Below are 57,671 nucleotides of genomic sequence, written 5' to 3'. Positions count from 1 at the left end.
GGTACACGCTTGCCGTGGTGTTGGAATAGCGGAAGCGGCCCGTGTCGGTGAGCAGACCGGCAAACAGATTATTGGCGATGCTCTGCGTCAGATCCAGGTCCAGCGCGCGAAGCAGGTCATACAGCATCTCGGCTGTAGCCGCGCAGTGCTGACTGACGAAATTGACGGCGCCGAAGTCATCGTTGGAAAAGTGATGGTCGATATTCACGATCAGCGCGCCGGAGGCGATCAGATGCTGCACATCTCCGATACGGGACAGACCGCCGGCATCCACCACAACGGCCACGTGAAAGCTCTCGCTGACCGCTGTTTTGGGAAAGGAAATGATGTGCTCCGCGCCGGGGAGCAACGTGAGCCGCGCGGGTACGTCATCGCCAAGGAGCACCTGCGGGTCCGCGCCGAGTTGCAGCAGCATTTCACGCACGGCAAGGGCGGAACCGATGGCATCGGGATCGGGATGAATATGCGTGGAGATCAGCACACGGGCTCCGCGCACCGCCTGCTTAAACGCGTCGAGGTCCGCCGGAGCAAAGATCACGCGTTCTCTCCGCCGTCTTCAGGACTTTGGATTTCGCGAGCCTTCTTAAGCAGTTCCTCGATGTGCGCGGCGCGGGCGGGCGTTTCATCATAGATGAACCGCACTTCGGGGTGCTGGCGCATGACGAGGCGCTGGGCGATTTCGTGGCGCACGGCACCCTTGCGCGCGTTGAGCAGCTTCTGGACGTAGGGTCCGGTGCGGGTTTCGTCGCCCCCGAAGACGCTGAAGAAGATCTTCGCCGTGGTGAGGTCGTCGTTCACTTCGACATCGGTGATGCTGACCATCACGCCGTCGGGCAGATCCACTTGGGCGCGCAGAATCTCCGGCAAGTCGCGCAGAATTTCGGCGGCGATCCGGAGCGGGCGTTTTTTGCCATTGGGGGCATCGGGTCTGCGCATCGGCTTGCTTACTCGTAGAAACGGATTTGAGAATCAATGACCAGCAGGCGCGGATCATTTTCGACAAAGGACAGAACCGCGCGCAACGACTCTTCCACTTGCGCCGCGGCGGAGCCGGCACAGGACACGATCAGTCCGCCGCGCTGCCACTTGTCGCCAAAGTCCGCTTCGGCGACGGAGACATTGAACCGGTGGCGCAGGCGTTCCTTAATGGACGTCATCAGGCTGCGGCGGTCCTTCAACGAGTGGCTGGTTTCAAAGTGCAGTTCGGCCGTCAGCAGGCCGAGGCAGTGCTTCATGCCGACGTCTGTTCGAGCTTCCGCTTGACTTCGACGACCTCAAAGACTTCGAGCGTATCGTTGGGCTTGATTTCGGGATTGCCGTCGAGGCCGATACCGCAATCGAAACCTTGCTTGACTTCGCGCACGTCATCCTTGAAGCGGCGCAGCGAGGAGAGCTTGCCGCGCCAGATTTCGCGTCCATCGCGCAGCAGGCGAACCTGACTGCTGCGAAGGATTTTTCCGGAGACCACGAAACTGCCGGCGATGGTGCCGATTTTGGGAATGACGAACAGCTCGCGGATCTCGACGAGGCCGACGACGTCCTCACGCGTATCGGGAGCCAACATGCCCTCGAGCGCGGCGCGGATGTCATCTTCCATTTCGTAAATCACGCGGTAAACGCGGATGTCGACCTGCTCGCGGCCCGCCAGTTCACGCGCCTTGATATTGGGATGCACGTGGAAACCGAGGATGATCGAGCCGGTGGCGGAGGCCAACAGCACGTCACTCTCGGAAATGGCGCCGACGCCGCGGTGCACGATGCGCACGGCGACTTCACTGGTGCCCAAACGCTGAAGAGTATCGGAAATGGCTTCGACGGAACCGTCGGCGTCGCCCTTGATGATCAGGGACAACTCACGGACGCCGCCTTCCTTGATGCGCTGGGATATCTGATCGAGACTGAGCATGTGGATCTGGCGGAAGGTCTGCTCGCGCTGCAGGATCTGCCGGCGCATGGCGATCTCCTTGACTTCACGTTCACTCTCGAAGACGACGAAGGTATCACCGGGCTGCGGCGCACCGGAGAAACCGATGACCTGAATGGGATGACCGGGGAAAGCCTTATCCCTGCTCTCGCCCCACTCATTCAGCAGCAGACGCACCTTGCCGTATTGCTGTCCGGCGACGAAGTTGTCACCGACACGCAGCGTTCCCGCCGTAACGATGACGGTAGCCACAATACCGCGGCCCTTGTCGAGACGATTCTCGAGCACCGTGGCGCGGGCATGGCGGTTGGGATTGGATTTCAGTTCGAGCAAATCGGCGCAGAGCAGCACTTCATCGAGCAGGTTGTCGAGACCCTGGCCGAACTTGGCGGAGATCTCGGCACTCTGCACCTTGCCGCCCCACTGCTCGACGAGCACATTGTGCTCCGCGAGCTGCTGGCGGACGCGTTCTGGATCGGCGCTGGGTTTGTCGACCTTGTTAATGGCGACGACAATCGGCACACCGGCGGACTGCGCGTGGCTGATGGCTTCGAGCGTCTGCGGACGCACCTGATCGTCGGCGGCGACCACGAGAATCACGATGTCTGTAATCTGCGCGCCGCGGGCACGCATGGCGGTAAAGGCTTCGTGGCCGGGGGTGTCGAGGAAGGTGATGGAGCGGTCGTGGTAGACGAGTTCGTACGCGCCCATGTGCTGCGTAATGCCGCCGCTTTCGCCGGCGGTGACGGACGTCTTGCGCAGGTAATCGAGGAGCGTGGTCTTGCCGTGATCGACGTGGCCCATGACGGTCACAACGGGCGGACGCGGGATGAGGTCTTCCGGAGCTTCGGCTTCTTCTTCCTCAATCTCCTCTTCTTCCTTACCCGTGGTGAATTCGACTTCGAATCCGAACTCGTCGGCGATCAACTCGATCAGGTCCTTATCGAGACGCTGATTGATGGACACGAGCTTGCCCATGCTGAGGAACTTGGCGATGACGTCGCTGAATTCCACCCCCATGAGATTGGCCAGTTCCGACGTGGTGACGAATTCGGTCAAGCGCAACTTGTTATCGTCTTCCGCGAGGACCTCCGTACCGCGTTCGCGGCGGCGATGGCGCTGCTTCTTGGACGCATCCATCGAAGCCAGAGTCTGCTTAATTGTAGCGGCCACTTCCTTCTGGTCCACGCGCTTGCGACGCTGCTTGCGGCGGGCCGGGCTGTCGAGTTCCTCAACCGTAACTTTACGGTATTTTTCGGACTTCTGGGCGGCCAGCAGTTTCTTCTGCTTTTCCAGAGCCTCAATATCTTCTTTGGTAGGACGGCGGCGCGGCGGTCCTTCCTTGGGCTTGTTCAGCGGCGGCCTTGGAGCACCCGGACGTTCGGGGGCACCCGGACGCGGCGGACCACCTTGCGGTCTGCCGGCTTCACCGGTGCGCGGCGGACCCTGCGGTCTGCCACCGTCACCGGGACGGCCCTGACCCTGCGGACGGCCTTCACCCGGACGGCCTTGTCCCTGTCCTTGCGGCCCCTGATAACGCGGGCGATCTCCACCCGGACCCTGCGGACGGCCTTCACCGGGGCGACCTTGCCCCTGACCTTGTCCCTGATAACGTGGACGATCTCCCCCCGGTCCTTGCGGACGACCGTCACCGGGGCGGCCTTGTCCCTGACCTTGCGGTCCCTGATAACGCGGGCGATCTCCACCCGGTCCCTGCGGGCGGCTGTCGCGCCCATCCTGCGGCGTGCGGGGCCTTCTGGGCTCCTGATCACGGGAGGAAGGTTGATAGGGCGCGCGCGGCGGCTGTTCTGCTGCGGGAGCGGCAGGCTGGCGACCCTGAGCCTCGGTGGGCTTTTGAGCAGCGAGACGTTCGGCTTCGGCGCGTTCGGATTCCCGGCGCTCGGCTTCGATGCGTTCCGCTTCGCGGCGTTCGGCTTCACGGCGCTCGTTTTCCTCGGCGACCTGACGGGCGCGTTCCGCGTCTTCGGCGATTCGGCGCTCCTCGGCGATCTTCTCGGAATCCTGCTGTTCGGTCTGCTGCTGAGCCTTGCGCGCCCGCTCCTGCTTCTGTTCCTGAACCTGGCGGATGAGCGTTTCGGCGGCTTCCGTCGCCTGTGTCGCCAGATCATCGAGAATTTTGAGTGATTGCTCGGTCCGCGCGCGTTCCGCCTCGGCACGACGGTTATCGTCTATGACGCGGGTTTCATCTTCGAGTTGACGCTGCCACCGGGCGGGATCAAACTTCTTGATCACCTCCACGTACATTTCTTCGGTGAGGGCCGACATGTGCTTTTTGGGCACGTCAAAACCCCGGTCCTCGAGAAACTCGACGATGGCCGGTGTCGCAACATTCAATTCTTTTGCGACCTGATAAACCTTCTTCTGCTTTTCAGCGGTCACGCAGTATTGCCTCGTTATCCTTCCGATTCCGCCGCATTCGGGCGGCCATCCGACTCATGTTCGTGCTCGTGCTCGGAACCGGCATGAACTTCCTGCAAGTTCTCCGCCTCGGAGTGCTCGCTGCGGTCGGAATCCTTGTCATTCGCTTCTTCAAAATAGGTGCTCAATACTTCCAGAGTGTGGCGCACCATCTCCTCATCCATGCCTTCGATTTCGCGGAGCTTCTCGGCTCCGGCATCGAGGACGGATTCGGCGGACTCGTACCCTGCGCCCTTGAGCTTCTCTTTGACGTCATCGGACAGTTCAACCACTTCCGCGACGGAGAGTTCTTCGGGGGCAAGATATTCCGATTCCTTGATGGGCTCAATCTGGTAGCCTGTGAGCTGGGATGCGAGGCGGATATTCTGCCCGCGGCGGCCAATGGCGAACTGAATCTGGTCGTCCGGCACTACCACCGAGGCCGAGCGGGCCTCTTCATCGACCATTACCAGCAGCGGAGTCACCGGCGCCATTGCGCGCTTGATGAAGATCTCCGCATCGGGGCTCCAATGTACTATATCGATTTTCTCGTTGTTCAGTTCCCGGACCACAGCCTGAATACGCACACCCTTCATGCCCACGCAGGCGCCGACGGGGTCAATGCGCTTATCGTGGCTCATGACGGCGATCTTGGTGCGGTCGCCGGCTTCGCGGACGATGCCTTTGATTTCGATGATGTTGTCGAAGATTTCAGGCACTTCAAGTTCAAACAGGCGGCGCACGAACATGCCATCGGCGCGGGAGAGAATAATCTCCGGCTCCTTGGTGGTGCGGCGGACTTCCTTGATGATAGCGCGAATGCCTTTGCCGCGTACGTATTTTTCGTTGTAGATCTGCTCATTTTTGGGCAGCAGAGCATCGTGGCGGTCGAGATTGACACGGATTTCGCGGCGGTTGATCTGGTGGATTTCACCGGAGACGACTTCACCGACGCGGGCAGAGAATTCGGAATAGATATTCTCTTTCTCGATCTCTTTGATCTTCTGCGTCAGATTCTGCCGTGCGGACGTCACAAGGCGGCGGCCAAAATCGTTCAGCGGGACCAGTTCGGCGTATTGATCGTCAATATCCAGATCCGGATCCAGAGTCAGGGCACGGGAGAGGGGAATCTGCGTGACCGGATCGGTGAGATCGTCATCATCCACGATGGTCTTCTCGCAGAAGATTTCGATGTCGCCCTTTTCCAGGTTGAAAATCACATTGAAATTATCGGCGCTGCCGTATTTCTTCTTGATCATGGAAAGGAATACGCCTTCGATGATCTCCTGAAACACGTCTTTATCAATGTTTTTTTCGCGGAGGATCTGGCTGACCGCTTCAACGATGGGAGCGTTCATCACTTCGACTCCATACGTGGTGGTTTGAACTCTGGGAGAACATGTGCCGACAGCACATCGCTATAACTCAACTTCCATTCCGTCTTCTCAGCCGTCAGGGCAATGCCGTCGAGGTTGGCGGACATCAGTCGGCCGCTAATTTCCTTGGGTCCCTTCTCCCCCGGGACCTGCACTTTGAGCAATCGTCCCACGTTCTTGACAAACTGCCATTCTTCACGAAGGGGATAGTCGAGGCCCGGCGAGCTGACTTCCAGCCGGTATTCTTCGGCCAGCAGACGCTTTTCGGTGATCAGATGTTGAATTTCCCGGGTGAGACGGACACAATCGTCAATGGAAACGGCACCGCTGCGGCGGTCGGCGACGGCACGCAGCATGAGGCGGCCAGCATGTCCTGAAGTGTTGAACTCGAGGAGAATGATGCCCTCATCTTCGAACAATTGACGGATTTCGGACTCGAGCCGGTTAGAGGAATGCGGCAAGGGTAAACTAAAGTTTCGACATAGGGTAAATAAAAAGTGGGCGTGGCCCACTCTTTGAAAACACCTAAATATACGGAAAAAATGGACGAAAAGCAAACAAGCAGCAGTTACTCGAGGTTGTCGAGGTCGCGTTTGGCCTGCGGAGTGATCGATGCTTCAGCATATTTGTCGCGGATCTGCTGAAGATCGTGAACTGCTTTATCTTTCTGTCCCAATTTCAGATAAATGCGGGAAGCCTGATAGAGTGCCTGAGAAGCGTAAACGTTCTTGGAGTATTTTTCTGCCGTTTCTTCATACACTTTGGCAGCTTCGGAGTCATTGCCCTGGGCTTCGTAGGTGGCCGCCAGACCGGCCATGGCGGCGCAGTCCATCTGGTCATCTACCGAGAAGTCCTTCAAATAACCTTTGAATTCATCAGCAGCCTGAGTAAAGTTACCTTTTTCAAAGGCAATGCGGGCAAGGAAGTACTTGGCTTCGCCGGCAGCCGAACCGCCTTCGCCGATGACCTTCTGGAAGGCCGTGCGGGCGTCCTCGTACTTGCCCGAGCCGAACTGCATCTTGGCGATGGTCAGATCGTAGCTCTCTTCGAGGCGAGCATTTTGGATGGTATGGCGCAGCAGGATGACGCCGAGAATGACGACGACGACTCCGCCGACGACACCGAGGACGAGCCTTTGGTGGGTGGCGTAGAACGCCTCTGCCTTGTACGTAAACTCGACTAACTTGTCCTGCTTCAGTTCCTTCTTGGTCAGGCGACCTTTTGTTTTCGCAGAAGTTACTTTGCTCATTCCATTCCTCAAGGCTATCTCGTTTGGTCAATCGGGGCCAATGGCCGCGCTGTCATTACTTCCGCCGACGGGTCAGGTGTTCTTATTCCGTCGGGCTGTACCCCCGAGAGGACTCGAACCTCCGACGCAGAGTTTAGGAAACTCTCGCTCTATCCATCTGAGCTACGGGGGCGTAGGTTGCAAGCTTTGAAATTACAACATTCCCAGCTTAAAATCAAGCCCCACATCACAACGTCAATCCGGAAGGGCTTTTCCGGGGTTGAAGATGCCGACAGGGTCGAGGGCCTGCTTCAACCGTCTCTGAGCCTCCAATTCGGCGGGGCTCTGGGCCAGAGCGACGTAGCGCCGCTGAACATGACCGATACCATGCTCGCCGGAAATGGTGCCTCCGAGGCTCACGGTGAGGCGGAAGACCTGCTCGATGGCGGCGGGGAGTTCATTCTCCCACTTGTCATCGGAAAGATCGGCCTTGAGGATGTTGCAGTGCAGGTTGCCGTCTCCGGCATGGCCGTAGCAGATCATCCTTAAGCCCCAGCGATTGCAGATCTCATGGACGCCTTTGACCAGCGCGGGCAGATTGGAGCGCGGAACGACCGTGTCCTCCTCTTTGTAGGCACAGATGGACTTGACCGATTCTCCGGCGCTGCGGCGAAGATCCCAGATTTCGGTCTGCTGCGCGGCGGTCTCGGCGAGGAACACATCCACCGCACCCTGCTCATCGAGCACTTCGGCGATAATTTCCATATCGGCATCCAGCGCGGCCTCCTGATTGCCGTCGACTTCGATCAGCAACACGGCGGCTTTGTCGGAAAAGCGCACATGAGTGCCGCGATGCTCTTCGATGGCCTTGAGGCAATCCTGCTCCATGAATTCGAGCGCGCAGGGCACCACGCCGCGCGCCATGATGGCGGGAACAGCGGCAGCAGCGGCATCCACGGTATCAAACGGAGCGAGCAGTGTGCGGCGAAATTTGGGGAGCGCGAGCAGCTTGAGAGTGATCTCGGTGACAATGCCGAGAGTGCCTTCACTGCCGACGAGGAGCTGCACCATGTTGTAGCCGGTCACATCCTTGAGACGCTTGCCGCCGAAGGTGGCCAGAGCGCCGCCGGAGAGCACGGCTTGCAGACCGTAGACGTAATCCTTGGTGACGCCGTATTTCAGCGCACGCGGGCCGCCGGCATTTTCGGCAATGTTGCCGCCGATGGTGCAGGAGCCGCGACTGGCAGGATCAGGCGGATAAAAGAGACCGCGAGCCTCGACGGCTTCCTGCAGATGCTGGGTAATGACGCCGGGCTGCACGACGACGAAGAAATTGCGCTCGTCGATCTCGAGGATGCGGTTTATGCGCTCGAGACTGAGCACGATGCCGCCGCGGGTCGCCAATGCGCCGCCGGAAAGCCCTGTGCCGCCACCACGGGGGACGATGGGGATGCGCTCGACTTCGGCCAGGCGGACAATTTCCTGAATCTCGCGGGCATCCGATGGCTTCACTACGACCTGCGGCGCAAAGCGCAGATCTTCGGTTTCATCCTGCTCGTATTTGGAGAAGTCATCGCTTGATGGCAAGAGCAGATGGCTCTCACCGACGATGTCGGCCAGTCGTTGTATCCAAAGATCCTGAGACATTAACGGTAGCGCACCTGAAAATCGTGGTACGAGTTCTCAAAGGGCAAGTCGACGGTGGCAACTCCGGTGACATGAGCGGAGCCGGGGCCTTGCTTCATGGCTTCGACGAGTTTCTCGACGTCCTCTTTTGCGCCCTCGATTTCCGCTTCGACGCAGCCATCGGCGAGGTTGCGCACCCAGCCATGCAGTTCGAGTTCTTTGGCATGTTCGACGACAAACCAGCGGTAGTTGACTCCCTGCACGAGACCGGAGGCAATGGCTTGAACACGGATCAGTGTTTTGGTACGCTGTTGCACGAACGCCTCTTATGGTTTCAGGCGGGACATCATGCGGGGGAAGGGAATTGTTTCGCGGACGTGAGGCAGGCCGCAGACCCAGCCGACAACGCGTTCGAGACCAAGGCCGAAACCGGCGTGGGGCACGCTGCCGAAGCGGCGCAGATCCAGGTACCAGTCGTAGCCTTCTTCCGGCAGATTTTCTTCGTGGATGCGTTCGATCAGTTTGTTCAGATCATCTTCACGCTGCGCGCCGCCGATGATTTCACCGCGACCTTCGGGGGCGAGCATATCGAAGCCGAGGGCGAGCTTGTCATCCTGCGGATCGCGCTTCATGTAGAAGGCCTTGATGGCCGACGGGAAATGATGCACCATGACCGGGCGGTCGAACTGGTTGGAGACAATGGTTTCTTCATCGCCGCCGATGTCATCGCCCCAGTTGAACTCGATGTTGTTGGTGCGCAGAATTTCCACGGCCTCAGTGTAGGTGATGCGCGGGAAGGGTTTCTGAATGCGTTCGAGGAAGGACACGTCGCGCTCGATGGCCTTCAACTCTTCCTGCCGCGTCTCGAGCACCCGTTGCATGATGAAGACGATCAGGTCTTCGGCGAGGTCCATGTCACCGTTGAGATCGAGGTAGGCGACCTCGGGTTCGATCATCCAGAACTCGGTGAGGTGGCGGCGGGTTTTGGATTTTTCGGCGCGGAAGGTGGGGCCGAAGGTGTAGATTTTTCCGAAGGCCATTGCGCCCGCTTCACCATAGAGCTGACCGGATTGCGTCAGATAGGCCTTCTCACCGAAGTAATCGGTTTCGAACAACGTCGAGGTTCCCTCACAAGCGGACGGCGTGAAGATGGGCGGATCGAAGAGGGTGAACTGGCGCTCATCGAAGAAATCACGGATGGCTTTGACAATCGTGTGCCGGATGCGCAGAATGGCATGCTGGCGGCGGCTGCGGATCCAGAGATGGCGATGATCCATGAGGAACGCGGTGCCGTGCTCCTTGGGCGAAATTGGGTACTCATCGGCGAGCGCCACCAGTTCTAAAGACGTCAACTGCAGCTCGTAACCGCCGGGTGCGCGCTTGTCGGCATGCACCTTGCCGGTGACGATGAGCGAGGATTCCTGCGTGAGCTTGCCAAGAGTTTCGAAGGCGGCTTCGCCGACATCCGCAAAGGAGGCCACGCACTGCATGATTCCGGTGCCGTCACGGACGACGACAAACCAGATTTTGCCGGAAGATCGTTTGTTGTAGACCCAGCCCTTAATGGTTACAATCTGGCCGTCGTATTTGCCGGCGTCTTCGATGTAAATATGGGGAGCGCTATCCATGGAATAGATTCTTTCGGATTTCGGTATCGTTCTGATTAGAAAATGGCGGGCACGACATGTCGTGCCCCTACGACAGATTCGTGCCGTGATGCATAATCGTCAGTCTTCGGCTTTGAGGCTGCGTTGCATGAGTTCGCCGACGGCTAAGCGCGGGTCTTTTCCGTGATCGAGGATGTCACAGACGGCGGCGGTGATGGGCATTTCCACACCATAGCGATGGGCCAGATCATTGGCGGCGCGGGCGGTCCAGACGCCCTCGGCGACCATCACCATGTCACTCAAAATGTGATCGAGAGTTTCGCCTTTTCCGATGCGCTCGCCGACGGTGTGGTTACGGCTTTGGGGAGAGGTGCACGTCGTAACGAGATCTCCCATGCCGGAAAGGCCGCCGAAGGTGTGGCGGTTCCCGCCCATAGCGGTGCCAAGGCGGGTGATTTCGGTAAGGCCGCGCGTTAACAACGTACCTTTGGCATTAAAGCCCAGGTCCAGGCCATCGCAGATTCCCGCCGCCAGAGCAATGACGTTCTTGAGCGCACCTGCCAGTTCGACGCCGACCACATCATCGGATGTGTAGAGACGCAACTCGCGGGTAGAAAACTCATGCTGCACCTGTTGCGCGGTTTGTTGCGTGAGTGAGGCAACGACGGCGGAGGTCGGCATGCCGGAAGCGACTTCGGGTGCAATGGTCGGGCCGGAAATTACGGCATAGCAACCGGGATCGAAACCTGCAAGCTCTTGTGCGCAGATTTCGGAGATGCGGTTCAGAGTATCCCGCTCCACGCCCTTCATAAGACTGATGAGCGGAATGCCGCCGTTCAGTTTGCCGACGCCATGCAGAACGGCGCGGCAAGTTTGCGCGGGAACAGCGAGCAGAATCATCTGCGCGTCGCGAATTGCCGCCTGCACGTCGGAGGTGGCGTGCATGTCTTCCGGCAGAGAAAAGCCCGGCAGGAATTTGTCATTGCGATGGGTACGCGCAAGGAGTTCTGCCTGCTGCGGATCGAACTCCCAGAGCGTGATCTGATGGCCTTTGCGATGCAGCACGAGGGCCATCGTGGTTCCCCAGTTGCCTGCGCCGAGAACGGTGATGTTCACAGGAAACGCTTCTCCTCTCCCTTAAGCAGGCGGCGAATGTTGCCGCGATGGGTAAAGAGAATCAGCAGCGCCAGCACGGCAGCGGCTACCTGATAAGGCAGGGGCTGATCATGCAGCAGAAACATCGTCACGGGAAGGACAATGGCCGCGATGATGGACGCGAGGGATACGTAGCGGAATACGAGGAACAGCACGAACCAGACGGCGAGGGCAATCAGCACGCTGAACGCGTCCAACGCCAGCATGGCACCGGTTGTAGTCGCCACACCTTTGCCGCCGCGAAAATTGGCGTAGGGTGTCCAGATATGTCCGGCGACGAGGCCAACCGTCATGGCGAGGCTGCAGGCGACCACGCTTTCCGGCGCAGGAGACGCGAAAACCGGCGCGAGGAATTTGACGGGCGCGAAACCCTTCACGATGTCGATCAGCAATACAAAGATGGCCCATCCCTTGCCGGCCACGCGGGAGACGTTGGTCGCGCCTGAACTGCCGCTACCTATGCCGCGCGGGTCTATCCCCTTCACAAGACGGCAGACGAGAATGCCGGTGGGGATGCCGCCGATCAGGTAGCCAATGACAAGGGATAAGACAATGCTCACGCGGAAACCCGGCCGATGACGACGGCCTGTTCTCCCTTAGCCTTCATGGTTTGGGTCAGCTCGTAAGCCGCACAGGCTTCGACGACCATGACCACACCGATGCCCAGATTGAAGACACGGCGCATTTCTTCTTCGGGCACGTTGCCGCGCTCTTGAATCACGCGATAGATATCCGGACGGTTCCAACTTGCCCAGCTCACATCCAGATGCAGGCCTTTGGGGATCACACGGAGGGTGTTTTCTTCAAGGCCACCGCCGGTGATGTGCGAAAGAGCGTGGACGTCGGGATTATCGAGCAGTGGACCGACGCTGGGCAGATAGCAGCGATGAGCTTTCATCAGAGCATCCGCCAGCGAGGTTCCATCGGACAGATGTTCGCGCTCGAGGCTGCCGTCGGCAATCTCCTTGGCAAAGACGCTGCGGACGAGGGAATAGCCGTTGGTATGCAAGCCGTTGGAAGCGAGGCCGATGAGCATATCGCCTGCTTTAACTTTGGAGCCGTCGAAGATGCGGTCGCGGCGGACACTGCCGATGATGGTGCCGGCCAAGTCAAAGTGGCCGGGCTCATAGAGGTCGGGCATTTCGGCGGTTTCCCCACCGATGAGGGCCACGCCATGCTCACGGCAGGCCGCGGAGAGGCTTTCGGCAAGGGTCCCGGCCACATCGGGGTCGAGCTTGCCAAAGGCCATATAATCGAGGAAAAAGAGAGGCCGGGCACCGCACATGAGGATGTCATTGATGCAGTGCTGGACCAGATCGCGGCCCAGGCCGGAGATTTTGCCCAGACGGATACCGAGCAGAAGCTTGGTGCCCACACCGTCGGCAGAGGCGACGAGTACATTGTCGGCGGCACCATCGTTCAGCGCGAAAAAGCCGCCAAAGTGCCCGACATCGGTGAGCACTTGGGGGCCAAAGGTCGTGCGGGCGGCGGCGGCGATACGCGCTTTGGCGGCGGCGGCACGATCGAGATTTACTCCAGAGGAGGCGTAGTCAGTCATAATCTTTGAGTTTACCAAATTGGCTTAGGAAAGTCAAGTGGCTGGCACTATCCATGCTCTCAATGGTGGAGAGTTGAATTTGTGACGGAAATGAACGAAATTAGGTAGATTTTGTCTTGACCGAAAGGCCTTTATGCATTACCCTTTGTGGGACATGCCTCTCCTCGGCGGGGCTTTAGTGATCGCCGGGATTTCTATCTTTCATGTTATTATTGCCCACTTTGCAGTCGGAGCGGGCTTTTTCAATGTCTTCTCGGAAATCCGCGCCCGGCGGCAGAATGATCAGGCGCTGCTCCAGTTTGTCAAAGATAACTCCATCTTTGTCATTTACTTATCGTTTGTGGCGGGAGCCGTCTTGGGTGTGGGGATCTGGTTTTCGATCAGTATCGTCGCGCCGGAGGCGACAACGTTCCTGATCCGCCTCTTTTTGTGGATCTGGGCCTCAGAATATGTGTTCTTTATTCTCGAACTGGTCGCAGGGTATGTCTATTACTATACCTGGGATAAGATTTCAGCGAGGGCACATATCCTTGTGGGGTGGATCTACGCGATTTCGGCCTTTGGGTCACTGGTGCTGATCAACGGGATTTTGGCATTTATGCTGACTCCCGGCAAGTGGCTGCAGACCGGTAACGTGTGGGATGCATGGCTGAATCCCTCCTTCCTGCCCTCCACGCTGATTCGTACCGTGTCATCCTTGGCACTGGCTGGAATCTTTGCAGCGATTGTGGCCTCTTCGCGGCGGAAGAAATACAATGCCGATCAGCGGGCGGGGATTGTCGCGTGGGGAACACGCTTTTTGCTGCCACTGGCGCTGATGCCGGTGCTGGCTTATTGGTACTTTTCGGTGGTCCCGCAGAATGCGCGCGAACTGGCGTTGGGCGGCACGGTGGCGATGACGTTTATCTTCCTGTTCGGAGTGATCGCGTCCTTCCTTGTGGCCCTATATGTCTTCTTTGGAATGCTGCGCAAGCCACGGGACATGAATGTGGAGACGGCCTTGCTGCTCCTGGCGATTGCCGTGATTGCCACGGGCTCGATGGAGTTTGTGCGCGAAGGGATCCGCAAGCCGTTTGTGCTGGTGAACGTGATGTATTCCAGCGGCATTCTGCTGAAGGACGTGCCCGTTATTCAGGAGAACGGGGTGCTGGCGTCATCCACCTGGCTCACTCCGGATACAGTGAAGTATCAGGGCAGTGTGGCGGTGGGCGAAGCCGTGTACCGCGCAGAGTGCATCCGCTGCCATGAAGTAGAAGGTTATAACGGCATGGTGCCACTGATCCGGGAGTGGAACCGGAATCTGATTGTGTCAGCACTGAATCACCTTGACCGAATCCGGAATTTCATGCCGCCGTTTATCGGAACCGAAGCGGAGAAGCAGGCGCTGGCGGATTACCTGATGACCCTTACCCGGAAGGGAGTCATGTCTTCGGACACTCTGCAAACCAGCGCGCCCGCAGATACCTCGTGGCAGGCTCTGCCGGAAGGGGGTGTGCAATGAGTCCTTCCTACCCCTTAATTCCCGGGCCGCCGTTTTTGATTGACCATCTGCTGGGCCTGCTGTTCGTGGTGCACGTGGTGTTCATGAATTTCGTGATTGCCGCGCCGCCGCTGATGGTGTGGTATCTGTGGACGCGTCAGCAGGACGGCAAGCAGTTCGCCGATTGGCTGGCTGCGGCGCTGCCGGTGAATTTCAGTTTTGCGATAAATTTCGGCGTGGCTTCGCTGCTGTTTACACAGGTGTTGTTTGCGGAGCGATTCTTCACGGCGAATATTATTCTCGGCAAGGTGTGGCTGGCGGTGATCCTGTTGCTGCTGCTCGGCTTCTATGCCGCGTACGCGGCGAACCGCATCCTGCGCAAGTTCAACAGGCCGGAGCTTGCGGCGGGCGGCGTGGCGGTGCTTGTCACCGGACTGGTGTGGACCATTGCCGCGATCATGATTGCCAACTATTATCTGGAAACGGACAGCGCCCACTGGCACGAGTTGCTGGGGCACTGGCAGGGCATCCTGCGCACGAAGACCTTTACGCCGCGCGCCATGCACTTTCTGACCGGGGCCTTTGCGGTGACCGGATTCTGGATGGTGTGGATTTCCTGGTGGCGCGAGCGGCGCGGGGTGGCGGAAGAACTCTACAAGCCATTCCGGCAGCAGGGCATCTTTCTGGCCGCCGGAGCAACGGGCGTACAGATCAGCGTGGGCATCTGGTTTTTGATCTGGCAGCCCATCGAGGTGTGGGACAAGCTGTTCAGCGGATCTTTTCCTGCGACCATTTGGATTACCGGAGTCACCACGGGTCTGCTGATGCTGGGATCGCTGATTGTGGCGGCGGTGTTCCCGGACCGGAAGTTCTGGCAGAAGGTGAGCACGGCTTTGTTGGGATGGACGCTGTTCGGAATGGCGGCTGGCCGCGAGTTGGTGCGGCAGACGGCCTTCGGACCGGATTTCCATCTGCAACGTCTCCCCTATTCCACGCAGGTGCAGCCGATGTTCTTCTTTTTTCTGCTGCTGCTGGCGGGGATGGGCGTGCTGCTGTGGATTCTGCTGCTGATTTTGGGGAAGGCAAAAACCCCGAAATGATGGCGAAGAGAAGTCTAAGAATGCAAACAGCCTCACCGGAAGGTGAGGCTGTTTATTGGTGGTCGGTGCCGAGGGCGGGACTCGAACCCGCATGAAGTCAAACTTCGGTGGATTTTGAGTCCACTGCGTCTACCAGTTCCACCACCCCGGCAGGACACTACCGTCCAAAAACTACCACCAGCATAACGGAGCTTGATGATCGTGGGGGGCCAATCATCATAGCTGCGACGCAGCCGGTGGTAAATCCTCTCGTCTCAGAATCGTTAATGCCACAATATAAAGCCTTGAATCATAAAACGCAAGAACCCCTTTGCGGTGAAAGGCTGGCCGCCAATTTCTCCTGTAGAACTATGGATTTACAGAGATAATTCGTTATATTGTGCCACGTTTGAGGCCGCAAGACTCGTGTCCTCCCCGCTTTGAGGAGGCCATGACGGGCGGAGACGGCCTAAAGAGAGTTCTGAAATGAAACGTTGGAGCCTGCCGTCCTATGGGATTGTCTGTCCGCCTTGCCGGGTATAACTTAGATGCCGATTTACTGTCGGACGTGCTGGATCTGCTGGTCAGGCTTGAACAGGGCGCGTCCGACCTTGAGGCGGGCGGCTATCAGGCGGCAGACAGCAGGCAGTTTGTGACCTCTCTGGCCGAGACGGTCCGCACCCGCCTCGACACGGGCTCTTTCACGCCGGAGACGCTCTCTGCCGCCTATGCGCGGATCAGCAGAGATCCCAAGCAGGTAACGGAGCTGCGACGAGCGGCGCGGTTTGGGGTGGCGCGGGCCAGAAAATCCAATGAAAACATTATTTTCGGGCTCGGACATGCCTCTGTGGCGGAACATGCCTGCTTCAATTTTGATGTACTGGGGCTTTCGAGGCTGGCCTCGGAGGAGTTGCAATCGCACAGGCTATTGAGCTTTACGGAAAAGTCGCAGAGGTATATCACGCTGACGACGGACTACGTGGTGGCGCCGGAGGTTAAGGGTACTGCGGATGAGGTGCTGTTCCACGAGACGATTCCGCGGCTGTTTCAATCGTACCAGACCCTCTCCGAGATCCTGGCAGCGGGATACCTTAAGGGCTTTGACCACGAGGCGATGAAGGACGAGGTCAAGGAAGCCGAGAACCGGGCTAAAGAAGATGCCCGTTACCTCCTCCCACTGGCGTGCAGTACTCAGATGGGCATGACCGTGAACGCGCGGATGATTGAGCACGTGGTACGGGATTTGTCCGACCATCCTTTGCAGGAATTGCGAGATCTGGGCAGGCGCCTGTATGAGTCCTTGAAGAACCTTGCGCCATCGGTGGTAAAGTACGTCGTGCGTGACAGCTATCCGCGCGAGAACCGGCGCGGGGTGTGCGCGAGCATAGGGGATGCGGCGCAGCCTTTGACAGGCGCAGCGGTGATCACGAGTCCGACGGTGCGACTGGTTCAATCCACACCGGATGGAGAAGCGGTGGTGCTGCGCGCGCTGGCGTTTACCTGCGGCAAAGCGGACTCTCCTTCGCCCGATATTTGGCGGACACTGTTCCGTGGCATGGGACCGCATGACGGAGCGCTGCGCGAATTTGAACTGGCGAGCATGACATTTGAAGCGGAGATCAGCGCGTCCTGTTTCGCGCAACTCAAGCGGCACAGGATGATGACGATGCTTACACAGCCGTACAGGCTGGAAGACGGGGTGATCACACCGCCGAGCCTGATGGATGCACAGCTTGAAGCGCCGTTTCGCGAAGCGGTGGAGACGGCGTTGGAGGCCGCACGAAAGCTCTCCGCGCGTTCACCGCTGCTGGCGCCGTATTTCCTGACCAACGCTCATCGCAAGCGCGTGATGATACACATGAACGCACGGGAGTTCTATCATTTTGCGCGGCTCCGGGCGGACAGTCATGCGCAATGGGAGATTCGCTTGCTGGCCGAGCAGATGCTGGAGCAGGCGCGCGCGCTGTGGCCGAATCTGTTTATGCTGGCCTGCGGCAAAGATCAGTTTGCAGCCATCTATGACCGGGTGTTCGGCTCCGTGTGACGGAGAGCTGCAAGATGCTACTGAAAAAGGCGGACGCCGTGTCCGCCTTTTCTATTTCCTATCGAATGAAATGCTAATTTACGACCGCAAAATTCTTCGTGGCGCGAATCGTGTCATTGTCCACGATGGCATAGCCGTAGATGGTCTCCAAGCGGTCCGGCTCCGTGATGTCTCCCGCGCCGGAATATTCGATGGCAGGATCGGATCCCCACGGGCGAAGCACGGTGTCGGCGCGGGTATTGACGACCGGTGTGACCATGCCGGCGCCGATGAGGGCCGTGCAGTACACCGGGACATCATTAAGCAGAGCGCCGGTTTCGTTGCGCAGCCGCACAGTGAGCCGGGTGTGAGGCACGTGACCTGTTCCGTCGCGCCGCATGGTATCCGGGCCGGTCAACTCGAGCTGAATCGGATCATGGACGAGGAAACGGGCTTCACCACGGGCAACGGTGTCGTTGCCGACGACGGCCTGCGACTGGATGACTTCCGGAGTGTTGGGATCGGGGTCTCCGCTGCCCCAGTAAATTAACGCGGGCAGGCAGCCCCAGGGATAGGTAATGGTGTCGGATTGAGACGTAACGGTACGGGTCACCGTGTTGGGGCTTTGGATCGCTTGCGAATTGATCACGATGCCGCCGGCAATCGCACCCGAGCTGTTGTAGAGACGAACTACTACCGTATCGTTGATGACGTGGTGCTGGGTGGCATCACGATGCATAACCGGCGATGCGCGCAATTCCAGACGCCATGCGCCCGGTTCGGGACCGCCATCATTTCCGGTTGCTTTTTTGTTGCAACCCGTTTCGAGAAGGGACAGACTCAGGGCAGGCAGCACGATCAAGCACGCCGCGAGCAGCTTCCAAGGGTGCACATGATGTTGGCGAAGCATGAAGAGTCCTCATCGCTGAATGAACGAGCAAGGCGGTTAACGAAGAATCAGCGCGCGCACAAGAACGCCGATCAGAATCCAGAAGGGAATGGAAATGAGCAACGCGACATTCAAACCGCGCATGGTGGACAGATGGGTGCGCAACTCGACGGTTGACAGCGCGCGCTGCATCACGGCCGTCAACTGATGCATGTCCACGGGCTTAATCAGATAATCGAAGGCACCTTCGCGGATGGCTGCCGTGGCGGTATCCAGCCCCGGATAGCCGGTTACCATGATGAACAATACCTTGGGCTGAATGCCGCGCAGTTCACGCAGCAGATCCATGCCCGACTTGACGGGCATCATCAGATCGGAGATCACCAGATCGACTTTTTCTTCCATAAAGACCTTGAGTCCGGCGTCCGCTCCGTCCGCCTCGATGACGGTGTGGCCCTTCTCCTCAATGAAACTGCGGAGAATCGAGCGATAGCCTTCATCGTCATCAATCACCAGAATACGCGCCATCCTTAAGCCTCTCGAACTTGAGGGACCGATTTACAGAGGAATGTTACCGTGTTTTTTGCGCGGATTGGTATCCACCTTGTTGCGCAGCAATTCGAGGCCGCTGATCAGGCGCGCGCGGGTTTCGGCGGGATCGATCACTTCATCCACATAGCCGCGGGATGCCGCGACGTAGGGCGTGGCGAAGCGGTCGGTATAATCGGCCACGAGTTGCGCCTTGACGGCATCGGGATCGCCGGCGCCGGTGATTTCCTTGGCATAGATGATCTCGACCGCGCCCGACGCACCCATGACGGCGATTTCGGCGGAAGGCCAGGCGAAATTCAGATCGCCGCGCGTGTGTTTGGGACTCATCACGCAGTACGCGCCGCCGTAGGCCTTGCGCAGAATCACGCAGATCTTGGGCACGGTGGCTTCGCAATAGGCATAGAGAAGCTTGGCGCCGTTGGTGATGATGGCATCCCATTCCTGATCGGTGCCCGGCAAAAATCCCGGCACATCCTCGAACGTGATAATAGGAATATTGAAGGCGTCGCAGAAGCGGACGAAGCGCCCCGCTTTGCGCGAAGAATTAATGTCCAGCACTCCGGCCAGCACCGCAGGCTGATTGGCGACGATACCCACCGAATAGCCGTTGATGCGCGCGAAGCCGACGATAACATTCTGGGCGAAATCGGCGTGGATTTCGAGGAAGCTGTCGGTGTCGACGATGCGAGTGACAATCTCGGTGACATCATAGGGCTTGTTCGGGCTGTCGGGGATGATGTCGGCCAGCGTGTAGTCGCGCAGCGGTTGATCCTTGGGCGGAATGCCGCGCGGAGGATCTTCCATGTTGTTCTGCGGCAGGTAGGAAAGCAGCTTGCGCATGGTGAGCAGACATTCGGCTTCATTGCGGCAGGCGAAGTGCGCCACGCCGGATTTGGCCGCATGGGTGTCCGCGCCGCCGAGTTCCTCGCTGGTCACATCTTCATGGGTCACCGCTTTGACCACTTTGGGTCCGGTGACGAACATGTAGCTGGTGCGTTCCACCATGAGGATGAAATCGGTAATGCTGGGACTGTAGACTGCGCCGCCCGCGCACGGACCCATGATGGCGCTGATCTGCGGCACCACGCCGGACGCCAGAGTATTGCGCAGAAAAATCTCCGCATACGCGCCGAGCGACACGACGCCTTCCTGCACACGGGCACCGCCGGAATCGTTAAGGCCGATGACCGGAGCGCCGTTCTTCATGGCCATGTCCAGCACCTTGCAAATCTTCGCGCCGTGAGTTTCGGACAGCGAACCGCCGAAGGTGGTGAAGTCCTGAGCAAAGACGAAGACGGTGCGGCCATCAATGCGGCCATACCCGGTAATGACGCCGTCGCCAAGGATCGGCTGGTCACCGTTGCTGCTGCGGCTTGTGGCCAATGCATCCAACTCGCAGAACGTACCGGGATCGAGCAAAAGCTGCAAGCGCTCTCTTGCCGTGAGTTTCCCTTTACCATGCTGAGCATCGATGCGAAGCTTTCCTCCGCCCAACTGCGCGCGTTCGCGCATCTCCCGAAGTTTCTCGAGTCGTTCTTTCATGTTCCTGTGATGGCTATAACATGCCGCTACGTTTGCGGACAATCCACTCTATCACTAAAAGTCCGATGATGATCCAGATGACAGGTCCCTGACTCCAGAGCGACCACTCCTTGCGGGACGTGATGGTTTGCGGCGCGAACTGCAGCCGCGACAGCAGAGAGTCTGCCCGGGACGCGGGGACGAAGGCGGCCTTGGAGGCCGCCGCGACCTGCTGCAGCACATCGAAACGGGCGCGCGGGTCCATCAATTCAATGTTGAAGGCTTCGACCGCGAACAGGCCGTTGTCCGATCCGAGAGTATCCTTGCCGGCGACCGCCGATCCGGTGAAGCGGTAGTCGCCATCGATCCATGGTGTGAGTTGGCCCTCATAGCGGCCATTGCCGAGTCCGCGCATGGGCACCACTTCGGTACGTGAACCGGAGGTGGCGCGCAGAGCGATGCTGGCATCATCACGGGGGGCAAGATCCGCGCCGTAGACCTGAGCCACAAACCGCACCGGTTCGCCGCCGGAATAGACTTTCTTGGTGGTGCGGATCTTGACGCGCTGCTCTTCGGCGGGAGCAATCAGCCAGCCGCGCACACGAGTCACCAGTTCGTCATAGAAGGCGGACGCATTTTGCGTTCCGGCAAGCTGCATTTTCCAGCGCGATGTGCCCCAGCAGAGAAAGGCGGCTCCACGGCGAAATCCGGTTTGCCACACGGCGATGCCGGGTTCGTCTTCACTGATACCGAGGTTCTCGCGGGAAATCTTTGCGACGACCTGGGCCGAGGGCGCTACGCTGAAGTTGCCGGCGCCGCCGAGGACCGGAGGCAATTCGGACCACTGCGCGGGCAGCGGATTCTTTCCTTCCAATGCCGGATGACTGGCGGCGGGACGCAGGGTGACCTGTTCCTCCGTTAACGCCGGTTTGTTGGCCTGAATGGGCACAACATCATTCAACGCCGCGAGGCGGGATGCCGACAAATGCGGACCGGCCAGCAACAAAAGCGGAACGTGCTTGTCCTGAACCGCATGGGAGATTTTCTGCAGCAAGGCGTCGGATGTGCCCCGGGAAGGAAACTCGCAGAGCACAATCAGACTGGCGCGCGACATGTCGTCTTGTGAAGGCTCGACCGCGCCGTGTAGAAACCTTCCTGCGCCGATTTCCACCAGTGCGGAAACCTCGAGGGTTGTATCTGCTTCGAGGGTTTGGCGCAAGATAGAAAGATCCGCGCTGGGCGCACCGGCAAAGAGCAGGACGCGGGATTTGCGCTCGAGCACACGGATAACGACGGAACGCCGGTTATTGGTTATGGAGCGCTCACCCGGAACGGAATCGAGGGCGACGGTGATCCGAAGATCACCCGGCTCGCGGGCAACAAGATTCAGGGTGAGAGGATCTTCGGCATCATCGGAGGCAAAGCGCACCGGCTGGCGGTCGAACTCTCCCCCCTTCCCACTGAGCAGATGCACGACGGAGGACCGCCCGTCCAGACCATGAGCGCGGATGCGCACATCAACCGGGACCTTGCTGCCGACGTAGGTCACATCATTGGTGACAACTTCTGCAACGGCGGCATCGGTACTGGATGACGTGTCGCCAATGCCGATCGTGTAGAGGGGAATAGCGGATTCACCGGCAACACGCGCGGGGTTCTGCCCGAGATTGTAGGCGCCATCGCTGATTAAGACTCCGGCGGCCAGATTCTCGCCCGCCAGCGCCTTCTGCGCCTGCACCCAACTCCCGGCCACATCCGTGCCCACACCCGAAGGAGTGAGGGTACGGAGCGAATCCAGCGGGACTTCGGTGGTCGTATCGGCAAATTCGAAGACTTTCAGTTGCGACTTGTGCGCAAGGTCGCGCAGCGCGGGAGAAGCCAACAGACGTTTCAGGGTCTCGCCGCGGTCTTCCTGTCCCGCGCTGATACTCATCGATGCCGAGCGGTCCACAAGCAATGCAACCACCGGGGGCTTGGCCTGATGGCGAAGATAACTTAGAACCGGTTCGAAGAGCAGCAGAAGCAGCAACACGAGTGCGGCCGACCGGAGTACCCAGAGCAGGGCTTTGCGCAGGGGACTGACCGGAGGCAGCGTGAAGCGATAAATGAGAAAGGATCCGCCGACTGCAAGCAGCGCGAGCAGGATATACCACCAGGCGCTCGCGGAGAGTCCGAGGTGAATGTTGGCGATAAGCAGGGGAAGTGACGCCTGGTTCATGCGGCTGCACCCTGCACCGTGAGTGTTTCGAGTCCCCAGCGGGGCCGCACCGTGTAATCCGCATCGCCAAGGCCGGCGTTCTCCAGCTTCCACGCAAGGTAGGCGATCATGGCCGCGTTGTCGCCGCAATAGCGCAGGGCAGGAACGCGGCATGCGACTCCGAAGTCTCGCGCGAGTTGTTCGAGCTTTGCGCGCAACACCGAATTAGCGGCGACGCCGCCTGCAGCAACCAGCGCTTTGGGGTGGACGGCAATGGTTGCGGCGCGAATCTTTTGCAGCACGGCGGTCAGAGCGGCATCCTGAAAGGATGCCAGCAGGTCAGGCGCAAGATCCGGCACACTATGCTGTGACATAGTGCGCAGCTTGTAGAGAAACGCGGTCTTCAGGCCGGAGAAACTGAAATTGAGCGAGCCATCTGCCAGGGGAAGCGTAAAGGGATACGTGGCAGGGTTACCCTGCGAGGCGAGACGGTCCACTTCAGCACCGGCAGGGAACTTGAGCCCAACCAGTTTGCCAACTTTGTCATAGGCTTCGCCGAGGGCATCATCGAGGGTGGAGCCGAGCACGGTGTACCGGCGCAGTCCATCAACGCGGACAAGCAGCGTATGACCGCCGCTCACCAGAAGTACAAGGAACGGCAGCGGCATCGGCTGGCTATCGATCTCACCCGACCAGAGATGAGCCTCGACATGGTTCATGCCGCGAAACGGCTTGCCCAAAGCCAGGGCAAGGCCTCGCGCGTAGCTGGCGCCGACAAGCAATGATCCGATGAGGCCGGGTCCCACGGTCGCGGCGACAACGTCAAGCTCCCGCGCAGAAACTTTTGCCGCGGCGAGAGCTTCTGTGGTCAGCGGGTCGACCAGCTCGAGGTGAGAGCGTCCGGCCAATTCGGGGACAACGCCGCCGAATTGCTGATGGACTGTTTGCGTGCGTGTGCAAACAGAGAGCAGTTGACCATCACGGACGACGGCAACCGAATTCTCATCGCAACTGGATTCCACGGCAAGGATCAGCACGGCGGCACCTCCGACAGTTGCTGCGCCGTAAGCGGAAGTCCGCCACCCAAAGCTTCACACTGCCAGGCCACTCGCGCCAGAAACTCCGCTCGCTCCAAACGGTGAAGAGCATCGTCCACGGACGAACCTAAGGCGACCGCACCATGATTGGCGAGCAGATACACCATGGCTTGAGGGCCGGCCTTCAGAGCACTCTCCCCCACTTCAGGTGTTCCCGGCGGGCAGAAGGGCACAGCGGCCATTTCTCCGATGGCCATGTGAGATTCGGCAAGGAGCATGGGCGGCGGCACGCGGCGCGCAGCGGCGTACGTGGTCAGAAAAGGCGAATGCACATGAAGAATGCACATCACTTCGGCACGCGCACGGTAGATTGCGCGATGCAACGGCCACTCACTGGAGCCCTGCGGGGGTTTTGCATCGGACAAGGGAACGGGGACAAAGGATGTTTCGTCCAGTCCGCGCTTTTCAATGCCGGAGCGCGTGAGCAGAATGGTCTGCGAATCCAAACGGGCGGAGAAATTCCCATCAGTGGCCAGACAGAAGCCGGCCTGATCAAGAAGGCGTCCTGCACGCAGCAAAGCCGAGAGCAGTTCGCGTTGCGGATCGCGCACCAACTTACTTGACTCCATCCGGAGTAATCAAACCGAATCCCGTGTATTTCTTGAGCGGCGGCGGAACCGTCAGTGTGCCGTCATCATTCTGATAGGTTTCATACATGGCCGCGAGCAGGCGCGACGTGGCCAGACCGGAGCCATTTAGGGTGTGCAGGAATTCGGGTTTACCGGTCTCTTTGCGGCGGAACCGAATGTTGGCGCGGCGCGCCTGGAAATCTTCGAAATTGGAGCAGGACGACACTTCCAGCCAGCGCTGTTCGACCGGGGCCCAAGCCTCAAGATCATAGCACTTGGCGGCACTGAAGGACAGGTCGCCTGTGCACAGCGCGAGCACCCGGTAGCGGATGTCGAGAGCTTCGAGGATCGAACAGGCGTCCTTGACCAGAGCTTCCAGCTCTTCATAGGAGGTTTCGGGAACGACGAACTTGACCATTTCCACCTTGTCGAACTGGTGGACGCGGAGGAATCCGCGCGTTTCCTTTCCGTAGGAACCGGCTTCGCGGCGAAAGCATGGTGAGTAGCCGCAGTAGCAAATCGGCAGGTCGGCCTCGGGCAGCAGTTCGTCGCGATGGTAGTTGGTGATCGGCACTTCGGCGGTGGGGATCAGGAACAGGTCATCGGCATCACAGTGATAGAGATCCTCTTCGAACTTCGGCAATTGGCCGGTGCCCAGCAAGGACGCCCGGTTCACCACGAACGGCGTGGAGATTTCCGTGTAGGTTCCCCGCGCGCGGTGGGTGTCGAGCATGAAGTTGATGAGCGCACGCTCGAGAATCGCGCCGGCACCCTTATAAACAGGAAAACCGGAGCCCGTGATTTTGGTACCGCGTGGGAAATCGAGAATGCCCAGCGATTCGCCGAGCACCAAATGATCTTTGGGTGTGAAGTCGAAGGTTGCCGCTTTGCCCCATTCGCGCACGACGACGTTTTCCGCAGCGGAAACGCCCACGGGCACGCTGGAGTGCGGCAGGTTGGGCAGGCGAAGCAGAATTTCCTTCAGACTGGCTTCAATCTCGCGCAGAGCGTCATCGCCCGTGCTGATGCGGTTGCCCGCTTCGCGGCTTTCATCCTTCAACGCGGCTGCATCCTCGCCTGCCTTGGACTTGGCGGCGATTTCGCGGCTGAGCACGTTGCGCCGGGCCTTCAGACCGTCGGTCTCTTCGATCAAGGCACGACGACGGGCATCGAGGGCCAGAAGTTCGTCCAAGGCAGTGTTTTCGCCTTTGGTCGCCAGGCGAGTCCGAACTTCCTCGGGGTTTTCGCGGATCAAGCGGATGTCAAGCATAGGAATTTATGGTGTAAACCGTGTTACGTCCCCTCGCCGCGGAGCATGACAAACAGGGTCATGAAGAGGATTTTGACATCCAGCGGCAGGGACATGTTTTCGATATAGAAGAAATCGTATTGCAGTTTGGTGGAAATCTGGTCGGCGCGGCTGTCGTATTTCAGATGGACCTGCGACCAGCCTGTCAGACCCGGCTTCACATTCAACCGGCGTTCATAGAGCGGAATCTCCTTTACAAAACGCTCGACGAACTCCTTCCGTTCCGGCCTTGGCCCTACAAGGCTCATTTCGCCGGAGAGCACATTGATCAATTGTGGCAATTCGTCAAGGCGAGTCGAGCGGATCAACCGTCCTACACGCGTTACGCGGGGATCGCCGGGTGCGGCGAGCACGGCGCCGGTTCGCGATTCGGCATCATGGGCCATCGAACGGAACTTGTACAGAGTAAAGGCCCGGCCGTTCAGGCCCACCCGTTTTTGGGCGTAGAAGATAGCGCCACGGGAATCCAGTGGAATGGCGATCGCCAGAATGACCCACACGGGCAGCGTCACGATCAGCAACAGCAGCGCGAAGGCCACGTCGGTGATTCGCTTGAGAGTGCGCTCGGCCGAACTCAGGAGTTCCGGTCGGACATCGACCAGAGGGTGACCATACACCCGGGTCGGCTTGACCTCTCCGACAAGAAGGTTGTACTGGTCGGCGAAGATCAGGCAGCGGACGCGAAACTCTCGCAGGATGCGCAGCAGACGGCCCAGGCTGGACTCATCGCGCTCATCGGGAGCGAGCAACACGGCATCATAGTGTCCGAACCGCAGAACCTTGCGAAAACCGGAGAGCGTGCCGACCCAGGGAATGCCGCTGTCTGTGACGGCTTGGTCAGGCAGACGGGCGATCACCGCTTGGACCCGAAAACCCAATTCGGGATGCATGGCCACATGCCGCAGGATCTGCCGAGCACGGTTTCCATCCCCCACGAGCAGAGTGCGAAACGCTCCCATGCCGCGAATACGGAATGCGCGCAAAATCGTCAACAGCGCAAGGCGATCTCCGGAGACAATAATGAAGATGGCCACGCCGTAGGAGACCAAGATCAATCTCGTACTGGGCAGCGGATCGCTGATCTGGAATGTCAGAATGAACAGAACCAGCACACCGATAGCCGCGGCTTTAGACGCCGCGAGCGCGGCGATCCGGCGCGACTGCAGAGGATCGAACCGGAAGAGTCCGAACCATGCAAAGAGCAGCAGCCAATACGCGGTAACGAACAGACTGGGAGCGAGCAGTTCTCCCGGGCTGAAAGACACCGGATTGCGGAACATCCCCGACTCGAAGCGCCACCAGTAGACACCGAAGAAGGCGGCTTCGAGGAGCGCGAAGTCGGTGAGGAAGAGCCATAGACGCACGAGCCGAAGGTGCTTCATGAGCTTAACACGTCAAAGACGGTTTGTCGCTACACCTCATCAGAAGAGGGCAAAGTATCCAAGGTGCTCGTACTCAGGTGCCGCAGGCGCGAATCAGAAAATATGGTGGACCTCATGCTCATGACAGACATTATCACAAAATAGAGAGGATAGTGCTGATAACTATTGTGAGCCAACGCCAAGATTATGTACACGAAAATGGCTGCCATCGCCACACCGATGTTTGTATCAAAGTCGTCGGGCGAAATGCGCCATTTTTTGACTCGAAGTTCAGGAATAAGCGATGCAAGCATCACAAGAAGAAGTAAGAGACCGACCGGGCCGGATTCAGCGATAGTATCGATATACGCTTCGTGCGCGACGTTTCCATGGTCCATTGTGCGGCAGTAATCCATCGCAAAATTACCATAGTTTCCGAGGCCGACGCCGAGAGGGAAGTGGTCCCACGCCATCTGCAACCCTCCCCAAAACATATCTGCGCGCTGACCGATTGATGCATCGCGGCTACCTTGGCCAATGGTAGCGATTCGCCCGATGACATCCACGGGAACGACTGAAAGCACAATAACAATTACGACACCAATCATGCTGAACAGGAGCCAACGGCGGCGCTCCGCCCAGACCATCATCAATAACAAAATGAGGGCCGTTATTGTACCTCCGCGAGAAAGGGACAAGGCGACCGCAACGAGGGGAACCACGAGCGCCACAACTCCAAGAAGACGGAGTAACCATGGACCTCGGCTCCGAAAAAGTACAATACCGAGCCCAACAAATGGAATGACAGAGAGAGCAGCCATGTTGGGATCCACGAATGTACCTGCAAAGCGAATCTCGCTCGCGCGTTTGGCTAATTCGGCAGCTTCCTTGCTCGCGAGAAAGGCGTAGAAACTCTGGATCGTAAGGGATGCGGATACAATAGCGCCGAGTACACCCGCAATAATGACCAGGCGCAATTGGCGCGGTGTTTCGACTGTCCAGGAGACCGCAACAATAATAAGCAAGTCCCGCACAAAAGTGGTTAGTGGCAGAGGCGTGAGCGGATTATCCGTCGGCGCCCATAGTTTGGACATCCACTCCCATGTGAAGAAAAGTAGCGTACACACGAAGAACGGCGTAACTCGGAAATTGAGGTTGCGGGCGATCAGCTTACGAATCAGTATGGAAAAGACCGCGAGTCCCAAGAATGGCGAGGTTATGGTCGGTAGAAAAGCCGTCACATTCGAGCTGATTACGAAAATCGCAACAGCCGTCCCCAATGCAGGCTCATGCAGCACCATCGCTGCCATACCCATAGCCACGATGCCGAGTCCGATCAAGGCGAGCCGTCCGTTGACATTCCAACCGTACCACGCCAAGACGATCAGCAGGGCGAGCACAACTCCGCTCCCTGCTTGCGAGTGGCGCAACTTTCGAGTACGGTCCCAAACATCACGGATGTGCGTGTGAACATTCAAGCGCTACGACTCCCGGCTTCCCGACCATGCTTGTTTCACGCTGAGGAGACTCTCATGCTGTGGGTGCGAAGGGTCGGTTCCGGCTCGGCGGAAGAACTCATTCGCAAGGGCATATAATATGCCGAAGAAGAAGGCGGCAAAAGCGCCGATAGCCACCATCATGGCACGTTGCGGCCACACCTTGCGCGTGCCCACCACGGGGGGGTCTACCCGCATAAACGTCGGTGTGTTGCGCTGTTCTTCAATTCTTGCTTGCTCAAATTGCTGGATAAGGAAGGCAACAAGGAGTTGTTGTATCTCAATATCGCGTGTTAGTCGCAAGTACCCCATTGCCTGATTCGGTGTATCCTGCAGATGAAGCAAGACATCCACTCCTTGGGCATCCGTCGCTTTGCCCCGCGAGAGGGATCGAATGGTGGAGTCTATACTAGCCATTTTCAGGCGCAGATATGCAACCTGCGGATTTTGAGAGTTGTAGACCTGATTACTCATTTCCAACTCTGTCTGAACCGCCAGCCGCTGCGCTTCGAGTTGCGCCGCGGCTTCGAGCGTTGCCTTGACCTGCTCATTGACATTAAAGACCCCAGTTGCCAACTGGTACCGCGACAGACTATCTTCGAGCGACGTCAATGTTGCTCGAGCTTCATTGAGCCGTTGACCGATGAATTCACGCTCCCGTTGTGCGCCCGAAGCGCGCAACTCCTGATTTCTCTTGTCCAATTCATCAACGAGAAACTGGGTCATGGCTTGTGACCGCTTAGGCTCAGTATCTTCCGAATAGATTATGACTGACCCGGACTGAGGATCCAATTCGAAACGCGTATGCGCCTTCGCTGCGTCGAGAACGTCTTCGAGTTTTGCATCCTTCATCTTGTACACACTACGCAGGTCAAACTTCTCCACTAGTCGCTCGCTCATCCAACGACTGCGAAGTATTTGGACATAGATTTCCGAAGAAGGAGCTCCAAACATGGATCCAATTCCCGCGAATCCGCTTAGCTCCGAGAGCTTGGATGCAATCAATCCACCGAAACCTTGTGAAGACTGCTCAGTCCCGTGAACCACCGCAGTGCTTCGATAGAGAGGTTTCATGATGAACGCGACGATACCCACAATGACGGAGACGGCGATCACTGCAGTGAGCAAGAACTTTCGCCATCGGAGCAGGAAGGCTAAGAAGTCGAGGAGATTGATCTGATGAGAGGGGGTCTCGGGCATCGCGGATTACCTGATTATCTGAAGGGGACGCCGTATTCTAAGCAATTTGCGCAACAAAGTCAATACTTTAACGATGTGAGAAGCGCGACCCTAACGTTCTCGAGTCGCGCTTTCTCAGATCTCGATTATCGAACGGGGCAAGGATCAATAGTCGGTGTAGTACAGATACCGTTTATCATCCACCTTGACCTGTTTTTCGGCCTGAGCCAGCCAGTCGGCGTAGACGCTGTTTTGGCGGTTCTGGCGGAGCTTGTTCAGAATGTCACCCTTCTGGGAGTCGAATCCGCTCATGTCAGGGCTGGTCTTGCTGATCAGGACGGCAACATAGGCGCCACGGCTGTTAGCCAGTGCATCCGACAGTTGACCGGGGTTCAGCGTCAGCAGGGTCTTGGCGATGGTCTCGTCGGATCCCAAACCGCGCATATAATCCCGGCGAAGGTGTTCACCGGTGGTATCGACCTTGAGGCTTTCGCGGGATGCGACAGACAGGAAGGTCTGAGGATCGGTCACTCTGCTGCGGAATTTCTTGGCGGCTTCGAGGGCTGCCGCTTCCTGCTTGTCCTTCACCAGTATGCCACGGATTTGACTTTGCACGTCGGTAAGAAGAGCCACGCCCTTAGGCTGAATGGCCTTGATCTGGAAGACCACATAGGAGTCTTCGTTGCGGACCTTGGTCTTGAACACGTGGCTGACGGCATTGATCTTGGAGCCGAAGGCAAAGTCCATTGCCGGAAGGAGCGAGCCAATGCCCGGGATGTTGCCGGAAGGGTTCTTCTGGAAGAATTCGGTTTCCTTGACCTGCAGGCCAAAACGGGGCGCCGAGGTGGCGAAGCCGTCGGACTTAATGGCGTCGGAGAAGTCCTTGGCCTTCTGGGAAGCGCGTTCATCGGTCTCGGGACTGACTTTCCACTTGAGCAGAATGTGGCTCGCCTTCACCGAGTCCCCATCGGCACCGTGCTTGCGATCGAACACCTTGATGATATGCACACCGAAGCGTGTGGTGACGGGACCGGCAACCTTGCCGGTGTCCGTGACAAAAGCGGTTGAATCAAACTCTTTGACCATGCGGCCGCGGGTGAAATATCCAAGGTCACCCCCCTGCGTCGCGGAGCCTTCATCTTCGGAATATTCCTTGGCCAAAGACGCGAAATCCTCGCCGGCCTTGGCGCGCTGAAGAGCTTCCTGAGCGGTCTCGACGATGCGGCTGGAGTCTTCGCGGGTAGCCACGATGGGAATCGCGACATAGGACAACTGGCGCTTTTCTGGGCGTTCATAGTCCGCTTTGTGCTTGGAGTAATAGTCCTGAATCTCCGCCGCGGAAACCGAGCCCGAATCCACCGGGAAGTTCTTCACGGGGAAACTGACGACGGCGGCGTTCAATTTCTGGGTCGTCGCCTGGTATTCATCCTGGACTTCCGTGGGGCTGACAAACACCGGAGCAATGATGCGATCAATGACCTTCTGATTGCCAATGCTCGAACGGTATTCTTTCTCGATCATGACGAGCAACTGGGCCGAACGGGGATCCTTAAGAAATTCATGGTACTTGGAAGGATCAAACTGTCCGTCCTTCAGGAAGTTCTCATTTTCCCGGATCCAGCTTGGCGGATTGTTCTGAACGGCGTACGCGACTTCAGCGTCCGATGTGACAATGCCCCATTTCGTCTGAAACTCAGCCATCAGATCGTTTCTGACAAGCTCATCCCACACTTCCTGACGAATTTTGCGGATATCGGCATCGGTAAGTTGTTTTTTGTCGTCCTGCTTGCGTTCCGAAGCAACACGATCTTGCACGAGACGATTGTACTGGTCATAGAGGATTTCTTTATTCCCAACCTTACCCACGACCCCGTCGAGCTGGCCTTTGTTCTTGAACCCGCCCATACCCCAAGAGAAGACGATGGTCGCGAGGAAGGCCCCTACCAGGATCCACATGATCAGCGGCATGTTCTCGCGCATTTGGGTCATCATGGCCAAGTCTCCCTTTCATCCTATTGATTTTACGAAAACATAATAATACGAAAATCCGGTTTGAAATGCAAGCAACTTTGGGGCGCAAAGAGGGTATAAGGGTAACTGACCGCTGGCGCTAACTTGAAGTGCATTCGGGCTTTACCCTTCATTTTACGTTCTTGAAAAACTTGCATTTTTGGCAGACAAGCCGTACATTATGACCATGTCTGAATTTGAACTGATTACTGACCTCCGTCCTCAAGGGGACCAACAGCAGGCAATAGATGAACTCGTGGCGGGCATCCGCAACGGGGAACGGTACCAGACCCTCCTGGGAATTACCGGCTCGGGCAAGACTTTTTCGATTGCCAATGTGATCAAGGAGGTGAAGAAGCCGACCCTGATCATGTCGCATAATAAGACCCTGGCCGCGCAGCTCTATGGCGAATTCAAGGGCTTTTTCCCTCATAATGCTGTAGAGTTCTTCATATCTTATTACGATTATTATCAGCCGGAAGCCTATGTCCCGACGACGGACACGTTTATCGAAAAAGAGACCCAGATCAATGAAGAGATTGATCGGCTAAGGCTGAAAGCCACCACCGCCCTGCTGGAACGGCAGGATGTGATTATTGTGGCCTCGGTCTCCTGCATTTATGGTTTGGGTTCACCGCAGACCTTCCGGGATCTGCTGCTGATGCTCCATACCGGAGAGGAATACGACCGGCGGGAGATGCTGCGGCGGCTGGTGGACATGCATTACACCCGGAACGACATCGAGTTTCCGAGAGGGAGCTTCCGGGTACGCGGCGATGTGCTGGAAGTTCATCCGGCCTACGAAGAGACCGCCTTCCGGCTGGAGTTCTTCGGCGATACCCTGGAATCGATCAAGCACGTCGCGATTGTGACGGGGGATGTGCTGGATACCCGGGAGACGTTCGCGCTGTATCCGGCCAAGCATTTTGTGACCAGCGAGCCGAATCTGAAGCGCGCGATGGTGGCGATTACGGCGGAATTAGAGGAGCGGCTGGCGGAATTGCGCTCACAGAACAAGCTGCTGGAAGCCCAGCGGCTGGAGCAGCGGACGCGTTTCGATCTGGAGATGCTGCGGGAGGTGGGCTATTGCAGCGGGATCGAAAATTACTCGCGGCACCTCTCGGGGAGGCGGCCCGGCGAACGGCCCGACACCTTGATGGATTACTTCCCGGACGATTTCCTGCTGGTGGTGGATGAATCGCACGTGACCATTCCGCAAATCCGGGCCATGTACCGCGGCGACCGCAACCGCAAGGAAAACCTTGTGGAATATGGTTTCCGCCTGCCGTCCGCGTTCGATAACCGGCCCATGTTCTTCGAAGAGTGGGAAACGATGGCCAAGCGCTGCATCTTTGTCAGCGCAACGCCCAGCGATTACGAGATGGAAAAGAGCAAGGGCGTTCTGGTGGAGCAGATCATCCGGCCCACGGGGCTGATCGATCCGGAGATCGAGGTGCGCCCGACGAAAGGTCAGATTGACGACCTGATTGCGGAACTCAAATCGGTGGTGGAGCGCAAAGAACGGGCGCTGGTGCTGACGCTGACCAAACGGATGGCCGAGGACCTCTCGGAATATCTCGAAGGCGTGAATATCAAGGTCCGCTACCTGCACAGCGAGATCGAGGCGCTGGACCGCGTGGAGATTTTGCGGGAGCTGCGGCTGGCCCAGTTCGACGTGCTGGTGGGAATCAATTTGCTGAGAGAAGGTCTCGATTTGCCGGAAGTTTCCCTCGTGGCAATTCTCGATGCCGACAAGGAGGGTTTTTTGCGCAGCGAACGCAGCCTGATGCAGATTGCCGGGCGCGCCGCGCGTAATGTCCGTGGCAAAGTGGTATTCTATGCAGACAATATCACGGATTCGATGCGTAAGGTGATTACCGAAACCGAGCGGCGCCGCACCATTCAGCGCGAGTACAATACAGCCCACGGCATCACACCGATGACGATTGTCAAGTCCATCGAGGACGTGCTGCACAGCACGGCGGTGGCGGATGCGCGGGTGAAGGAGATTGTAGGGGATGTGACGCAGGACAGCATGACGCTGTCAGCGATGGAAGATCTGATCGACCGCCTCGAGCGAGAAATGAAGACTATGGCAAAGAAGCAGGAATACGAGAAGGCGGCGCAATTGCGGGACGAGATCGGCAGACTCAAGGAGCAACTGAAGTGACGCAACAGACAAAGACCGGGCTTAGACGCGCGGGGTGTATCGCCCTGGCCCTGGCCCTCGTGGTGGCGATGAGCAGCAGCGGCTGCAAGCATTATCCCGACAACCCGCAGGATACTCAGGTGCCGTTGCAGGGATCGTATGTCGGTTTAGGCAACCTCGACCACGCATCGGACACCTACAATATATCGCTGGCGCTTACCGGCCCGGACAGCGCGGGACATTATGCCGGACAGATCGGCTACCGTTCTGTGCTAACGGATCTGGCGACGGTGCTGCGCGACTCGACGGGCGACACGCTCCGCTTTCAATATCTGCGCAACAATACGGCTTACAGCGCATGGGCGCTCTTCAGCACCACGGGACTGCAGGTACATTTCGTGGCACCCACCGGCATCGATGCATTCCGGTTGAACCGCGAAATCGGCGGCTTCAATATGTCCGGGTACTGGCAGGGTCTGATGTACAGCGTGAACCTGCAGCAGCAGACCGGCGCGGCAATGAGCATGGATCAGGAAGGCTCCTCATTCTACGGAACCCTCGATGCAAATCTGTTTGAGCACGCGGAGATCAGCTTCCGGTCGGGAGGCTACAATGGAAGTTCATTCCAGATGACCGGAACCATGCGGATCTCAAGTAGCGATTACCCGGTGTTGGTGGCCGGCAATTACGTGACCCACGACAGTATCGCCGGCTCGTGGGAAGCCGGATCCAACGGATCCTATGACCGTGGCACCTTTGCTATGGGGCGACGATTCCAGTAACCTGTTCCGCTGGTGTAGACTTTGACATTTACCTTGAAGGAAGCACTTTGAAGATTGCGGTGGTAGGTTCCGGCGGACGCGAGCACGCGCTGTTGTGGCGGTTGGCGCGCGACGCCGGGACGCGAGAACTTTATGCCTTGCCGGGAAACGGGGGTACCGAAGGCCTTGCGAGGTCGATCCCAGTTGACACAAATGATACGGCGGCTTTGCGATCAGCACTTCGGAGCATTGCGCCGGATTTGGCGGTGATTGGGCCGGAGGTTCCGCTGGCGGCAGGCATTGCGGATCAGTTGTTGATAGATGGCATCCCCTGTTTCGGACCTGTGGCGGCGGCAGCGCGGATTGAAGCCTCGAAGGCTTTCTCCAAACTGCTCATGCGCAAGCATGGCATCCCGACAGCGGACTTTGAGATTTTTGAGGACTACGCCAAGCTCGAGAGCTTTGTTCACTCGCAGCCCGAGGGGAATTGCTGGGTGGTGAAGGCGGATGGTCTTGCTGCGGGAAAGGGCGCGTATGTCTGCACCTCACTTAAGGAGACGCTGCAGACAGCGCACGACCTGCTCGTAGAGAAGAAGCTTGGCGGGGCGGGCGTGACCGTAGTACTCGAGCGAAAACTTGCGGGGCGGGAAGTCTCGGCGCTGTATCTGTGTGACGGAAAAGACTATATTGCCCTCCCCCCCGCTCAAGATTACAAACGGGCAGAAGATGGAGATCGCGGCCCCAATACCGGGGGCATGGGAACGTTTTGTCCGGCAGCACACCTGACACCTGCCATGCAGCAGGATGTTGAACGCACGATTATCGAACCCACGTTGCGCGCGCTGGCCGAAGACGCCGCGCCGTACCGGGGTGTGCTCTATGCCGGGTTGATGCTGACGGCGGACGGTCCGCAGGTGATCGAATTCAACTGCCGCTTTGGAGATCCGGAAACACAGGTGATTCTGCCCGTGCTGAAGGGCGACTTCGCCAAGACCTTGCTGGCCTGCGCCGAGGGTAAGCTATCGGTCGCCGGCGCTCATTCATTGGCGACCTCCGGCGCGGCGGTGTGCGTGGTGCTGGCCGCAGAAGGTTATCCGGAGCACTATAGGAAGTCTATTCCTCTGCGCGATGCCGCAGATACGGATCATGCCGTGACATTCCATGCCGGGACAGTTCGCAAGGATGGTGCGCTGCTGAGCAGCGGCGGCCGCGTGCTGAATGCGGTTGGCCTTGGCGCGACTATGGCGGACGCGCGGCGGAACGCGTATGAATTCGCGGAGCAGTTGCGGGTGCCGGGCTTGCGGTTCCGGTCTGATATTGCAGCGGGAGTGTGAAGCAGACGTGAACGCACTCAAATCACTTTTGGGAAACAGCGAAGCGATGCGCGGCTTGCGCGCCTTGATCAGCCAGGTTGCGCCGACGGATATTTCCGTGCTGGTGATCGGCGAAAGCGGCACGGGCAAAGAGCTGGTGGCGCGGGCACTGCATGACCTGTCTCCCCGCCGTTCCAAGCCGCTGCTGTTCGTGAATTGCGGCGCCATTCCGCAGGGAATTTTCGAGAGCGAAGTCTTCGGCCACGAGCGCGGCAGCTATACCGGCGCGGAGAAGCTGCGTTTAGGCTACTTCGAACAGGCCGACGGCGGCACACTGGTGCTCGACGAGATCGGCGAGATGCCGATGGGCGCACAAGTGAAGCTGCTGCGGGTGCTTGAACAGGGTGAGTTCATGCGTGTCGGCTCGAGTTCCATCCGCAAGGTAAATGTGCGCATTATCGCCGCGACGCACGTCGATCTGATGGCGGCGGTAGCGCGCGGCGATTTCCGGCAGGATTTGTATTACCGGCTGAAGGCCGTAACCGTAACCGTTCCGCCGCTGCGTGACCGCGCCGAGGATATCCCCTTGCTGTGCGATCATTTTCTGAAGCTGTTCTGTGAGCGGAATCACCTGGCCGAACCCGTCATCTCCGACGAAGCCAAGCAGCTTCTGAAGGGTCAGTACTGGAGCGGAAACGTGCGTGAACTGCGCAACGTGGTAGAAACGGTGCTTACCCTCGAGCGCGGCGTATCACTGCTCAAGGCGGAGCATTTCAGGCCGCACCTGCCGAATGGAGCCACGGCGTCCAACCTTCCCGTGCTGGTACATCGTTCGCCGGAGGCACTGGAACAGGAATTGCTGCTGCGTACGTTGCTGGATCTGCGCCGGGAAGTCGGCGAGGTCAAGACCTTGCTGGTGGCGGCCATCAGCAGCAGCCAACCGACACAGTCGACAGCCGAGTCGGTCAAGCTGCGGGATATGGAACGGGAACAGATTCTGCGCACTCTGAATGAAAACAGAGGCAACCGCCGCAAGACGGCTCGCGATCTCGGCATTGGCGAGAGAACACTTTACCGGAAACTGAAGGAATATGAGATCCTTTAGAGTGATTGTGCTCATGGCCGCACTGGCCTTGACAGGCTGCTACTCGTTTCGCGGCCAAAGTGCCGGAGCGATAAAATCAATGGCCATTCCCACTTTCGAAAATGAGTCCACCGAGTTCGGCCTGGCGGAACGTGTGACGCAGCAATTGACCACAGGTTTTCAGAGCGACGGCACGCTGCGCGTTACCACGGCGGATCAGGCCGATGCGGTGCTGCACGGGACCGTGCTGCGCATCGAAGATCTGCCCTATACCGCGCGCGCCGACCAGACTGTGGATGAATACCGTTTTTCCATGACGTGCCAGATTGAGCTGATTGACAACAAGACGCAGACGCCGATCTGGACACAGACGAATACCGAGTGGGCCATTTATCCCTACAACGGCTCACAGGAATTCCGCGATCAGGCGATTCAGGAAGCCGTCAACAAACTGCAGCAAGACATTCTTAACCGAATTGTGGGAAGCTGGTAAATGCAACTTATTGACCTCGACTCCAGTAACATGTCCGAGGCTGTCGCAGCGACAGCCGAGGCGGCACGGCGGGGCGACCTGATCCTTTTCCCGACCGACACGGTGTACGGTCTGGGGGGTATGGCCTTCAGCAAGCGGGTGCTGGAAAAACTGAGAAGGATTAAGCCCGAACGAGGCGGAAAGCCGACGGCAGTTTTGATCGACAATATCATTCGCATGAGCCAATGCGGCGGCGACGTGCCGGGGCAGCGGCTGGTCGCGCTGGCCGAGACGTTCTGGCCGGGCCCGCTGACGATGGTGTGGAAGGCGTCCAATGCCATTCCCGCGGAGTTTCAGACTACGGATCACTCGCTGGGATATCGCGTGCCGAATCATCCCTTTCTGCTGGAACTCCTGCGTGAATTGGAGACTCCGATGTGGGCGACCAGCGCCAATTTGCCGGGGCATCCCGCGCCGCGAATCTATTCCGAAATCAAGGAAGCGGTCCTCAATGCTTGCGATCTGGTGATCCAGACGAAGGAATTTCTTACGGGCAAGGCGTCCACGGTGGTGGACGTGCGCGGAAGAGAGCCGCTGATCATCCGCGAGTCGGGCGTGAAGGAAAGTGACATCCGCAAGATCTGGAAGAACGCTTAGCGCTGCCCGTTCACTACTTAGAGGAGACTGAATTGAAATATAGGTTACAACGCCACCGCGCCGCGAGGCCCGTTCTTCGCGGACTCGCAGTTCCGGTCCTTGTACTCTGCATGTTTGCCGCCGGATTGCCCCGGACCGCACGCGCGGAAGACGCCGCACCGGCTCCTCAAATGTCGCCGGTCCATTGGATCGGCGAGGTTATCAACTACCGGGTGGCCTTCGGCGTGATTCCAGCAGGCGCGGCTCGCCTGTCCGTGCTGGACACGACCACGCTGGACGGTCATACGGCGGTGCATGCCATTTCTACCGCGCGCTCGGCCAAGGCTTTTGACGTGGTTTACCGTGTGCGCGACTCCATCGAGACATGGTTTGACGCTGACTCCGTCTACAGTCTGCGTTTCCACAAGCGGCTCAGCGAAGGCCGTTTCCACGACGATCAGAAAGTGGTGTACGATCACGCCAATGGACTCGCGCAACTGTGGAGTCGTGGCAAGGAAAAGCCGGTGCAGAACGTGGATCCGCACGTGGTGGACGTGCTGGCCGCCGGCTACAAGGCGCGCACCGTGCCGCTGTCCGTGGGAGACACGATTCTGTTCAAGACCCACGATGTCGACAAGGTTTATGATCTGCTGGTGTTTGTGCGCGGGCGGGAGACGGTGGAGACACCCGCCGGAAGGTTCGACTGCTTCAAGGTGGAACCGGTGCTGAAGAGCGGCGGCCTGTTTCAAAAGGAAAAGAGTGCCCGCGTCTTCATCTGGGTGACCGCCGACCAGCGGCGCATTCCGGTGCAGATGCAGTCCAAGGTGTCTTTCGGATCGGTAACCGCAACGATGGACGCTTATACACCGCCGACGGGCCACACGCCCTGACGATTCCTTCCGTATCCCACAGGATTCTTCATGTCGCGATACAAAGAAATTGATCTCAGCGGGGTAACGACCTACTCCGTGCAGCAGCGATTCTCGAAAGTGGAGCGCGACGAGTTTGCACGCCCACTGGAGAGCGGTGCGAGTTTCGCCGATTTCTGGGCTTCCCTTCCGGATTTTCTGGCGGTGAAAGAGCTGCGGGAATTCGTGGGACATGTGCAGGATGCCCGGGGCCGCAAGCCGATTTTGTGGATGATGGGGGCGCATCCCTTGAAGGTTGGACTCTCGCCGGTGTTTCTCGATTTGCTGCGCCAGGGGTTCATCTCCTCGGTCTCATCGCACGGCGCGTTCACCGTGCATGATTGCGAAATTGCGCTCTTCGGACGAACGTCTGAGGATGTGGCGGATGCGTTGCGCGACGGCCGTTTCGGCATGGCGCGGGAAACGGGAGACTTTTTCCGCCGGGCCGTGGCGACGGTGCATGACAAGCGGCTCGGCCTGGGCGAGGCGCTGGGGGAAGCGCTGGTCCGCGAGAACGCGCCCTTTGCGAAGGATTCCATGCTGGTGCAGTGCCTGGAGGCGGGCGTTCCGGTGACGATTCACGTGGCGGTGGGAACGGACATCGTGCATGAGCATGCAGGGCTTTCCGGCGCGGGACTGGGTGAAGCGTCGTACCGCGATTTCCTGATTTTCTGCCACATGGTTTCGCAGCTTGGCGAGGGCGGCGCGGTAATCAACGTCGGCAGCGCGGTGATCATGCCGGAGGTTTTTTTGAAGGCGCTGGCGATTGCGCGCAATCTCGGGTTTCCCAGCCACAATTTCTACACGGCGAATTTCGACATGGTGCAGCATTACCGTCCGCAGCAGAATGTGGTGCGACGCCCCACGATGACCGGCGGGAAAGGTTACGCCTTCACGGGACACCACGAGATCATGATTCCGCTGTTCGCCGCGGCGCTCAAACAGCCCGCGCCGAAGTAAGCAGGGTAGCAGATACACAGAAGAGGCCGACGATGCATCGTCGGCCTCTTCTCATTTATTCAGGCTCATCGCTGAGGATCTGTGTTCGCCGCGCACCCTTGACGGGTTTCAGCAAACCAAGCCAGTGGATCAAGCGGTGACGGACTTGCAGGCGGATGTCGGCGCGATCAACGGTCTGCACCAACTCTTTGGGCGTGATGATCCGGGGATCATAATAAACGCGAACCGTCCTGGGCGCGGGATCGGGCCCGGCCCCGCTCACTCCCTTCCGCCCTTCCAGGACGGACAGCACGCGCATCATTCAAAGGCCGCACAGCAGCCGCGGAACGCGCAGCCGGAGACACCGGATGCCGCCGGCGCGGCCGGTCAGTGAATCATCGACGCCATGCGATTCCACCGGATGAACTCCCAGAACTTGCTCATCGGCACGAACTTGTTGACGCTGAGATAGATCACCAGCGCTTCGCCCACGACGTCGTCCTCGCTGAGAAATCCCCAGTAGCGCGAGTCGGCGGAGTTGTCGCGGTTGTCCCCCATGGCCCAGAAGTGGCCGGGAGGAACCGTAATCGGCCCGTAGTTGTCGCGGTTCCAGTTCGCTCCCGGAGGCGCGAAGATGTCGCGATCCATGATGTTCGCCGGCAACGTCGGCTTGGTGAACTTGGAGTGCGGCGGGTTGACAAACGGCTTGCCGTCCACATAGACCTGCGCTTCGCGGATTTCAACCGTCTGGCCGGGCCCCGCGATACAGCGTTTGATGTAATTCACGCGCTCCGTGTGCTCCTTCTGCTCGGAAGTCATGCGGTTCCACATCGGAGACGGCGGATACTTGAAGACGATAATATCTCCCGGAGTGACTTTGCGCGGTCCGGGCAGGCGAGTGGCGGGAATATGAAACCCGATTTTGGTGAAGGGAATGCCGATCCAATCCGGGGTGTGAATGCCGTAGACGAACTTGTTGACCAGCAGGAAGTCACCGATCAGCAGAGTATCTTCCATCGAGCCCGTCGGAATGCGGAACGCCTCCACCGTCGTTACGCGAATGAAAAACACCATCAGCACGAGCGTAACAATAAACTCCGTCCACTCACGGAGTACGCTTTTGCGGCGCGGCGGTTCGGGCCGGGTTGGCATCGATTGCTGGGGGCTCTTTTCTGTGGGTAGTTGCACGAATCAACCTCTGTTCACTAACTCTAACGTCCGGGACCTGCTCACTCGGCCCGCAGGATGGCGAGAAACGCGTCCTGCGGAATTTCCACGTTTCCGATAGCCTTCATGCGTTTCTTGCCGGCCTTCTGCTTTTCGAGCAGCTTCTTCTTACGGCTGACATCGCCGCCGTAGCACTTGGCGAGCACGTTTTTGCGCATCGCCTTCACCGTTGAGCGGGCAATAATCTTCGATCCCAGCGCCGCCTGAATAGCCACGTCGAAAAGCTGCCGTGGAATCAGCGTTTCAAGGCGGTCGCACACGCGGCGTCCCCAACTGTAGGCTTTGTCGGCATGCACGATCACCGACAACGCGTCCACGACCTCGCCATTCACGAGAATGTCCAGCTTGGTCAGTTCGCTCTTCCGGTAATCGAGGAACTCATAGTCGAACGAGGCGTAGCCGCGGGAGACGCTTTTCAGCTTGTCGTAAAAATCAAAAATAATTTCCGCCAGCGGAAACTCATAATGCATGTTCACCCGCTTGGCGTCGATGTATTCCGTGTTCATGTGCACGCCGCGATGCTCAATCGAGATCTGCATGATTTGCCCGATGTACTCTTCGGGCGTGATAATCGAGGCCTGGATGAACGGCTCTTCGAGGGTCTGCACTTCCATCGGCGACGGCAGCAGCACCGGATTGTCCACCAGTTTGAGCTTGCCGTCCAGCATGATGGCGCGGTACTCCACCGACGGCACGGTGCACACAAGGTCGAGATTGTATTCGCGCTCCAGCCGCTCTTGTACAATTTCGAAATGCAGCAGTCCGAGAAAGCCGACGCGGAATCCGAAACCGAGGGCGATGGATGTTTCCGGCTCATAGAGGAGGGCGGAATCGTTCAGACGCAGCTTCGCCAGTGAATCGCGCAGCACCTCGTAATCGTTGGTGTCGGAGGGATAGACGCCGGCGTAAACCATCGGTTTGACTTCGCGGTATCCCGGCAGCGGTTCGCCCGCGGGCTGCGACGCGTCAAAGATCGTATCGCCAACGCTGATGTCGCGCACGTCGCGGCACCCCGTCACCACGTAACCGACATCTCCCGCGGTGAGGGCTTCCTTTTTGATCTGCTCGAGGCGCAGAATCCCGACATCGGTGACGTCGAATTCCTTCCCCGTGGCCGTGAACCGGATGCGGGTCCCCGGTGTAATGCGGCCATCCACGACGCGCACATAAGCGATGGCTCCGCGATAGGACTCGTAGAGGGAATCGAAAATCAGCGCGCGCAGGTTTCCTTCCGGATCTCCCGTGGGCGGCGGCACGCGTTCCACCACGGTTTTAAGAATCGATTCGCAGTTTTGTCCGGTTTTGGCGCTGACCATCAGCACTTCTTCTTCCGACACGCCGAGCAGGTCCGTGATCTGCTTCGTCACTTCCTCTACGCGGGCGACAGCCAGGTCGATCTTGTTGAGGACCGGAATGATCTCGAGATTGGCGTCCATCGCCAGATAGAGATTGGAGAGAGTCTGAGCTTCAAGGCCCTGCGTGGCATCGACGACCAGCAACGCTCCTTCGCAGGCGCGCAGGCTGCGGGACACCTCATAGGTGAAGTCCACGTGGCCCGGGGTGTCGATCAGATTCAGAGTATAGTCCTGACCGTCACTATGATGATAATTCATGGTGATGGCGTGCATCTTAATCGTGATGCCGCGCTCCTGCTCCAGATCCATCGAATCCAGCACCTGCTTGCGCATCTGGCGGGGATCGATGGTATGAGTCAGCTCGAGCAAGCGGTCCGCAAGGGTGGACTTGCCGTGATCGATATGAGCGATGATACAGAAATTTCGGATTCGTTCAAGCATACGTGTCGAAGTAAATCGTCCGGCGTTGGATCACGTGATTTCAAGGGGCATCACAACCCACAGAATAATGTAAAGCAGCAAACCGCTTCCGCCGACCAGCACCAGTGCCAGGAAGACCAGGCGCACGATGGTGGGATCGACGCCGAAATAGCTCCCGAGTCCGGCGCAGACACCGGCGATCTTGCGTCCCTGCTGCAAGCGCATCAGGCGGCGCTCAGAAGGCGCGCGTGGAATTTCCTGATGCGGAACCTCAGAGGCACCGGCGGGCACGGCCGCAGGCGCGGGCTCAGGGTTCTTCCAGAAAATGATGATGAGACCGATGGCAATCAGCACCGCGGAAACCACGATGTGAAAGCTGAACATATGCCAGAACCACGGCATAAAGGAATCCAGCAACGCCAAAGCGCCCACGATAATCAGCAGAGCGCCCACCGTGGCGCGAGCCCGAGAGCGCGGCGGCTCGTCCGCGAGGAAACCCGCAGGCTGCTCGTCCTCAAGAGGAATCATCATCCACGCGAGCAGATAGAGCAGAATGCCGGCGGCGCCAAAAGAAATCAGCGTCAGCGCCACGTAGGCGATGCGCACCAGCACCGTATCCCATCCGAGATATTCCGCCAGTCCGCCACAGACTCCCGCAAAGACCCGGTTGCGGCGGGAGCGCGTCAGGCGGCGTGCAGCAGTCTCCATGCCTGTGTCCTTACGTCTGGTAGGGAAGGATTTCGAGAATCTTCCACGACACTGTTCCGGAAGGGATCTGAATCTCCACCGTCTGCCCGACCTTGGCGCCGATCAACCCGCGCGCCACGGGCGACTGGTGGCTGATTTTCCCTTCCGTGGGATTCGCCTCGGTTGCAGACACCAGCGCGAATTCGCGCGTGGTTTTCTTGTGGGTATCCATCACGCGCACCCGTGTAAAGGGCCGGACCTGATCGGTGTTCACGCTGTTCTCATCGACGAGCACGGCGGAGCGGATGGCCACCTCCAGTTGCATGATCTTTTGATCGATCCGGGTCAGCTCCTCACGCGCCGCATGGTATTCCGCGTTCTCGGAAAGATCACCGTGGGCCCGCGCCGTTGCGAGCTGCTTGACCATCGCGGGACGTTTCGTGTTGCGCCAGTCATTCAACTCGGACTGCAACTTTTCCATCCCGGCTTTGCTCACATATTCCCTGTCCAAACTCATCTCCACCTATGGTACACGTTGAAAGTAATCGTTGAGACCGCGCGCAACTCCTTGTGCCAGAGCGCGGAGAAAGACGTCCGACCGCAGCAATTGCTCTTCGGGCGGGTAGATCAGATAGGCCGCCTCGATGAGCACTGCGGGAAAATCCGTTGGCCGAACCACGGCCAAATTCGCATCGTACAGGCCGTCATCGGCAAGCTTTCCGTCCGTTAGAAGTTGCGTGTGCAGCGCCACCGCCGCATCGCGGGACTGCGATTGATAGTAATACGTCCCAGTGCCATGACGCAGCAACGGATTCTGGCTGTCGGGCAGCGCGTTGCAGTGCAGGCTGAGAAAGAGATCGGGATGAAGCCGCTCTGCCAGTCGCGTCCGGTCGTACAAAGCAACATCAGTATCCGTCTCGCGCGTGAAATAGACGACCGCACCCTTCCGGCGCAGCTCCTTGCCCACCATTTCCGCCCACTTCAGAACAACATCCTTCTCCTCTGTGCCAAGAGGGCCAATGGTTCCGGAAGATGCGCCGCCATGCCCCGGATCGAGCACAATCACCTTTCCGCGCAACCGGCGATCTTCAGGGAAGTACGGAGCCCGAATATGGATTCGCAAGCTGTCGTTCGCGAAACTCACCGTATAACCGCGAGTGATATCCTGCGCACAGCGAATGTCCAGTTGCAGTCTGCCGGGAAGTTGTTCCCATTCGACGCCGCTCAGAAACTCATCGCGGACATCGTAGCGGATACGGTTGCTTCCCGCCAGCGCGCCAAACAGCGTGACTCGCAGCGAGCGCCGGTCGGGGCTCAGCGTGGAGATCCACGGCACCGGCCGGCTTGCGCCAATGGCTATTATAGAGGCAGAGCCGGAACGGCTGCATACTCCGTTTCTGAGGAGCAGGGGGATGAGACGGGATGACGTATCCAGCGTTGCCGAGGAACTCTCCAGCAACTCCTCCAAGCCCTCGCACAGCTTCACACGATAGTAGCCATCGGTTTGCCCCACCGCCAGCACTCTGCATCCGGAATCTGGAAACACATGATAGGTGCCATCCGGCGCCGAACGGGTGTGCGCGTTGTTGGCCGTTACGCGGAGAACGCGCGGGAACGTTATGTTCTCAGTAGCCGCTGCGGACACCGGCACCGTCGTGTCGGAAACAACCGCGTATGGAAAACTCAGCGTTGCCGCACGTTGACCTTTTTGATTCAGAACAAAATCCCAGGATCTTTGCCCGGCGGCCTTTCGCAACGGCAGCCATGCGAGAAACGCACCGCGGCTATCGAATGAAACCGGAGCGCCGTTCACCGACAACTCACCGGAAGGCGGCTCCACGCGGCCCAGCACAAAGGTCGAGTCCAGCGTGGCGGCATACACGTGCGTGCGCGCGGCGCCTTCGGCACGCGGGTAGACCAGAACAATCTGCGACGCCATCAGAGCCGGCGACAGAATCAGCGCACAAAGCACCGCGAGCGATATCCGCTTCATTGCTGATCCGTAATCAGGCGGATGCCGTCCAGGACAAGATCGGGCTCCACATGCCGCATCCGAGCGCAATGCGGCTGAAGCAGCAGCGCAAATCCTCCGGTGCCAATCACGTTAACCGCCATGCCCACTTCCAGCTCGATTCTGGCGACGAGGCCGTTGACCATTTCCACCGCGCCATTGAGAATCCCGGATTGTATCGCCGTGACCGTATTGCCGCCGATTACTTTTTGCGGAAACTCCGGTTCGACTCGCGGCAGAAGCGCGGCTTTTGTGTGCAGGGATTCCAGCGCGGTCATCAGACCGGGGGCGATCAGGCCGCCCAGATAAACAGCATCGGCGCTCACCACATCAAAGACGGTGGCCGTTCCGAGATCCACCACCACCAGCGGCCCGCCATATTTTGCAAAGGCGGCCACAGCGCCGCAAAGCCTGTCGGGACCGACCGAGGCCGGGGGATCGTAGGCGATGCGCAGATTCCGCACGGAGTCGGCGCGGATAACCAGCGGTTCGAGGCGCAACCGGCTCTTCGACATCGACACATAGGCCGCCGTAAGATCGGGCACAACGGAAGAAATCGACACGGCGTCCAGCGCCTGTAGGTCGACGCCGCTGCCTTCGAAGAACTGACGCAGGCTGATCCACAACTCGTCGCCGGTACGCGCGGCACGGGTCGCCATGCGCCAGCATTCCCGCAGGGACACGCCGTCGAACAGGCCGAGCGTGGTGTGCGTGTTGCCGATGTCAATCGCTAAGAGCCGGCGGCTCACGATGTGAGGTCTCCCGTAAAAAGTTCGTGAAGAGCGCCTTGCTCATCCCGCAGCATAAGCTGGCCGTGACTGCCTAACCCCTCAAATGTCCCCGTGATCGATTCCCCGGATTCCTGCCGAGTGATGGCGCTGCTGCGGGCCGGACCGAACGACTCCCAGTGCGCGGTCAGCACGTCAAAGCGCCGTTCCAGAAGATCGTCGAACAGCGGCTCCCATTGATTAAGCATTTCCGCCAGCAAAATCTCGCGCGGTACACGCTCTCCGGTCTCCGCCAGAATGGACGTCGAACGGTCGCGGCACTCTTCGGGGAAGTCCTCGCGGCGCGTATAGGCGTTGATGCCGACACCGACCACTGACGTCGACTGCATGCCGTGAATCACGCTCTGCCCAAGCACACCCGCCACTTTTCGACTATTGATCTGCGCGTCGTTGGGCCACTTGACGGACACCCGGTGCAGCGCGCCGAATCGCTTGTGAAGCACACGCGCCAGTGAGATGGCCGGCGTGAGACTCAGGAATCCCAGCGATGTGTTGTCGGCAGGATGACGCAGCAGAACCGTGAACAGCAGCGAGTCTCCCGGAGCATCATGCCACGTGCGTTCGCGGCGTCCGCGTCCGCTGGTCTGATGGTCCGTTACAATGATGCCGCCGGACATCGTGAACTGCGCCTGATTCTCCATCAACCAGCGATTGGTAGAATCCAGTTCTTCGAGCCAGACGGATTCCCGGCCAAAGCGACGCGTGGTCAGATGCAGGTTGAAGAGTTTGGAATCCCAACTCATGACTGGTCGCGGAATTCGCCCCAGACGCCGCGCAGACCGTCTGCGATCTCGCCGAGGGTTGCGTACGATTCAACCGCCTCAATCAGAAACGGCAGGAGGTTCGCGTCACTCTCTGCGGCGGCGCGCAACCGCGCAAGTCCGGCGGCGACGCGCGCATTGTCGCGGCGGGCACGGAGTGCAGCAAGCTTTTGCTTCTGCCGCTCCTCCAGTTCAGGATTGACCCTGAGCAGCGGCGGCGAGACTTCCGCATCGTCGGCGAAGCGATTCACCCCAACCACAATGCGTTCGTGGGATTCTATCTCTTTCTGGTAGCGGTAGGCCTCGGTCTCAATCTCGTGCTGGAAGTATTTTTTCTCAATGGCCGGGATTGCGCCGCCCATGGCATCGATGCGCTGCAAATAGTCCCATACGCGTTCTTCAAGCTGCGCGGTCAGCGTTTCCACGAAGTAACTGCCGCCGAGGGGATCCACCGTGTCGGCAACACCGGATTCATGCGCGATAATCTGCTGCGTGCGCAACGCCAGCCGCGCGGAACTCTCCGTCGGCAGCGAGAGCGCTTCATCCATCGCATTGGTGTGCAGACTTTGTGTGCCGCCCAGCACCGCCGCCAGCGCCTGAATGGTCACGCGCGCCGCGTTGTTCATCGGCTGCTGAGCGGTGAGGGTGCATCCCGCCGTCTGAGTGTGAAAGCGCAGCATCATCGAGCGCTCATCATGAGCGCCGAAGCGCTCCTTCATGATCCGCGCCCAGATGCGCCTCGCGGCGCGGAACTTGGCCACTTCTTCAAATAACTGATTGTGACAGCCCCAGAAGAAGGCCAGTCGCGGCGTGAACTCATCCACATCCAGCCCCGCCTGCCGGGCCGCATCGACGTACGCAATGGCATTGGCAAAAGTGAAAGCCAGTTCCTGCACCGCGTTCGATCCGGCCTCACGAATGTGATAGCCGGAGATCGACATGGAATTCCACTGCGGCAGATGTTCGCGGCAATAGCCGACGATATCCGTAACCAGGCGCATGGACGGGCGCGGCGGAAAAATGTATGTGCCGCGCGCGATGTATTCTTTCAGAATATCATTCTGAACTGTTCCCGCGAGCTTCGCTTCTGGAATGCCCCGGCGGCGCGCCACCGCAATATAGAGCGCCATGAGAATCGCGGCGGTGGCATTGATCGTCATGGAGATGCTGATGCGGTCCAGCGGGATGCCATCCAGCAGAGTCTCCATGTCATCGAGACTGCAGATGGCCACACCGACGCGTCCGACTTCTCCCGCCGCCACTGGATGATCGCTGTCGTAGCCGATCTGCGTCGGCAGGTCGAACGCTACCGAAAGCCCGGTCGTGCCCTGCGAGAGCAGGTACTTGTAGCGGGCATTGGACTCTTCAGCGGTCCCGAATCCGGCGTACTGCCGCATCGTCCATAGTTTGCCGCGATAGAGATTCGGATGAATGCCGCGCGTAAACGGGTAGAAACCGGGATAGCCCAGTTCCTCGGGCGGAGCGTCATCATAGAGACGCTCGACCTCGATGCTGCTGTCCGTTGTGAAGACCGGTTTGCGCTCGGGATGGCGTGCCACAAGCTGGCTGACCGCGCGCATCCAGCGCTCGCGCGCCGCATCACGCTGCTCGGCGGAAGGGTGAATGGGTGAAGGCGCCTGCGTTTCCATCAATCCAGCACCATCAGCACGTCGCCCTTTTCCACAGGCTGGCCTTTGCGCACGCGAATTTCGCGCACGGTTCCGTCAATCGGCGCGCGAATCTCATTTTCCATTTTCATCGCTTCAAGAATGATGACGGCGTGACCCTTTGTGACATGCCCGCCGATTTCCGCCCCGATGCGCACAATCAATCCGGGCATGGACGCCCGGACTTCCGCGTGCTGATGCACCTCTTCAGCGCCGCCGAGGAACTGCTTGAGTAACCGTTCGCGATCCGTCTCGATAGCTACGGGCAATTCCCTACCCTGATAGGAGACGAAGCTCTCCGGCGTGCGTTCGAACACGGCGCGGAACATGTCGCCATCCTTGCGAAAGGTCAATCCGCAGTGGCCATCCACGGCCACGTCCGTGATGTCCACCGCCACGCCGTTGACGAGCGTGCGGTCGGGAAGAATATCCACGGTGTATTCGCGTCCACCGATTTCTACTGTCAGTCGTTCACTCATGGATGTGTTTACGCGCCTCCCATCGCACGTTTCTTCCCCGAGGCGCGCCATGCGCCATCCTGCGGAGTGACGCCATTGGCCGTGGGCGTCGCCGCATATGCTCGCTCGGACATTACGGTGACGTGGGCCAGCGCCGCCGCCAGAGTCTCTTCGTGCTCCACCGGCTGATTCTGATCGGCCAGGAAGTTCTGATAGAACTCCGTGTCCCCCGAGCGCGTGTGATAGTCGCCTTTGGCGAAGGCGTCACCCTTAAGAATATGCAGGCAGAACGGAATATTTGTGCGCACGCCCGCAATCTGATATTCCTGCAAAGCGCGGATCATCCGCACCCGCGCGGCCTCACGCGTCTCGGCGCGCACAATGAGTTTGGAGATCATAGGATCGTAGAAGCGCGTCACTTCGCCGCCTTCGCGCAGGCCGCTGTCTTCACGAATGCCGGGGCCGCTGGGCGGGCGCAAACGCTTGAGCACGCCGGTAGACGGCAGAAAGCCGCCGGGCACGTCTTCCGCATACAACCGCACTTCAATGGCATGACCGCGACGCGTCACCTCGTCCTGCGACAGACTTAGCTTCCCGCCCGCCGCGACATCCAACTGCATCCGCACCAGATCCAATCCGGTGATCTCTTCAGTCACAGGATGCTCGACCTGCAGCCGAGTGTTCATTTCAAGGAAATAGAACTTGCCGTTCTCATCGAGCAGCATTTCCACCGTACCCGCATTCGTGTAACCACAGGCCTTGGCCGCGGCCACGGCGACGTCGCCCATGCGCTGACGCAGCGTTGAACTCACGGCCACCGACGGCGATTCTTCGATGATCTTCTGATGCCGCCGCTGGATCGAGCACTCCCGTTCGCCCAGATAGACAACGTTGCCGTGCTGATCGGCCATGATCTGAATTTCGATGTGCCGGGCGCGTGGCAAGTACTTTTCACCGTACACCGCGCCGTCGCCGAAAGCCGCCGCGGCTTCACGCCCCGCCGCTTCAAACGCATTCCACATCTCTTCACGGCCATGCACGACACGCATGCCCTTTCCCCCACCGCCGGCGACCGCTTTGAGTAGGATTGGATAACCAACCTTCTTGGCGAACAATTCGCCGTCCTTCGCCGCGCGGATCGGACCCTCGCTTCCGGGCAATATCGGCACGTTCGCCTTCAACATTAACGCTCGCGCCCCGGTCTTCGATCCCATGGCGGCGATGGCGGAGGCGGGCGGTCCAACCCAGATCAGACCTGCTTCGGCCACGTGCTGCGCGAAGACCGCGTTTTCGGCGAGAAACCCATAGCCGGGATGCACCGCCTCGGCCTTGGTACGCGCTGCAACGGCCAGCAAACGGTCCTGCCGCAGGTAGCTTTCGGTAGCCGGAGCGGGGCCGATGTCGTGCGCTTCATCCATTACGCTCACGTGCATCGCATTGCGGTCCGCCTCGGAATATACGCCAATCGTCCGGATTCCCATTTCGCGGCAGGTACGCGCGATGCGCACCGCGATTTCTCCCCGATTGGCAATTAATACACTCTTGATCATGAAGCAAGCGCCTCCGGATGTGCCATGAAGTCGGTCAAGTTGAGACGCAAGGGAATGCGCACTTGTCCCACATCTTTTCTTTCGTAAAGCAAATAGCCGTTCGCCAGGGCGAACAGCAACAAGTCCCGCGTAATTTCCACGTCGTGGATACAGTATTCCGTCACCAGATCCATCTGTCCGGCCTTAAACCACTCCAGCGATTGCAGGCCGTCCGCACTCTTTGCGGCATTCAGAGTAGCTCGTGCCAGCGTATCCAGCTTCAGCCGCCTGCCCAGCGAACCCGTGACCGCAGTCAGCAGATCCAACGTGTGCAGGCGGTTCAGGTTCTCGAAGGTATACCCGCGCAACACCTCGTAATCGAAGCGCACAACATTGTACCCTACCACCAGATCGGCACTCTTCAAATGCGCCAGCAGGTCGGCCACACGCGATTCATCGTAGGTTGATATCTCGCCCGTGAGACTATCCCACACGGCGCCAACGGCAAGCCGCATGTGGCGGGCTTCGGACCAGCCTCCTACTTCATCGGCGGAGCGTTGCGTTTCGAGGTCGAAGACCAGCACACGTTTGCCTGCGGGGATGGACTGCGGCTGCCAGTCGATCACTTCAACGGCTTCTTGCGGCGCTTCAGCCACGATGGCCGCTTGCGACTCTTCCACGTCCTCGTCTTCGCCGGGCTCGCGCAACAGATATTTCAGCGCGCGAATCGACGCCTGTTTGTCCAGCGGCTTATTGCCTGAGCCGCACTTGGGCGACTGAATGCAGGAAGGACAGCCGTCTTCGCATGGGCAGTTCTCGATCAAGTTCAGCGTCCGCCGCAGCAACTCTTCAATGATCGAATAGTTGTATTCGGCAATCCCCGCCCCGCCCGGATAACCGTCATAGAAAAAGATCGCGCCGCCGGTAAGCTGCTTATGCCGCGTGAAGGTAATACCACCCACATCATTGCGGTCGCAGAGTGCAAACAGGGGAATCATCGAAATCGCTGCATGCTCCACCGCGTGAATGCCGCCCATGAAATGCAGATCATCTTTGGCAAGCGAGTCGCCAAGGGCCGTGGGAATTTCCACCCAGATGCTGCTGGTGACATAACTCTGCGGCGGCAAATCGAGCGGCTCTACGGAAAGCAGTTCCTGCGAATAGACGCGGCGCCGTTCGAAACTGTGATAGGTCTCGGTAACCTTCACTTTGCCGACATGAACAACAAACGACCGCACAGTTTTGCGCTCGCGGTCGTCGATGATCTCCGTCTGTTTCTCCGACCGCACCATCGTGTAGATGGTGGTTTGCACAGGGCGCACGCGCACCTGCTTCTTTTCGAGGTCGAGCTTTTCTACAAAGAACTGTTCGCCGCGGTGCAGATAAATTGCGCCTTCGTGGCATTCGCGGAAGACGGAGCCGCCGGAAATTTCTCCCATGGGACGCGGATTATCGGCGCACATGACTTCGAACGTGCCGCCGATATTGCGCAGGCTTACGGCGCTGTGCGGACGGCTCGCCCCCGAAAACCATTGCTGTCCCGACGCGCTCCGCACCAGCAGTCCCTGGCGTTCCAGATCTTCGATCACATCCTTATGGCGCACCACGTCGATGTACGGGTCTTCCGTCATCAACGGGATCTCCGCCGCCGCGGCGGGAAGATGCGCCTTGAGAATTTCTTCGTTGGAGTTGTTGATCAGCGCCGACTCGAACGAGCGCCCTAAGAGCTGCTGCGGGTTCGACAGGAAATACTGGTCCAGCGCATCGTACCCTGCCACAAGAAAGATCACGCTCTCGTCGCCGCGCCGTCCCACGCGTCCCGAACGCTGCCAGAAAGACATCATGCTGCCGGGATATCCGGCCAGAATGCAGACGTCCAATCCTCCGATGTCAATGCCGAGTTCCAGCGCGCTGGTGGACACCACTCCGCGCAGCACACCGCTGGCCATCTTTTGTTCGATTTCGCGCCGCTCCTCGGGCAGGAATCCCGCGCGGTAAGAACTCACGTGCGCGGCAAGATCAGGGCGCGTTTCGATGATCGAGCGGTAGATGATCTCAGTGTTTACCCGCGACTTGGTGAAGACAATCGTCTTCAGCCCCTGGTCCAGCGCCTTCATGAACAGCTTGGTCACCGTGCTCGTCATCGTCGTCTGCGAATTAACGAACACCACGTCCTTGCCGCCCAGCGGCGCGCCGGACTCCTGAATCAGGGTGAAGGGGCGGTCCGTCAGGGTTTGCGCAAGTTCCAGCGGGTTGGCAATGGTCGCCGAGAGACAGATGAACTGCGGATGCACGTCGTGATACGCCAGCAGCCGCGACAGCCGCTTGAAGACTTGCAGAATGTGCGACCCGAACACTCCGCGATACGCATGCAGTTCATCGATCACGATGTACTTGAGCCGCCGGAAGAAATGGTCCCATCCCTGATGATAGGCAAGAATCGCCTGATGCAGCATGTCGGGATTGGAAATCAGAAAGTGCGGCGGCTTCTGTTTGATCCTGGCGCGCAGATTCTTCGCGGTGTCGCCGTCATAAATCTCCGCCGTCAGCGGCAGCACGTTCGCGAGCTGCTTCTGCCAGTGGGCGATCTTGCCGCGCTGGTCCTGTTCCAGTGCCTTCAGCGGAAAAAGCACCAGCGCGCTGCTCTGCGGATCCTTCAGAACGGCTTCGGCGACAGGCAGAAAATAGGTCAGCGTTTTGCCGCTGGCCGTGGGTGTAACCACCACCACATTTTCACCCCGGCGCACGGCCTCAATCGCGGAGGTCTGATGCGAATAGAGCTGCTGAATTCCCAGCGACGCCAGCCCGTCACATAACGGCGCGGGCAGCGGGGGATTCAGCTCTCCATACACGGCATCCTTCGGCGGCAGGGATTCGCGGAACTGAATTCCACGCTGCAACTCCGGATCAAGACTCGCAATCAATCTGTCAATCGAGATCACGCCGTGACCGCCTTCACTCACAACAAGCCCGAATTCCGATAGCTCTCATAGGTCTCGCGCAATGTCTGCTCGCGCGACCATGTGCATGTAAAGCCCCAGGCGCTGCGGATCTTCTCCACAGAACACCTCCACTCCGGCGCAAGGATTTCGCGGAACTTGTCGCCACTCAGAAGCTGGGGTTTGCCGCTCAGTGAGGCATAACGATCCGCAAGACTTCCAACGATGCGCACCACACATTCCGGCAGCAGCAGCGGTCGCACCTTGCGATGCGCAAAGCCGGCTATGATTGCCGCCGCCTCGCCCCAGTCCAGCGCCTCGTCATGCGCCACGAAATAGATCGTGTTGGCTCCCTGTTCCGCCTCCCCGGCAACGCGCAGCGCCCGCGCCACGTCATGGACGCCGGCAAAACTGTATCGCCGGCGTGCCGTGCCGAATCGCGGATAAATTCCGTAGCGCACCACGCCGCGAAAGAGCGGGACAAACTGTTCATCGCGCGGACCGATGATGGACGGAGGCCGGATCACAATCCACTCCATTCCCCCCGCTGCGTCAATCACTGCTCTCTCCCCCGCCAGCTTGCTGCGTCCGTAGTCCGAGATCGGTGCGGGAACATCATCCTCACGCGCCGGCTTTCCCGGAGAAGAAGGTCCGGCGGCTGCCTGCGACGAACACAGCACCAGACGCCGGACTCCGCTCTTTGCCGCCAACTGCGTGAGCTGGCGCGTCGCGTCGGCATTGATACGGAAGTACTCACTCGCCTGCACGGCCTTGGTCAGTCCCGCGCAATGCACCACCACATCGCAGTCCTTCACGGCTTCCGCAAGCGACGCTGGGTCCGTCAGCGTGCCGTATGCCACCTCAATCGGCAGTTTCTCCAGCCAGCCGAGCTTGGCAGGATTGCGCACCAGCGCACGCACGGTCCACCCTGCCGCAAGGTACTTTTCAACCGTGTGGCTGCCAAGGAATCCGGTTCCCCCGGTGATCAGAACGCGCCGCGTCATGCCGGTACCAGAGCGCGCAAATCCGCCGGAATCTTGACCGGACTTCCCGCGGACGAAACAAAACAATGTTCGGTGAATCCTTCCGCCAGCAATTCCTGATCTGCCTGCCGCCGCACGGCATAATCGAAGCGCACGCGGAACGCACTGGGCAGGGTCATGCGCGAGTGGATGTCGAGCACGTCATCGTACTTCGCGCCCCGCACATACCGGCAGTGCGCCTGCACGACCGGCAATCGCAGACCGGAATCCTCGATCTCGCGGTAGGCACGCCACGCCGCACGGATCAGCTCCGTACGGCCCACTTCAAAATAGAGAAAATACGTTCCGTAGTACACCCAGCCCATGGCGTCCGTTTCCCCATAGCGGACGCGCAGCGAGGTGACGCCGTCGAGGCCCGGCTCGTCAGCCTTCGACCCAGAATCCGATCTTCTCATACTTCTCGTGCCGTGCAGTAACGAGCCGCCCCGGTTCCATATTCTTCAGACGGGTCAGGGTATCGAGAATCCGCTTGCGAATTCGCTGCGCCGCCAGATCCGGATCCGAATGCGCACCGCCCACCGGCTCTTCGATGATGCCGTCAATCACCTTCAGACCCAACAAATCCTGCGCGGTAAGCTTCAAGGCCTCGGCTGCCTGTGCCGCCTGTCCCGCATCGCGGTAGAGAATCGACGCACAGCCTTCCGGCGAGATCACCGAATAGATCGAATGCTCCAGCATGTGAATTTCATCGGCCACCGACAGCGCCAGCGCGCCGCCCGAACCGCCTTCACCGATCACCACCGCAATCACCGGCACGGGAAGCCGCGCCATCTCAAACAGGTTCCGCGCAATCGCTTCGGCCTGTCCGCGCTCTTCCGCGCCGAGCCCGGGATAAGCGCCGGGAGTGTCGATCAGCGTCAGCACCGGGCGGTTGAACTTGGCAGCCAGCTTCATGAAGCGCAGCGCCTTGCGGTAACCTTCGGGGCTCGCCATCGCAAAATTGCGGAAGAGATTGTCCTTGGTGCCGCGGCCTTTCTGGTGGCCGATGACCATCAACTTCTCGCCGCCGATTTCCGCCATGCCTGTCACCAGCGCATGATCATCGGCAAAACCACGGTCGCCGTGCAGTTCCAGCCACGAATCACAGATCCGCTGTACATAGTCAAGGGTATAGGGACGCCGCGGGTGGCGGGCGATCTGCACCTTTTGCCACGCGCTGAGACTCTTATACACTTCCTGTCGCATGTGGGCCGCTTTCTTTTCCATGCGGTCAATTTCCTGCGACAGGGATTTCATGCCCGGTCCGGCCGCAATCGCGCGCATCTCGGCAATCTTGCGCTCCAGTTCGGCCACGGGCTTTTCAAAATCGAGTACAAATGTATCGGCGAAGGAACCGCGCGCAGTGCCGACCGCACCGCGTTCCGGTGCCGGGCTCTGCTTCGCTTCCGCCGTCTGATTTGCCATATACGTAGATCCTTTCCGCAGTAGATTCGTCCGCGAACCGAACAGGGCCTCCTACCGGAAGCGCCGTTCCAGAAGCGCCACGACGTCCACTCCCATTTTTGCAATGGCCAGCGTGACCGGAGAGTAGTGCGAAGTCAGCCGCTTGTCCATAAACAGTTTCATCGAACGGTAGAACTCGCGCCGCGCCGTATCCCGCGCATGGCTCATACTCGCGCCTTTGCGGTGTTCCACCAGCGCCGATGGAACATACCAGACCTCATGACCCGCGTGCTTGAGTTTCCAGCACAGGTCAATGTCCTCGCCAAACAGGAAATAGTCCTCGTCGAACCCGCCCACAGCCGCGAACGGCTCGCGGCGAATCACCATGAAGCATCCTGCCAGCGAATCGGTCATGATTTCCAGATCCGCCGGAATGTCCCGGCGGTAATAGCCGCCCAGCCTGCGGCTCGACGGAAACATCCGGTCCAGTCCCGACAGATACCCAAGCGAATTGATCGGCGTGGGAAAACCGCGCCGGCAATAATACTGGAAGTTGCCCTGCAAATCCACGATTTTCGGTCCGCACGCCGCCGCAGCCGGACGGTGGTCGAGAAAACGCACCAGTTCGGCAATCGCTCCCGGACGGATCACCGTATCGGGATTCAGAACCAACAGGTACTCGCCCGAGGCCGCCTGCGCCGCCTGGTTGACCGCGCGGCCAAAGCCCACGTTGTCCCGGTTGCGGATCAGATGCACCCACGGATAGCGTTCGGCAATACCGTCCGCCGTACCGTCCGTCGACGCATTATCGACCACGTGACAGCCGGCCAGCCATTCGTGCGACGTCGCCTGCAGACTGTCCAGGCAAACACCGATATGCGGCCCGGACTCGAAGGTCACAATCAACGTCGACACACACGCGCGAATCGTCATCAGAGCTTGCCCAGCATAGAGCGGAGCCGCAGTTTCCAAACCATGAGCACGGCCTCGCGCACAATTGCCTTGGACATTTTCGAATTGCCCACCCTGCGGTCCACGAAGATGATCGGCACTTCCACCCAGCGGAACCCTTTCTTCCACGCTTTGAAATTCATCTCGATCTGGAAGCTGTAGCCGCCGGATTTCACGCGGTCAAGATCGATGGCTTTGAGCACGTCCACGCGGAAGCACTTGTAGCCGCCGGTCGGATCCATGATCGGCATGCCCGTAATGACCCGCGTATACTTCGAAGCGAACGTGCTGAGCAGCAGGCGCCGCAAAGGCCAGTTCACCACGGAGATTCCGTTGACGTAGCGCGAGCCGAGCACGAAATCGTAATCCTTGATCTTCTCCATCATCACCGGCAGGGCCGAGGGATCGTGGGAGAAGTCCGCGTCCATTTCGAAGACGACGTCGTAGCCGTTGGCAATGGCGTATTTGAAGCCGGCCACGTACGCCGTTCCCAGTCCCATCTTTCCGGGCCGCTCGATGAGCTTCACGTGCGGGTC

The 57,671-nt window shown here is 59.0% G+C and carries 52 protein-coding genes and 2 tRNA genes (2 of these 54 cut by a window edge); 11 read left to right on the top strand and 43 right to left on the bottom strand.

All coding sequences use genetic code 11. The annotated features are described in order from the left end of the window. The 14 genes from VGL38_02325 to purM all read right to left on the bottom strand — a co-directional run. Window positions 1-538, bottom strand: the 5' portion of a protein-coding gene (locus VGL38_02325; protein ID HEY3294253.1) for a bifunctional oligoribonuclease/PAP phosphatase NrnA. It extends 455 nt beyond the left edge of the window; only the first 538 of its 993 coding nucleotides appear in the window; its start codon is at window positions 536-538; its stop codon lies beyond the left edge, outside the window. Further along, on the bottom strand, window positions 535-936 hold the full coding sequence (rbfA, locus tag VGL38_02320) for a 30S ribosome-binding factor RbfA (GenBank protein HEY3294252.1): 402 nt from the start codon (window positions 934-936) through the stop codon (window positions 535-537). The genes VGL38_02325 and rbfA overlap by 4 nt, the downstream gene beginning before the upstream one ends. An 8-nt stretch (window positions 937-944) precedes the next feature. Further along, window positions 945-1,235 (bottom strand): DUF503 domain-containing protein, encoded by a 291-nt coding sequence (locus VGL38_02315; GenBank protein ID HEY3294251.1) that lies wholly within the window; start codon window positions 1,233-1,235, stop codon window positions 945-947. Then, a complete protein-coding gene (infB, locus tag VGL38_02310) occupies window positions 1,232-4,324 on the bottom strand; it encodes a translation initiation factor IF-2 (protein HEY3294250.1) in 3,093 nt (1,030 codons plus the stop codon). The genes VGL38_02315 and infB overlap by 4 nt, the downstream gene beginning before the upstream one ends. A gap of 14 nt (window positions 4,325-4,338) precedes the next feature. Continuing rightward, on the bottom strand, window positions 4,339-5,700 hold the full coding sequence (gene nusA, locus VGL38_02305) for a transcription termination factor NusA (GenBank protein HEY3294249.1): 1,362 nt from the start codon (window positions 5,698-5,700) through the stop codon (window positions 4,339-4,341). After that, window positions 5,700-6,137: a hypothetical protein gene (locus tag VGL38_02300; protein HEY3294248.1), complete on the bottom strand. Its 438-nt coding sequence runs from the start codon at window positions 6,135-6,137 to the stop codon at window positions 5,700-5,702. Before VGL38_02300 ends, nusA begins: the two co-directional genes overlap by 1 nt. A 149-nt stretch (window positions 6,138-6,286) precedes the next feature. Next, on the bottom strand, window positions 6,287-6,967 hold the full coding sequence (locus tag VGL38_02295) for a tetratricopeptide repeat protein (GenBank protein ID HEY3294247.1): 681 nt from the start codon (window positions 6,965-6,967) through the stop codon (window positions 6,287-6,289). A 98-nt stretch (window positions 6,968-7,065) separates the two neighbouring features. Continuing rightward, window positions 7,066-7,139 (bottom strand) — tRNA-Arg (locus VGL38_02290). A 62-nt stretch (window positions 7,140-7,201) separates the two neighbouring features. Further along, a complete protein-coding gene (locus tag VGL38_02285; protein HEY3294246.1) occupies window positions 7,202-8,593 on the bottom strand; it encodes an FAD-linked oxidase C-terminal domain-containing protein in 1,392 nt (463 codons plus the stop codon). Beyond that, window positions 8,593-8,889 (bottom strand): acylphosphatase, encoded by a 297-nt coding sequence (locus VGL38_02280; GenBank protein HEY3294245.1) that lies wholly within the window; start codon window positions 8,887-8,889, stop codon window positions 8,593-8,595. The genes VGL38_02285 and VGL38_02280 overlap by 1 nt, the downstream gene beginning before the upstream one ends. Before the next feature lie 9 nt (window positions 8,890-8,898). After that, a complete protein-coding gene (gene asnS, locus VGL38_02275; protein ID HEY3294244.1) occupies window positions 8,899-10,200 on the bottom strand; it encodes an asparagine--tRNA ligase in 1,302 nt (433 codons plus the stop codon). 99 nt (window positions 10,201-10,299) lie between these two features. After that, window positions 10,300-11,295 carry an NAD(P)H-dependent glycerol-3-phosphate dehydrogenase gene (locus tag VGL38_02270; GenBank protein ID HEY3294243.1) on the bottom strand — a complete coding sequence of 332 codons (996 nt, stop codon included), beginning with the start codon at window positions 11,293-11,295 and terminating at the stop codon, window positions 10,300-10,302. Beyond that, window positions 11,292-11,894, bottom strand: a complete 603-nt coding sequence (gene plsY, locus VGL38_02265; GenBank protein ID HEY3294242.1) for a glycerol-3-phosphate 1-O-acyltransferase PlsY — start codon at window positions 11,892-11,894, stop codon at window positions 11,292-11,294. Before plsY ends, VGL38_02270 begins: the two co-directional genes overlap by 4 nt. Next, window positions 11,891-12,892 carry a phosphoribosylformylglycinamidine cyclo-ligase gene (purM, locus tag VGL38_02260; protein ID HEY3294241.1) on the bottom strand — a complete coding sequence of 334 codons (1,002 nt, stop codon included), beginning with the start codon at window positions 12,890-12,892 and terminating at the stop codon, window positions 11,891-11,893. Before purM ends, plsY begins: the two co-directional genes overlap by 4 nt. A gap of 133 nt (window positions 12,893-13,025) precedes the next feature. Between purM and VGL38_02255 the strand changes: the two genes are divergently transcribed. Next, window positions 13,026-14,393, top strand: coding sequence for a cytochrome ubiquinol oxidase subunit I (locus VGL38_02255; protein ID HEY3294240.1), 1,368 nt, complete (start codon window positions 13,026-13,028; stop codon window positions 14,391-14,393). Then, window positions 14,390-15,472, top strand: coding sequence for a hypothetical protein (locus VGL38_02250; protein ID HEY3294239.1), 1,083 nt, complete (start codon window positions 14,390-14,392; stop codon window positions 15,470-15,472). Before VGL38_02255 ends, VGL38_02250 begins: the two co-directional genes overlap by 4 nt. 66 nt (window positions 15,473-15,538) lie before the next feature. On the opposite strand, the gene VGL38_02245 is transcribed toward VGL38_02250, so the two are convergent. Beyond that, window positions 15,539-15,623 (bottom strand) — tRNA-Leu (locus VGL38_02245). 339 nt (window positions 15,624-15,962) lie between these two features. Between VGL38_02245 and VGL38_02240 the strand changes: the two genes are divergently transcribed. Continuing rightward, a complete protein-coding gene (locus VGL38_02240; GenBank protein HEY3294238.1) occupies window positions 15,963-17,495 on the top strand; it encodes an FAD-dependent thymidylate synthase in 1,533 nt (510 codons plus the stop codon). Window positions 17,496-17,568: 73 nt separating this feature from the next. Here the strand turns inward: VGL38_02240 and VGL38_02235 are convergent, their stop codons facing one another. The 11 genes from VGL38_02235 to VGL38_02185 all read right to left on the bottom strand — a co-directional run bounded on the left by VGL38_02235 (window position 17,569) and on the right by VGL38_02185 (window position 31,636). Further along, on the bottom strand, window positions 17,569-18,384 hold the full coding sequence (locus VGL38_02235) for a hypothetical protein (protein HEY3294237.1): 816 nt from the start codon (window positions 18,382-18,384) through the stop codon (window positions 17,569-17,571). Window positions 18,385-18,420: 36 nt separating this feature from the next. Next, window positions 18,421-18,891, bottom strand: coding sequence for a response regulator (locus VGL38_02230; GenBank protein HEY3294236.1), 471 nt, complete (start codon window positions 18,889-18,891; stop codon window positions 18,421-18,423). Between the two features lie 30 nt (window positions 18,892-18,921). Beyond that, entirely contained in the window at window positions 18,922-20,457 is a 1,536-nt protein-coding gene (locus VGL38_02225; protein ID HEY3294235.1) for an acyl-CoA carboxylase subunit beta, read from the bottom strand. 13 nt (window positions 20,458-20,470) lie between these two features. Continuing rightward, a complete protein-coding gene (locus VGL38_02220) occupies window positions 20,471-22,654 on the bottom strand; it encodes a vWA domain-containing protein (protein HEY3294234.1) in 2,184 nt (727 codons plus the stop codon). Beyond that, entirely contained in the window at window positions 22,651-23,670 is a 1,020-nt protein-coding gene (gene tsaD, locus VGL38_02215) for a tRNA (adenosine(37)-N6)-threonylcarbamoyltransferase complex transferase subunit TsaD (protein HEY3294233.1), read from the bottom strand. Before tsaD ends, VGL38_02220 begins: the two co-directional genes overlap by 4 nt. Further along, window positions 23,664-24,299 carry a class II aldolase/adducin family protein gene (locus VGL38_02210; GenBank protein HEY3294232.1) on the bottom strand — a complete coding sequence of 212 codons (636 nt, stop codon included), beginning with the start codon at window positions 24,297-24,299 and terminating at the stop codon, window positions 23,664-23,666. Before VGL38_02210 ends, tsaD begins: the two co-directional genes overlap by 7 nt. Then, window positions 24,286-25,569 carry a serine--tRNA ligase gene (serS, locus tag VGL38_02205; protein ID HEY3294231.1) on the bottom strand — a complete coding sequence of 428 codons (1,284 nt, stop codon included), beginning with the start codon at window positions 25,567-25,569 and terminating at the stop codon, window positions 24,286-24,288. The genes VGL38_02210 and serS overlap by 14 nt, the downstream gene beginning before the upstream one ends. A 23-nt stretch (window positions 25,570-25,592) precedes the next feature. Then, the gene (locus VGL38_02200; GenBank protein ID HEY3294230.1) at window positions 25,593-26,990 is read right to left on the bottom strand and encodes a sugar transferase; all 1,398 of its coding nucleotides are present in this window, start codon (window positions 26,988-26,990) and stop codon (window positions 25,593-25,595) included. A gap of 29 nt (window positions 26,991-27,019) precedes the next feature. After that, window positions 27,020-28,369 carry an O-antigen ligase family protein gene (locus VGL38_02195; GenBank protein HEY3294229.1) on the bottom strand — a complete coding sequence of 450 codons (1,350 nt, stop codon included), beginning with the start codon at window positions 28,367-28,369 and terminating at the stop codon, window positions 27,020-27,022. An 81-nt stretch (window positions 28,370-28,450) separates the two neighbouring features. Beyond that, complete coding sequence (locus tag VGL38_02190) at window positions 28,451-29,665, bottom strand: GNVR domain-containing protein (GenBank protein HEY3294228.1); 1,215 nt, start codon at window positions 29,663-29,665, stop codon at window positions 28,451-28,453. A 144-nt stretch (window positions 29,666-29,809) separates the two neighbouring features. Beyond that, complete coding sequence (locus VGL38_02185) at window positions 29,810-31,636, bottom strand: peptidylprolyl isomerase (GenBank protein HEY3294227.1); 1,827 nt, start codon at window positions 31,634-31,636, stop codon at window positions 29,810-29,812. A 205-nt stretch (window positions 31,637-31,841) separates the two neighbouring features. Here VGL38_02185 and uvrB point away from each other — a divergent pair, with 205 nt between their 5' ends. The 8 genes from uvrB to VGL38_02145 all read left to right on the top strand — a co-directional run bounded on the left by uvrB (window position 31,842) and on the right by VGL38_02145 (window position 39,937). Then, a complete protein-coding gene (gene uvrB / locus VGL38_02180; GenBank protein ID HEY3294226.1) occupies window positions 31,842-33,824 on the top strand; it encodes an excinuclease ABC subunit UvrB in 1,983 nt (660 codons plus the stop codon). Further along, window positions 33,821-34,585, top strand: a complete 765-nt coding sequence (locus tag VGL38_02175; protein ID HEY3294225.1) for a hypothetical protein — start codon at window positions 33,821-33,823, stop codon at window positions 34,583-34,585. The genes uvrB and VGL38_02175 overlap by 4 nt, the downstream gene beginning before the upstream one ends. A gap of 47 nt (window positions 34,586-34,632) precedes the next feature. Next, window positions 34,633-35,898, top strand: a complete 1,266-nt coding sequence (purD, locus tag VGL38_02170) for a phosphoribosylamine--glycine ligase (protein ID HEY3294224.1) — start codon at window positions 34,633-34,635, stop codon at window positions 35,896-35,898. Between the two features lie 7 nt (window positions 35,899-35,905). Continuing rightward, on the top strand, window positions 35,906-36,982 hold the full coding sequence (locus tag VGL38_02165; protein ID HEY3294223.1) for a sigma-54 dependent transcriptional regulator: 1,077 nt from the start codon (window positions 35,906-35,908) through the stop codon (window positions 36,980-36,982). Then, on the top strand, window positions 36,969-37,454 hold the full coding sequence (locus VGL38_02160) for an LptE family protein (GenBank protein ID HEY3294222.1): 486 nt from the start codon (window positions 36,969-36,971) through the stop codon (window positions 37,452-37,454). Before VGL38_02165 ends, VGL38_02160 begins: the two co-directional genes overlap by 14 nt. Beyond that, window positions 37,455-38,090 carry an L-threonylcarbamoyladenylate synthase gene (locus VGL38_02155; GenBank protein ID HEY3294221.1) on the top strand — a complete coding sequence of 212 codons (636 nt, stop codon included), beginning with the start codon at window positions 37,455-37,457 and terminating at the stop codon, window positions 38,088-38,090. It begins immediately after the preceding gene. 110 nt (window positions 38,091-38,200) lie between these two features. Further along, complete coding sequence (locus VGL38_02150) at window positions 38,201-38,959, top strand: DUF3108 domain-containing protein (GenBank protein HEY3294220.1); 759 nt, start codon at window positions 38,201-38,203, stop codon at window positions 38,957-38,959. Window positions 38,960-38,989: 30 nt separating this feature from the next. Further along, the gene (locus tag VGL38_02145; GenBank protein ID HEY3294219.1) at window positions 38,990-39,937 is read left to right on the top strand and encodes a hypothetical protein; all 948 of its coding nucleotides are present in this window, start codon (window positions 38,990-38,992) and stop codon (window positions 39,935-39,937) included. A 55-nt stretch (window positions 39,938-39,992) separates the two neighbouring features. Here the strand turns inward: VGL38_02145 and VGL38_02140 are convergent, their stop codons facing one another. The 17 genes from VGL38_02140 to VGL38_02060 all read right to left on the bottom strand — a co-directional run. Then, window positions 39,993-40,199 (bottom strand): hypothetical protein, encoded by a 207-nt coding sequence (locus VGL38_02140; protein HEY3294218.1) that lies wholly within the window; start codon window positions 40,197-40,199, stop codon window positions 39,993-39,995. Window positions 40,200-40,303: 104 nt separating this feature from the next. Beyond that, window positions 40,304-41,104 carry a signal peptidase I gene (gene lepB, locus VGL38_02135; protein ID HEY3294217.1) on the bottom strand — a complete coding sequence of 267 codons (801 nt, stop codon included), beginning with the start codon at window positions 41,102-41,104 and terminating at the stop codon, window positions 40,304-40,306. 41 nt (window positions 41,105-41,145) lie between these two features. Further along, window positions 41,146-42,939: a translation elongation factor 4 gene (lepA, locus tag VGL38_02130; GenBank protein HEY3294216.1), complete on the bottom strand. Its 1,794-nt coding sequence runs from the start codon at window positions 42,937-42,939 to the stop codon at window positions 41,146-41,148. A gap of 30 nt (window positions 42,940-42,969) precedes the next feature. Further along, window positions 42,970-43,626, bottom strand: a complete 657-nt coding sequence (locus tag VGL38_02125) for a PspC domain-containing protein (protein HEY3294215.1) — start codon at window positions 43,624-43,626, stop codon at window positions 42,970-42,972. A gap of 10 nt (window positions 43,627-43,636) precedes the next feature. Continuing rightward, window positions 43,637-44,116, bottom strand: a complete 480-nt coding sequence (gene greA / locus VGL38_02120; protein ID HEY3294214.1) for a transcription elongation factor GreA — start codon at window positions 44,114-44,116, stop codon at window positions 43,637-43,639. A 12-nt stretch (window positions 44,117-44,128) separates the two neighbouring features. Next, the gene (locus tag VGL38_02115) at window positions 44,129-45,598 is read right to left on the bottom strand and encodes an N-acetylmuramoyl-L-alanine amidase (protein ID HEY3294213.1); all 1,470 of its coding nucleotides are present in this window, start codon (window positions 45,596-45,598) and stop codon (window positions 44,129-44,131) included. Beyond that, window positions 45,595-46,365 (bottom strand): type III pantothenate kinase, encoded by a 771-nt coding sequence (locus VGL38_02110; protein HEY3294212.1) that lies wholly within the window; start codon window positions 46,363-46,365, stop codon window positions 45,595-45,597. Before VGL38_02110 ends, VGL38_02115 begins: the two co-directional genes overlap by 4 nt. Next, entirely contained in the window at window positions 46,362-47,147 is a 786-nt protein-coding gene (locus VGL38_02105) for a biotin--[acetyl-CoA-carboxylase] ligase (protein ID HEY3294211.1), read from the bottom strand. Before VGL38_02105 ends, VGL38_02110 begins: the two co-directional genes overlap by 4 nt. Then, window positions 47,144-48,745 (bottom strand): methylmalonyl-CoA mutase family protein, encoded by a 1,602-nt coding sequence (locus tag VGL38_02100; protein HEY3294210.1) that lies wholly within the window; start codon window positions 48,743-48,745, stop codon window positions 47,144-47,146. Before VGL38_02100 ends, VGL38_02105 begins: the two co-directional genes overlap by 4 nt. A gap of 68 nt (window positions 48,746-48,813) precedes the next feature. Further along, the gene (locus tag VGL38_02095) at window positions 48,814-49,311 is read right to left on the bottom strand and encodes a biotin/lipoyl-containing protein (protein ID HEY3294209.1); all 498 of its coding nucleotides are present in this window, start codon (window positions 49,309-49,311) and stop codon (window positions 48,814-48,816) included. Window positions 49,312-49,319: 8 nt separating this feature from the next. Beyond that, window positions 49,320-50,840 carry an acetyl-CoA carboxylase biotin carboxylase subunit gene (locus VGL38_02090; protein HEY3294208.1) on the bottom strand — a complete coding sequence of 507 codons (1,521 nt, stop codon included), beginning with the start codon at window positions 50,838-50,840 and terminating at the stop codon, window positions 49,320-49,322. Then, on the bottom strand, window positions 50,837-53,782 hold the full coding sequence (locus VGL38_02085; protein HEY3294207.1) for a DEAD/DEAH box helicase: 2,946 nt from the start codon (window positions 53,780-53,782) through the stop codon (window positions 50,837-50,839). Before VGL38_02085 ends, VGL38_02090 begins: the two co-directional genes overlap by 4 nt. Beyond that, window positions 53,779-54,762 carry an NAD-dependent epimerase/dehydratase family protein gene (locus VGL38_02080; protein HEY3294206.1) on the bottom strand — a complete coding sequence of 328 codons (984 nt, stop codon included), beginning with the start codon at window positions 54,760-54,762 and terminating at the stop codon, window positions 53,779-53,781. Before VGL38_02080 ends, VGL38_02085 begins: the two co-directional genes overlap by 4 nt. After that, window positions 54,759-55,196 (bottom strand): thioesterase family protein, encoded by a 438-nt coding sequence (locus VGL38_02075; GenBank protein HEY3294205.1) that lies wholly within the window; start codon window positions 55,194-55,196, stop codon window positions 54,759-54,761. The genes VGL38_02080 and VGL38_02075 overlap by 4 nt, the downstream gene beginning before the upstream one ends. Continuing rightward, window positions 55,165-56,205 carry an acetyl-CoA carboxylase carboxyltransferase subunit alpha gene (locus tag VGL38_02070; GenBank protein ID HEY3294204.1) on the bottom strand — a complete coding sequence of 347 codons (1,041 nt, stop codon included), beginning with the start codon at window positions 56,203-56,205 and terminating at the stop codon, window positions 55,165-55,167. Before VGL38_02070 ends, VGL38_02075 begins: the two co-directional genes overlap by 32 nt. Window positions 56,206-56,256: 51 nt before the next feature. After that, window positions 56,257-57,117 carry a glycosyltransferase family 2 protein gene (locus VGL38_02065; GenBank protein ID HEY3294203.1) on the bottom strand — a complete coding sequence of 287 codons (861 nt, stop codon included), beginning with the start codon at window positions 57,115-57,117 and terminating at the stop codon, window positions 56,257-56,259. Then, window positions 57,117-57,671: the 3' portion of a polyprenol monophosphomannose synthase gene (locus VGL38_02060; GenBank protein ID HEY3294202.1), read on the bottom strand. It continues 159 nt past the right edge of the window; only the last 555 of its 714 coding nucleotides appear in the window; its start codon lies off the right edge, out of view; it ends in the stop codon at window positions 57,117-57,119. Before VGL38_02060 ends, VGL38_02065 begins: the two co-directional genes overlap by 1 nt.

The organism is bacterium (assembly GCA_036504735.1).
Classification (GTDB): Bacteria; Electryoneota; RPQS01; order RPQS01; family RPQS01; genus DASXUQ01.
Note: the sequence above shows the minus strand (reverse complement) of the source record. Positions and strands in the feature narration are given on the sequence as shown.

Excerpts from the sequence above, each read along its gene's own strand:
- VGL38_02185 (HEY3294227.1), bottom strand. The coding sequence starts at position 31,636 with ATGATGACCCAAATGCGCGAGAACATGCCGCTGATCATGTGGATCCTG.
- VGL38_02075 (HEY3294205.1), bottom strand. The coding sequence starts at position 55,196 with ATGAGAAGATCGGATTCTGGGTCGAAGGCTGACGAGCCGGGCCTCGAC.
- VGL38_02160 (HEY3294222.1), top strand. The coding sequence starts at position 36,969 with ATGAGATCCTTTAGAGTGATTGTGCTCATGGCCGCACTGGCCTTGACA.
- VGL38_02220 (HEY3294234.1), bottom strand. The coding sequence starts at position 22,654 with ATGAACCAGGCGTCACTTCCCCTGCTTATCGCCAACATTCACCTCGGA.
- VGL38_02125 (HEY3294215.1), bottom strand. The coding sequence starts at position 43,626 with ATGGAGACTGCTGCACGCCGCCTGACGCGCTCCCGCCGCAACCGGGTC.
- VGL38_02105 (HEY3294211.1), bottom strand. The coding sequence starts at position 47,147 with ATGAGTTGGGATTCCAAACTCTTCAACCTGCATCTGACCACGCGTCGC.
- rbfA (HEY3294252.1), bottom strand. The coding sequence starts at position 936 with ATGCGCAGACCCGATGCCCCCAATGGCAAAAAACGCCCGCTCCGGATC.
- VGL38_02235 (HEY3294237.1), bottom strand. The coding sequence starts at position 18,384 with ATGCTTCGCCAACATCATGTGCACCCTTGGAAGCTGCTCGCGGCGTGC.
- VGL38_02080 (HEY3294206.1), bottom strand. The coding sequence starts at position 54,762 with ATGACGCGGCGCGTTCTGATCACCGGGGGAACCGGATTCCTTGGCAGC.
- VGL38_02250 (HEY3294239.1), top strand. The coding sequence starts at position 14,390 with ATGAGTCCTTCCTACCCCTTAATTCCCGGGCCGCCGTTTTTGATTGAC.
- VGL38_02255 (HEY3294240.1), top strand. The coding sequence starts at position 13,026 with ATGCATTACCCTTTGTGGGACATGCCTCTCCTCGGCGGGGCTTTAGTG.
- VGL38_02145 (HEY3294219.1), top strand. The coding sequence starts at position 38,990 with ATGTCGCGATACAAAGAAATTGATCTCAGCGGGGTAACGACCTACTCC.
- VGL38_02240 (HEY3294238.1), top strand. The coding sequence starts at position 15,963 with ATGGGATTGTCTGTCCGCCTTGCCGGGTATAACTTAGATGCCGATTTA.
- VGL38_02065 (HEY3294203.1), bottom strand. The coding sequence starts at position 57,117 with ATGACGATTCGCGCGTGTGTGTCGACGTTGATTGTGACCTTCGAGTCC.
- VGL38_02230 (HEY3294236.1), bottom strand. The coding sequence starts at position 18,891 with ATGGCGCGTATTCTGGTGATTGATGACGATGAAGGCTATCGCTCGATT.
- VGL38_02070 (HEY3294204.1), bottom strand. The coding sequence starts at position 56,205 with ATGGCAAATCAGACGGCGGAAGCGAAGCAGAGCCCGGCACCGGAACGC.
- VGL38_02090 (HEY3294208.1), bottom strand. The coding sequence starts at position 50,840 with ATGATCAAGAGTGTATTAATTGCCAATCGGGGAGAAATCGCGGTGCGC.
- VGL38_02150 (HEY3294220.1), top strand. The coding sequence starts at position 38,201 with ATGTTTGCCGCCGGATTGCCCCGGACCGCACGCGCGGAAGACGCCGCA.
- VGL38_02315 (HEY3294251.1), bottom strand. The coding sequence starts at position 1,235 with ATGAAGCACTGCCTCGGCCTGCTGACGGCCGAACTGCACTTTGAAACC.
- VGL38_02210 (HEY3294232.1), bottom strand. The coding sequence starts at position 24,299 with ATGGAGTCAAGTAAGTTGGTGCGCGATCCGCAACGCGAACTGCTCTCG.
- purM (HEY3294241.1), bottom strand. The coding sequence starts at position 12,892 with ATGACTGACTACGCCTCCTCTGGAGTAAATCTCGATCGTGCCGCCGCC.
- VGL38_02285 (HEY3294246.1), bottom strand. The coding sequence starts at position 8,593 with ATGTCTCAGGATCTTTGGATACAACGACTGGCCGACATCGTCGGTGAG.
- VGL38_02225 (HEY3294235.1), bottom strand. The coding sequence starts at position 20,457 with ATGAAAGAACGACTCGAGAAACTTCGGGAGATGCGCGAACGCGCGCAG.
- VGL38_02200 (HEY3294230.1), bottom strand. The coding sequence starts at position 26,990 with ATGAAGCACCTTCGGCTCGTGCGTCTATGGCTCTTCCTCACCGACTTC.
- VGL38_02115 (HEY3294213.1), bottom strand. The coding sequence starts at position 45,598 with ATGAAGCGGATATCGCTCGCGGTGCTTTGTGCGCTGATTCTGTCGCCG.
- serS (HEY3294231.1), bottom strand. The coding sequence starts at position 25,569 with ATGCTTGACATCCGCTTGATCCGCGAAAACCCCGAGGAAGTTCGGACT.
- VGL38_02095 (HEY3294209.1), bottom strand. The coding sequence starts at position 49,311 with ATGAGTGAACGACTGACAGTAGAAATCGGTGGACGCGAATACACCGTG.
- VGL38_02190 (HEY3294228.1), bottom strand. The coding sequence starts at position 29,665 with ATGCCCGAGACCCCCTCTCATCAGATCAATCTCCTCGACTTCTTAGCC.
- VGL38_02100 (HEY3294210.1), bottom strand. The coding sequence starts at position 48,745 with ATGCGCGCGGTCAGCCAGCTTGTGGCACGCCATCCCGAGCGCAAACCG.
- lepA (HEY3294216.1), bottom strand. The coding sequence starts at position 42,939 with ATGCTTGAACGAATCCGAAATTTCTGTATCATCGCTCATATCGATCAC.
- asnS (HEY3294244.1), bottom strand. The coding sequence starts at position 10,200 with ATGGATAGCGCTCCCCATATTTACATCGAAGACGCCGGCAAATACGAC.
- uvrB (HEY3294226.1), top strand. The coding sequence starts at position 31,842 with ATGTCTGAATTTGAACTGATTACTGACCTCCGTCCTCAAGGGGACCAA.
- VGL38_02155 (HEY3294221.1), top strand. The coding sequence starts at position 37,455 with ATGCAACTTATTGACCTCGACTCCAGTAACATGTCCGAGGCTGTCGCA.
- VGL38_02295 (HEY3294247.1), bottom strand. The coding sequence starts at position 6,967 with ATGAGCAAAGTAACTTCTGCGAAAACAAAAGGTCGCCTGACCAAGAAG.
- nusA (HEY3294249.1), bottom strand. The coding sequence starts at position 5,700 with ATGAACGCTCCCATCGTTGAAGCGGTCAGCCAGATCCTCCGCGAAAAA.